Source organism: Ferrimonas marina (genome assembly GCF_900129905.1).
Lineage (GTDB): Bacteria > Pseudomonadota > Gammaproteobacteria > Enterobacterales > Shewanellaceae > Ferrimonas > Ferrimonas marina.
The window spans coordinates 1-55,714 of sequence record NZ_FQXG01000010.1 but is presented as its reverse complement, the minus strand read 5'-3'; the positions used below and the strand labels follow the sequence as shown (position 1 = coordinate 55,714).

Below are 55,714 nucleotides of genomic sequence, written 5' to 3'. Positions count from 1 at the left end.
CAAGGTCTTGAAAAAGGGCGGAGCCTGTGGCCGCCGGTTGGATTTCATGATGCAGGAGTTCAACCGCGAGTCGAACACCCTGGCCTCCAAATCCATCAGTGCCGACATCACCGCTGCCGCAGTGGAGTTGAAGGTACTGATCGAGCAGATGCGCGAGCAAATTCAGAACATCGAGTGATCCAATAGGGTTTCAAGCGAAGGGCGATGGCTCATTCATCGCCCTTTTTGATCCGTGGTTTAGCTACGACTTTTCTCGGTACTCAGCCAGTTTTTTCAGGATAAAGGGGCCGGATGGCCGCACCATCTGGGCCAACTCCATCAGCATGAGTGCCTTTTGGGGATCGGTATCTTCAAGGTCGATGGCCAAGTCCCGAAACAGGCTGGCGTAGCGGTCAGGCAGGCGCATGGCGCCATCATGGATGCTGGTGAGCAGGTTCACCAACTTGGCGATCTCTTCCTCCTGAAGCTCCGCCCGGTTCTCTGGGGCGGCACGGTGCGCTTGCGAGAAGCAGCTCTCGCTGTCGCTACCACCAAAGTATTCGGCGTTGAGCTTGCGGTTTGACGCCAGGAACGCGGTTCTAATAGCGTCACTTTGCTCTTGCGACAGGCACTCTCCCTTGCCCTTGAAGTCTTTGTAGATGGCGTTGATGGCCTTTTTTCGGGACGGGTTAACCAGCCCATTGTCGTAGTACTTCGGAATGGCGATGTTCACGGCTCGGCCTAGGTACTGTCCGGTGACCGTCAGCGATTCATTTTGCACCTCGACATCCCTGTTCAGCCGAGCCAGGAGCGACTCATCCAGCAGGGCGAAAAAATCATCCACCAGATCGCCGTTCCTGAAGCTATTGCGGTCGAAGCGTCGAGCAACAAGGTTGGCGGCTCCGAAGGCTGTTTGCCACTGGTCCAGCATCTCGTAATAGTTGTAGTAGATGTTGGTGGGAACACATTCGGCCAACATCTCTGGCATAGAGACATTTTTTCCCGCTTTGATCATCGTGGAATAGAGAGAGACACAGGTGTCGCCTTGTTCCCTCACGAAGCAGATGACGGTGATGTCGTCGAAGTAGTTGGACAGGAACCGGTGTACCCGACGAACCTCGTCGGGGCGACAGGTCCGGCTGTGGAAGTGCTCACTGGAGATGATGACCGAGTGGATGTGCTCCGGGAGGGATTCGAGCTCGGCTTCAAAGCGATGAATAAACTCCTTTCGGAACGTCTGCTTGGCCTCGACAGTGGTGGCGCGCTTATCCAACCAGAAATCATCGAACTTGTCGTCATCCATGCAGATCGAGGGGATCGCCCGATTGTTTCTCTTACCCGCACTTTGAATGAAGTGAAACCCTTGGTCAGAGAGCGTGCTTTGGTTTTGGTAGAGCACTTCCTGCAAGGTGGTTGTACCGGTTTTTTCCGTTCCAATATGGAGATACAGCTTCATTGCGTTCCAGCGTCGGCAGTTTTCAGTGGCGCTAGGTTAACACAGGGGCTGCGTAGGCTGATGTCATTGCGGCGGTCTGGGGAGATGAGCTGCGGGGATTGAGCAATTTGTTCGCTGCAGGTGATGCCTGAGTGCCTCGCTCATGCGCCTGGCGTGGGCTCCGTGCCAGTAAGCGCTGACAGTCGGCACAGTGGCGCAATCGGGCGATGGCGCAGTGACTGGCGTACTGCGGTGGTGGTCTACCTACGAGCCAATCGGTCAGCGGCCCATTGCACAACAGGCAACGGTCAAAGCGCAGTTGGGGCGGGGGCAGGGTGAGCGCTTCGAGCACCTGGGTTAACTGGGCTAAAGGGCGCTGGCTTTCGATGGCGATGACCCTGTCTGGTCGCAGCTCTCTAACTAGCGCGCGATCCCGGGTCAGCAGCCATCTTCCCTCCCGGTTGGCCAGTGCCACCAGGGCGCTGTCCGGCCAACTGGGATAGCAGGCGGTGTCGTAGCCCAGAGCCCGAAGCCAGCGGGCCAGCCGGATCAGCATGGCATCGGCGAGGAAGCGCGGAGGCGGGTTCATCGCCTGAGTATTGCAGCTCTGTTATTCCTGTTCGACTTTTTCAATCGTGACGATAGAGCCTTTGCGTTGGCCTCCGTCCTCACTGCTCCGTACTATGCACACATCGGTTAGCGACACGCTAAACAAAAGAATTTTCAGATTTATATCGATTAGGTAAGGAGCAATTCCATGGGTGTATTGGTAGGTCGTAAGGCACCGGATTTCACTGCAGCAGCGGTACTGGGCAACGGTGAGATCGTAGAGAACTTCAACCTGGCAGAAGCCACTCAAGGCAAGCCGGCGGTTGTGTTCTTCTACCCGCTGGACTTCACCTTCGTGTGTCCTTCCGAGCTGATTGCCTTCGACAAGCGCATTGAAGAGTTCCGTGAGCGCGGTGTTGAGGTGATTGGCGTGTCCATCGACTCTCAGTTCAGCCACAACGCCTGGCGTAACACTGCCATCGAGAACGGCGGCATCGGCCAGGTACGCTACCCGCTGATCGCCGACGTGAAGCACGAGATCTGCCGTGCCTACGACGTTGAGCACCCGGAAGCTGGTGTGGCCTTCCGCGCCTCCTTCCTGATTGACAAGGCCGGTGTGGTTCGCCACCAGGTAGTGAACGACCTGCCGCTGGGCCGCAACGTTGACGAGATGCTGCGCATGATCGACGCCCTGCAGTTCCACGAAGAGCACGGTGAGGTTTGCCCGGCTCAGTGGGAGAAGGGCAAGGAAGGGATGGACGCCTCTCCGGACGGTGTTGCTCGCTTCCTGGCTGAGAACGCCAACGAGCTGTAATCACTTAAGGTGATAAGAAAGCCCCCGCACTGCGGGGGCTTTTTGCGTTTGGGGCTAAAGCGAGATGACCCGATCGCAGCTGCGCTGCAGCGCCGTTAGATCATGGCTGATCAGCAGCAGGGCACAGCCGGAGTGGCGGGCAAAGTGGACCAGGGCTAGGGTAACCTCGGCGGCAGTGATCGGGTCGAGCCGGGAGGTGGGTTCGTCTGCCACCAGGAATCTGGGCTTGAGCAGCAGGGCTCGCAGCAGGGCAAAGCGCTGCAACTCGCCGCCGGAGATCCCCTCGGCAGGGCGCGCCAGCAGGCTCGTGTCCAGCTTCAGTTGACCCATCCATTGTTCTATCTCTGCATAATCGAGGTTGTGACGCTTTTGCAGGTCACTCATCAAGGTGCCCATGGGCACCCTTGGAACGAAGGCCGCCGGTGGGTCCTGGTAAAGCTTCAATGCCTGGCAAGGCCCGAGATCATGCTCAATCCAGCCGGCCTGAGGAGGATGCAGCCCCAGCAGGGTATCTGCCAGGGTGCTCTTGCCACAGCCGCTGTCGCCGGTTAATCCAAGGATCTCTCCCTGGCCCAGGGTCAGGGAGAGCTGGTTAAACAGGGTGCGCCCGCCACGGCGTGCGGTAAGCTCCTTTGCACGGAGCAGCGGTGGGCCTATCTGCGCTCGTTTCTGCTGCGGCCAATGCTCCGCCGTGGCGGCGACCAAGGCCCGACCATAGGCTGACTGAGGCGCGTTAAGCAGTGCCTCTGCGGGCCCCCGCTCCTGGATCTGCCCTTGGCGCATCACGATGATTTCGCCGCCCAGCTGACGGGCCAGGGTGACGTCATGGGTGATGGTCAGCAGCGCCCCATGTCGACCATGCTCGGCCAGGCGTTGTCCTATCTGATCCCGCCGCACGGCATCCAGCCCCTTGCTGGGCTCGTCGGCGATCAGCAGCTCGGCGCCGGCGTAGGTGGCCGCCGCGTAGGCCGCCCGCTGGGCCATGCCGCCGGAGAGCCAGGCGGGGACTTTGTTGCCGTGGCCAGCCAGCCCCAGCCGAGTGAGCAAAGAGCCGGTGTTTTTCTCAGCCTTAGCCTTGTCCTGCTCCAGCACACACTCGCCCACCTCCTGGATTTGATGGGTGATGGGCATCAAGGGGCTGAGCGCACGCCAGGGCTCCTGGGGCAAAACCGCCAGGCTGCGGCCCCACATCGCCTCCAACTGGCTGGCACTCATTGAATCCTGACGTTGACCAAACAGGGTGATGGTGCCCTGTTGATTGAGGGACTTGGGCAGGATCCCGGCGATGGCGTGGGCCAGCAGGCTTTTGCCGGAGCCGGTCTCCCCCAAGATGGTGACAGGATGGCCGCGGCGCAAGGTCAGCGAGAGCTGGTTCACCAGGCACTGGCTGCCGGCATAAATACTAAGGTTATCGACCTTAACGGCGTCCATCTTGGAGTCCCATGGCCAGCAGGTTGAAGCCCAGGATCAGGGCAAAGACGGTCAACAGCGGCTGCAACAGCACCCAGGGGGCATCGCTGTAATAGGGGAACAGCTCCACCATCATCAGTCCCAGCTCAGCTTCCGGTGGCTTCAGGCCAACATAGACAAAGCCGATGGAGGCCAGCGCCAGGATGGCATTGGCGGCACCAAAGGCGGCCAGGGTGAGCAGATCCGGCCATAGCCGTGGTAACAGGTGTCGGCGTAGCAGGTAGGCCTTGCCGAAACCATAGAGCTGAGAGGCCTGGATCGCGGGGTCATGACGGGCCGACAGGGTCACGCTGCGCACCAGGCGGAAATACTCCACCCAGATAACCGCAGAGATGGCCAGGTAAAGCATCCAGAAAGAGCCGGGCACCAAAGCGGCAAACAGCAGCACCAGCACCAGCCCGGGCAGGGCCATCAACACATTAACTGCAAACGAGAGGGTGCGATCTGCCCAGCCTCGATACCAACCAGCAATCAGGCCAGCGAGGGTGCCCAGGGTAGCGGCGGTGATCACGCACAGCAGGCTCATTAGCAGCGAATTTTCGATGGCGGCGGCCAGCCTGGCCAGGTTACAGCGGCCAAATTGATCGGTGCCCAGGGGGAAGCTGGCACTGGGGCCAAGAAACACCTGGTCGAGGCGCTGCAGAGCGGGATCCTGACCGAAGTCCAGGTGATTGATGCCCACCAGCATGAGCAGGGCGCTGATCAATGCCAGGCCAAGCCAGAGTTGAGGTTGCCTAGTCATAAGCGGCTTCCCTTTGGCGCGGGTCCAGCCAGTAGCCTGCCAGGTCGACCGCGGTATTAATGGCGACAAACAGCAGGCCCATCAGCAAAGCGGTGCCCTGGATCATCGGCACATCGCGACCAAAGATGGCGTGGGCTAGTGCGTGGCCGATGCCGGGCCAGGAGAACAGCGATTCGATCATTACGATCCCCTCAATCAGGGCGATGGCCTGAACCCCGACGAAGGCCAACACCGGCAGGGCGATGTTGGGCTGGGCATGGCGAGCAAAAGCCTGGGACCGGGATAAGCCCTTGAGGCGGGCAAACTGCAGGTAGGGGGAAGCCATCACCGTGGCGGTGTTATTGCGGATAATGCGGTTGGACAGCGCTGCCATGGCCAGGGCCAGGCTCAATGCCGGCAGGACCAGGTACTGGCTGCCGCCGAAGCCCGCCACCGGAAACCAGCCCAGTTGCAGGGCAAACAGCAGCACTAAAAGCAGTCCGATAACGAACACCGGCTGAGCTCGAAGCAGGGCGGAGAAAAACAGGGCGATGCGATCGGCCCGACCACCGGGCCGCTTGCCGCAATAGAGGCCGATGGGCAGTGCCAGCAGCAGCGAGAACAAGCAGGCGAACAGCGCCAGCTGCAGCGAGTGGCCAAGTTGATGCTGGATCTCCTGGATCACCGGTGCGCCGCTGACCAGCGAGTTGCCCAGGTCAAACCGTACCAAGTCCCAGAGCCAGTAGAGGTACTGCAACCAGGCTGGTTGATCCAGCCCCAGCTCAGCCTGCACCGCCTCAGCAGCTAATCGATTTACCTGGTCGTAGCCGTAGCGACCTGCGGCGATGCGGTAGGCAAAGTCACCGGGCAGCAGCCGCATCAGGATGAAGGTCAGGGTGCCCACCGACCAGGCCACCAGAATGGCCTGCCAAAGGCGTCGCTTAAGCAGGGTCAGCATGGCTCAGTCGCTCTTGAATCGCATCTCGGAGAGGCGATAGTTGAGTTCGAACGGGTCGAACTGGAACCCCTTTACCCGGTCATTTACCGAGATCTGCTGGGTGTAGAAGGCCACGGGGATCAGAGGCAACTCCTCCATCAGCAATTCAGAGACCTGCTCGGCCAGGGCCCAGTACTCGCTGGTATCTTCGCTTTGCGCCATCCGGCTTAATCCGTGCGCCATCGCTGGAGAGTGCCAGCCCATCGGCCCCCAATCACTTCCCATGGGTGAGGCGCTGTCCTCTTGCAGCACCACCAATGGATCCGGCACCAGGGCGTAGTTGCGGGCCACCAGGGCCATCTCCAGGCTGCCATCGTGGTGCCCCGAAGGGATGGCGCTGGCGTTATCGACACTGATCAGCACGGAGATGCCCAGCTCCCTTAGCTGCGCCTGGATGGCGGTAGCGAGAACGGTCAGCTCGGGCCGATCGGCGTAGGTGACCAGCCGCAGCTCAAATCGATCGGAACCGCGCTTTAGCAGCCCGGTTGGGCCCATCTGCCAGCCTTGCTTAGCCAGCAGGGTGCGAGCGGTGTCCAGATCCTGTTCCAGCGCCGGCCAATCCGGCTGGTGCCAGCCGGACAGTGACGGTGGGAACAGCTGGTTGGCTTCGCTGCCCGGTACCCGGATCACCTGCTCGGCGATGCCGGTTCGATCCAGTGCCAGGCTGATGGCGCGACGACTGTCCGGGTGATCAAGAAAGCGGTGGGCGCTGTTGAGCTTGAGCAGCAGGGTACGGGGCAGGGACTCGGAGTGCACTGATAGCCCCTTGCTGCGGCCTAGCTGCTCCAGGCTGGCGGGATCCAGGGTGTAGACCAGATCCGCATCGCCGGTTCGGGCTTGGAGCGCCCGGCTCTCGGCACGGTGGCCGGTGAGGTAGTGGACGAACTCAATGGCGGCGGCCTGGCCCCAGTATTCCTCGAAGCGGCGTGTTTCCAGCTTGTGGGGCGGCGCTAGCCGAGCGGTTTGGTAGGGGCCGGTGGCATAAAGCTGAATGACCTGCCCATCGGCATCGTAGGAATCGGCAGATAGGATCGCGGTGCTGTAGTGCGCCAATACCGCCGGTAGAGGCCGATAGGGGGCTGTCAGGGTAACGAGGAGATCCTGCTCATCCGTTTCGATTGCTTCGATGGGCACCTGCTGCAGAGGGCCAGGTTTGGTCAGTGCAATGTCGAGGCTGTGCTTGACCTGCTTGGCGGTGAGGGGCTGGCCGTTGTGAAAGCGGACCCCCTGGCGCAGGGTGAAGCGCCACTGGTTGTCATTGACCTGCCAGTCGGTGGCCAGCATGGGGACGGCTTGGCCTTGGGCATCGACCGCCACCAGGGTCTCGGCTACCTGCATCCGGGTATAGAGATAACCGTCTTTGGCCAGATCCTGGCTGGTGAACTCAAAAGGGCCGGAAACCAGCAGGGTGTTGGCTCGGTCGAGTGGACGGTAGTTGGTGAGCAGCCACCCCAGCAATAGGGCGAGCAGGGCAGCGAGTAGGAGTCGATTCATCGGTTCATCTACAGTGAGCAGCCCCGTCTGCTGTGAGCGCAATGACGGGGACCGGGCGGGGCAGCGACGGCCCAGCTTCAACCGCTGAGAAGATTTGGTCAAACCCGGTGGCTGATGGCGGGAGGCGGTTCATGAAGAGGATTTTTGTGTTGTTGCCGTGTGGCAATGCGCACTTTTACGATTGTCGTGGCGGCCAGCGCCACCAGGCCAATAGCACCAGCAGGCCGAACAGGCTATAGGCGAGGATAAAGACCCAGTCCGGTGCTCGGTAGTAGAGCAGGCTCTCCACCCAATGACCGACAAAGCTGCCACTGTAACTGGGGCCACCGCCCTGACGACGCAGCCATTGCTCCAGCAGGGTCAGTGGGCAGATCTGTCCCAACCAGCTTTGTGTTACCACCACGGCGATGGCCAGCAGGTGGGCGAATCGGAAGTGGCGATTGCGGGTCCAGGGCCAATGACACAGGCCTCCCAATAGGATCAGCACCAAGCCGAGGATCACGAACAGGACAAAGCCGAAGTGCAGCAGCAGGATCGCGTCGGCAGCCAGTAACCAGATCATGGGTTCACTCAATCGGGCGGTTTTCTTGTTGATGGCCCAGCCTGGAGGAAAGCGCAAGGCGCAGAAGGATCTAAACTGTAAGCCGACACGTAACTGAAGCATGAACCTGTACCCCTTACTCATCTGCCTTCAGCTTGCGTCGGTCAGTCCAGACACGGCCAAGGAGGGAACCATGTCCAGTATCCGTTTCAACGACAGCAGTGAGGCTGCCCGGTGGCTGCCGGTCAACGACGACGTGATGGGCGGCGTCTCCCAATCCCACTTCGAGGTGGGGGGCAACCTGGGGGTGTTTTCTGGTCGCGTTTCACTGGAGAACAACGGTGGCTTCGCCTCGGTGCGCCGGGCCACCGGCCTGCCCAGTGATACCGAGCTGCTGCGGATCCACGTCCGTGGCGACGGCAAGTCCTATCAGCTGCGACTTCGCACCCACGATGGCCTAGATGGCGTGGTCTACGCGGCGCCGTTTGATACCGAGATCGGCCAGTGGCAGCGGCTGGTGTTCCGCCCGGAGGACTTCACCGCCACCTTCCGCGGCCGCGCGGTGCTGGATGCCCCTGGCTTGTTCTTCGGTGAGGTTCATCAGCTGGGCTTTTTGATCAGCGAGAAGCAGGAAGGCTACTTCCAGCTGCAGATCGCCGAAATCGAGATGGAGTAACAGAGCAGCCCGGGGCGTTTAGGCTTTTGCCCGTGTGACATCGACGCTCCTAGACATCATCTCCATAAATCAGGCCTAGACTGGCTAAAACCGATGGCGATTGGGTGGGTAGAAGCGAGGCGCAGGGAGGCGCAATGCGGAAATCACTAGGCGTATTCACTGCGGATTTTCTCAAAGTGCTGGGCGTCTTGGCCCTGCTGCAATGGGCAGTGCGTATCGGTTTCGATCCTGAGTTTCATCTCCCCCATTTGCTCGACCTCGCTTTCGCCTCCGCCTTGGGATTGTGTGCCTTGAGGGCTCGATGGCGTTGAGCCACGCCAGTGCTGTGCTCTGAACTCAGTCAAGGGGCGGCGGTAACCGCCATAAAGGCCTTAATCAGCGGCTCCTCACGCCGCTGGGCCAAGCAGCCCACCCCCAGGTTGAAGGTAGGCACCTCCCCCTCCTCGCTCAGTGTCAGCAACCGCGACTTCACCGGGCTGTTGTCGATCACCACCTGGGGCGCGATCCCCACCCCACAGCCCAGCGCCACCATGCTCAGTAGTGCTTCATGGCCGCCCACGGTGGCGTAGATCTTGGGTTTGCCCACCTGCTTGTGTCGATACCAGGTCTCCAGCCGTCGGCGGGTCTGGCCGTGCTCCGGCAGGATCAGCGGGATGGCGCCCCAGTCCACCTCGGACTGGGCCAGCTGGCGCTGAACCTGGCAGGGCAGCTTGGGCCCAATGACCGCCACCGGCACCCAGTCGAGGATCTGGAAGGCAAAGGGCTTGGCAAACTGGCCATCGCTGGCGGCGATGGCGACATCCGCCTCCTGGGCCTGCAGCCGGGCCAGGGCGCTGGCGGCATCGCCGGTGGTGAGCTGGATCTCCACCTCCGGGTGACGCTGGCGGAACGGGTCGAGTAGCTGGGGCAGGTGGCTGTAGGCGGCGGTGACCGAGCAGTAGATCCGCACAGTGCCGCTGAGCTGCTGGGCCTGCTGGGTGAGACTGCGTTTGAGTTGATGCCATTGGGTCAGCTGGTCGTTGGCGTAGTGCAGCAGCTGCTCGCCGGCGGGGGTGAGGCTGACGTGGCGGTTATCCCGCAGCAGCAATGGCGTGCCCAGCTCCTGCTCCAGCCGCTGGATCGCCCGGCTCAGTCCAGAGGGACTGACGTGGTTGGCCTGGGCGGTCTGGCCAAAGTGCAGGCTGGTGGCCAGGTGCTGAAACAGGGTGAGGGTACGGATGTCCATGGCAAGCCTATGTTGACTGAAGTGCAATGCTTCGTTGTGAATATATCAATTTAAGCAATGTGACGCATGTCGTATTCTGGCTTTAACCCCCACCATGACGGTGGGCCCGGATCCCCACCCCAAGCCGTGAAGGAGTGCAATAATGGCCAACTATTTCAATACATTGAGCTTGCGAAAGCAGCTCGCGCAACTGGGCAAGTGCCGCTTTATGAAGCGCGAGGAGTTCAGCCAGGGCTGCGACTTCATCAAGGATTGGAAGGTGGTGATCGTGGGCTGCGGCGCCCAGGGCCTGAACCAGGGCCTCAACCTGCGCGACTCCGGTCTGGATGTCTCCTATGCCCTACGTGAGGCCGCTATCCAGGAGAAGCGGGCCTCGTTCCGCAACGCCAGCGACAACGGCTTTGTGGTCGACACCTACGAAAACCTGATCCCCCAGGCAGATCTGGTGCTGAACCTGACCCCGGATAAGCAACACACCGCGGTGGTAAACGCGGTGATGCCGCTGATGAAGCAGGGGGCAACCCTGTCCTACTCCCACGGTTTCAACATCGTGGAGGAAGGGATGCAGGTGCGTGAAGACATCACCGTGGTGATGGTGGCGCCCAAGTGCCCCGGTACCGAGGTGCGGGAGGAGTACAAGCGTGGCTTCGGTGTGCCCACCCTGATCGCGGTACACCCGGAGAACGATCCCAACGGCTATGGCTTGGATGTGGCCAAGGCCTATGCCTCCGCCACCGGTGGCGATCGTGCCGGGGTGCTGGAGTCCTCCTTCGTGGCGGAGGTGAAGTCCGATCTGATGGGTGAGCAGACCATCCTCTGCGGCATGCTGCAGACCGGTGCCATCCTGGCCCATGAGCGCATGGTGGCCGAGGGCTTGGACAGCGGCTACGCCGCTAAGCTGGTGCAGTACGGCTGGGAAACCGTGACCGAAGGGCTCAAGCATGGCGGCATCACCAACATGATGGATCGCCTCTCCAACCCGGCCAAGATCCGCGCCTTCGACATGGCCGAGGAGCTGAAGGTCATCCTCCGTCCGCTGTTCGAGAAGCACATGGATGACATCATCGACGGCACCTTCTCCCGGGTGATGATGGAGGATTGGGCCAACGACGACATCAATCTGCTGACCTGGCGTGAAGAGACCGCACAGACCTCGTTCGAGCAGGCGCCGGAAAGCAACGAGCCGATCACCGAGCAGGAGTTCTACGACCGCGGCATCTACCTGGTGGCCATGGTCAAGGCCGGGGTGGAACTGGCGTTTGAGACCATGGTGGACGCCGGCATCATCGAGGAGTCCGCCTACTACGAGTCCCTGCACGAGACCCCGCTGATCGCCAACTGCATCGCCCGTAAGAAGCTGTACGAGATGAACGTGGTGATCTCCGATACCGCCGAGTACGGCAACTACCTGTTTAGCCACGCTGCGGTGCCGCTGCTGCGTGAGCACGCCAACAACCTGAGCCTGGAGGAGATGGGCAAGGGGTTGAGCGACGCCTCCAACGGGGTGGATAACATCCGCCTTATTGAGGTGAACGAGGCGATCCGCAATCACCCGGTGGAGCAGGTGGGCAAAACCCTGCGTGGCTACATGACCGACATGAAGCGGATCGTCGAAGCGGACTGATCAGCGCATAGCAAAAAGGCGGCCCAGGAGGCCGCCTTTTTTGTTTCAAGGTAACGATTATTCCTGCGGCCAGCTGCCGTCGGCGTTGGCCTGGATCCAGGGCTGGGAGAACCAGTAGTAGCCGTTTTGAGTGCGGCTGGGGGCGGTGCAGTTGTAGCGGCTGCGTCCCGCCGGCAGCGGCAGATCTGCCTGGATGGTGAAGGTGCTATCGTCCAGCCAGGTAGGAGCCTTGGCACCCTGGCCCTGGATGTAGCACATTAGCTCGCCGGTGCGCACGTCCTCGGCCTCCAGGGTCACGGTCAGGCTGGGCCGGTTGCGGTTGATCAGCTCCGACTCCTCGCCGTCCATCGCTACCATCGGCATGTTGAGGCTGTGCATCTTCACCCGCAGGCTGTCCATGTCGGCATAGGGGCCGGCCACCGGGTAGCGGGGCAGGGTGGTGAGGCTGGAGTAGGGGCCGGCGGCACCGGAGTGCTGGCCGATGCCAACGTAGCCCATGCGCTCGAGCAGCGCCTGCAGCGCCTGGTTGTATTCGCCGTAGGGGTAGGCCAGTGCCTTGAGGTTATGCCCGATCTCACGAACGATGGCGGCCTCGGTGCGTTCGATGTCCGCCTCCACCCGTTGCTCCCAGGCGGCCTGGTCTTCGCCGGGCAGGCGGCGGATCAGGTGATCGTGGCTGTAGCTGTGGTTGGCGATGGTGGCCCCTTCCGCGGCGATCTGGCGCAGGGTATCCCAATCCATCATGTTGCGGCGGTTCTGCTCGATGGGCTCAAGGTTGACGAACACCGTGTAGGGAAAGCCGTGTTGCTTGAGGATCGGGTGACCGTTGCTGGCGATATTGGCAAAGCCATCGTCAAAGGTGATGACGATGGTCTTGGCAGGCAGGTGCTCACCGGCCCGGATCGCCGCCAGGGCATCCGCCAAAGGGATCACAGAAAAGTCGTTGTCGGCCAGGTAGGCCATCTGCTCGGCAAACTGGGCCGGCGTTACCGAGGTGATGCTCGGCGTTTTTTCGCTGACGTGGTGGTACTGTAGTATCACCACCGCCAACGACGGCATAGACGCCAGACCCAGCACAAGGCCCAGGGTCAGCGCTTTTAATCGATTCAACATAGTCAGAAACCTGTACGCATAATGATCATCCCCGCCGTATTGCGGCGCAAGGAGGCCCATCGGCACACCTTCGCGCTCGCCGTTCCCATGATACTGTCCAACGTCACCATCCCCCTGTTGGGGCTGGTGGATACGGCGGTGATAGGGCATCTCAGCGATGCCTATTACCTCGGCGGCGTGGCCGTCGGGGCGATGATTATAACCTTTTTATTCTGGATCCTCGGATTTTTACGCATGGCCACCACAGGCCTGGTGGCGCAGCACTTTGGCCGGGGGGACGGACTGGCCCAACTGCAGGTGCTTTACCAGGCCGCATTGATGGCCCTGATGCTGGCGTTGGGCCTGCTGTTGCTGCAACAGCCGATCCTGTCGCTGGCGCTGCACTGGATCGGCGGCAGCGCCGAGGTGCAGTATTACGCCGCCGAGTACTTCAACAACCGGATCTGGAGTGCCCCGGCGGCGCTGTTGAACCTGGCTGCTCTGGGTTACCTGCTGGGGCGTCAGCAGCCCCGCGCCGCCATGGTGCTGCTGATCCTCACCAACAGCGTCAACATCGTGCTGGATATCTGGTTTGTGATTGGCCTGGACTGGGGCGTAGCGGGGGCGGCCCGGGCCAGTGTGATTGCCGATTACGCTGCCCTGTTCACCGCCGCCTGGCTGATCTGGCGACAGTTGCCGGCGGAGCTCAAGCAGCGCGCCAGTTGGTCACTGCTGTCGCTGCGGGGGGCCGGTGCCCTGGTGGCACTGAACCGGGATATCTTCCTGCGCACCCTGTGCCTGCAGCTTTGCATGCTGTTTGTCACCGCCCAGGGGGCCAGGATGGGGGATGAGATCGTCGCCGCCAACTCGGTGCTGATGAACTTTACCCTGCTGATCGCCTATGCCCTGGATGGCTTCGCCTACTCAGCGGAGGCGGAGGTGGGCAAGGCGGTGGGGGCCAAGGCACCATCTCAACTGGCGGATGCGGTGATCCTAGGCTGGTTCTGGTCGGCGCTGACGGCGCTGCTGTTCAGCGGGGTGTTTGCCCTGGCCGGTGAGGGGATCATCGGCTTGCTGACCGACATCCCCGAGGTGCGGGACACCGCCGCAACCTATCTGCCCTGGGTGGTGCTCTATCCGCTGGTGGCCTTTACCTGCTTCCTGTTCGATGGGGTCTACATCGGGGCGGCCAAGGGAGCGGTGATGCGCAACGCCATGCTGCTCTCCGCGGTCGGATTCTTCCTGTTTTGGGCGCTGCTGAGCCCCTGGCAAAATCATGGCCTGTGGCTGGCCTTTAATGGCTTTTTGCTGCTGCGCAGCCTGACGCTGGCGCTGCACTTTGGCTGGCGCTGGCACCAGCGCCGCTGGTTGCCCGCCTAAAAACAAACAGGCCGCCCATGGGGCGGCCTGTTGCGTCATAGCGGGCGCTCAGAAGTAGGAGTGCTCACCGTGTTCGTGCTCGGTGACGTCCTTCACCGCGGTCAGTTCACCAGCGAACTGCTCCAGCAGCTGCTTCTCGATGCCGTCCTTAAGGGTGACGTCCACCATGGAGCAGCCGTTACAGCCGCCGCCGAACTGGATCACCGCGATGCCATCGTCGGTCAGCTCCATCAGGGTGATAAAGCCGCCGTGGCCGGCCAGCTGCGGGTTAACCTGGGACTGGATGATGTACTCCACCCGATCACGCAGCGGTGCGTCGTCGGCCACCTTGCGCATCTTGGCGTTGGGGGCCTTGAGGGTCAGCTGGCTGCCCAGCTGATCGGTGACGTAATCGATCATCGCCTCGTCCAGGAAGGGCGCGCTCTTGCTGTCCACCATGGCGTTAAAGCCATTGAACTCCAGCTCGGTGTCGTCCTCTTCCACCGCATCCGGCGGGCAGTAGGACACACCACACTCGGCCTGGGGGGTGCCGGGATTGATAACAAAAACCCGGATGTTGGTGCCTTCCGGCTGTTGGCCCAGCAGCTTGGCAAAGTGTTCCTGGGCGGCTTCGGTAATGGTGATCATATACGCTTCTCTTAAAGCCTGAGTCATTCACTCGGATAAGGCATCATAACCCTTAGCGGAGCCGGATTGTAGCCTAGACCAGTGACTCAGATCACGCTTTGCTGGCCTATTGAACAGCACGATTGATACACTGCGGGGGCATAACAAGAAGGAAGTCACGGATGATTCGCCCCCTGTTGCTGGCCCTGTTGGGCCTTTGCCTCGGTCTGCCTGCGGCCGCCAGCCTCCTGCCTGAGGAGCGCTATACCTCCCAGATCACCACCCCCGAGCAGCACTTTCGCGGCCCGGTGGGCAGCCGTCACCTGCGCTACGACGAGGTGCAGGGCTACTTCGAAACCTTGGCGGCCCAGAGCGACCGGGTGGCGCTGGAAACCATAGGTTACAGCCACCAGGGGCGGCCCCAGTTGGTGGCGGTGATCTCCAGCCCGGATAACCTGGCCCGTCAGGCCGAGTTGCTGGAGAGCCGCGCTGGGGTGCGCCAGGGGCAGGCGGACGAGGGGCCGCTGGTGATCTGGCTGGCCTACAGCATTCATGGCGATGAGGCCTCCGGTCTGCACGCCGCCAACCTGTTTGCCTACTACCTGGCGGCCAGCAACAGCGAGGAGGTAGCCCGCTGGCTGGAGCAGGCGGTGATCCTTATCACTCCAAGCCAGAACCCCGACGGCAACGATCGCTTCGCCAACTGGGTTAATGGCCACCGGGGTACGGTGCCCAGTGACAACAACTGGCACCGGGAGCACTTCCAGGCCTGGCCAACCGGCCGGGTGAACCACTTCTGGGCCGATCTTAACCGGGACTGGCTCTACCAGGCCCACCCGGAGAGCCGCGGGCGGGTGGCGCTGTTCCAGCGCTGGTTGCCCCAGGTGGTGAGCGATTACCACGAGATGGCCCACCAGAGCAGTTACTTTTTCCAGCCTGGAGTACCGGATCGTACCCATCCGCTGACACCCAAGGATAACCAGGCGATCACCGCCCGACTGGCCAACCACCACGCCAAGGCGCTGGACGGCCTGCATCAGCCCTACTTCAGCCGCGAGACCTTCGACGACTTCTTTTACGGTAAGGGCTCCACCTATCCGGACATCAACGGCTCGGTGGGGATCCTGTTTGAGCAGGCCACCGCCCGTGGCTTGCTGCGGGCGACTGAGCGGGGGCCGCTGACCCTGAGTCGGGGGATCCGTAATCACCTGGCCACCTCGTTCTCCACCGTGCGCGGGGCGATGGCGGAATCGGAGGCACTGCGCAGCTACCAGCTGGAGTTCTTCCGCGACAGCCTGAGCGAGGGCAAGCGGCGCAAGGGGGCCGGTTACCTGCTCTCCAGCGGCGGCGATCGCAGTCGCCTGGCGGCCCTGACCGCCATCCTCGATAGCCACCACATCGGCTACGGCTATCTCAGTGAGTCCGTCAGCGTGGACGAGGTGGTGTTCCAGCCGGGGGATCTGTTCCTGCCCTTTGCCCAGCCCCAGTACCGTCTGCTGGAGGCGATGCTGGATAAGCGCACCGAGTTTGCCGACAACACCTTCTACGACGTTTCCGCCTTTGCGGTGGATTTGGCCTTTGGCCTCAACCTGGCCACCGTTAAACGGGCACCGGAGCACCAGGCCGAAGCGCCAGCCCCAACCCGTGTGACGCAGCCGGAGTTGCCCTTGCATTGGCACCTGGCTTGGCACGACCGCTTCGCCCCGGCAGCGCTGCACCAGCTGCAACTGGCCGGGATCCGGGTACGCTTCGCCGAAAACGACAGTGTGTTGCGTGGGGTTGATGGCAGTGTCCAGGTGCGGCCGGGGGATCTGCTGATCCTGGCGGACCAGCCCGGACTGGCGCCGCTGCTGGCGCAGATTGAGCAGCAGTTGGGGCTGCGTGCCAGCGCGGTGATCTCCGGCCAGGCTGAGAGCGGCTACGATCCCGGCGGGCGGCGCTACCACTTCGCCAAGCCGGTCAAGCCGCTGGTGCTGATTGGCCGCGACGTCAGCCAGTACGAGGCTGGTGAGCTGTGGTATTTCCTGGACCAGGTGGTGCAGCTGGACGCGGTGCTGGTTCACGCCGAGTATGCCCTGCGGGTGCCCAAGGGGGAGTTTACCCACTTGTTCCTGGTGGACGGCGCCTACAACCTGATCAGCCCCGGCTTCGCCGACTGGATCGACGATTTCGTCCGTAACGGTGGCACCGTGGTGGGTTGGAAGCGCGGTGCGGCCCAGCTGGCCAGCTGGGATCTGATCAACGCCGATGTGCGCCAGCGCGCCCAGCTGGAGCGGGATTTTGCTCACGCCAGTGACCGCTGGCTGTTTGCCCAGCGCTTTGGTTTACGAGCCCAGCGCACCATTGGTGGCGCCATTGTCGACTGGCAGCTGGATACCAGCCACCCCCTTGGCTTTGCCCTGCCGGGGCAGCTGCCGATGATGAAGAACCGGGAGTTTTCCCTGCTGGCGATCCGTCAGGATGAGGTGGCGCGCTACCCGGAGCAGATGCTCAGATCTGGCTTTATGGCCGAGGCCTACCAGCAAGCGCTGGTGGGGCACAGCGCGGCGGTGGTGGAGCGGCGTGGTCAGGGTCAGTACATCCTGTTCGCCGACAATCCGCTGTTTCGCAACTTCTGGCTCGGCGGCGAGAAGCTGGTGGCCAACAGCCTGTTTATGGTGCCCTCGCTGCGGGACTAGCGCGCCATGGCGCTGGCCAGTACCGCGTATTGGCTGATCTGGTGACCCCCTCGGCGCAGCGCCGCAGCCACCGCCGCCAGGGTGGCACCGGTGGTAGCGATGTCATCCACCACGGCGATCCCCTCAACGGGATCAGCCTCGGTGGCGGCAAAGGCCTGGGCCAGGTTACGGCGCCGGGCCGCCCCGCTGAGATCGTGCTGGGGCACGGTGGCCCGCACCTTGACCAGCAGGTCATCCCGCACCGGCAGCTGCAGGCGTTGGCCCAGGGCGTCGGCCAGCAACACCGCGTGGTTAAAGCCCCGCAGTGGCAAGCGGCTCCGATGCATCGGCACCGGCACCAGCGCCTTGGGCTTATCGATAGCACCACTCTCCCACAGTGCCTGCCAACGCTCGGCTAGGGCGTCACACAACGGCGGGATCAGTCCCAGCTGTTGATGGATCTTGATGCTGCCGCACAGGTAGCCCATGGGACTGTGGTAGGGATAGGCGCACACCAGCGGGCGCCAGCGGTGTCTCGACTGGCAGCGGCCGCAGCGCCAGGGCGGTGCCTGGGGCAAGGGGGTGCTGCAGGACAGGCAGAGGGGGCCGGGTTCAGCGTCCGTCAGACACCAGCGGCACAGACCAATGCCCTGATCCACCGGTTGCTGACACAGGTAACAGCGATTGGGTAGACTGCGCTGCAACCACTGCCCAAGGGAACTCCATTTCATGTCCATCGCCTCTAAGCTAAGCCCCTCTTTTACCAAGCCGCAAATCCACTGGCAGGGCCAGGGTCCGGCACTGGTTCTGATCCACGGCTGGGGCATGAACGGGGCGGTGTGGCAGGACCTGGCCGAGGCGCTGGTCAACAAGGGCTGGCGGGTCGGCAGCCTGGATCTGCCCGGCTTTGGCCATTCTCAAGCGCTTCCGGCCGGCGCCACCCTGGTGGACTTTGCCGAAGCGGTGGCAGCGGCGCTGCCCCAGGGCCGCTGTCATCTGCTGGGCTGGTCGCTGGGCGGGCTGGTGGCGCAGCAGCTGGCGCTGACCTGGCCGGAGCGGGTCGCCTCCCTGGTGACCCTGGCCAGTTCGCCCTGTTTTACTGCGCAGCAGGATTGGGCCGGGATCCAGCCGGCGGTGCTGCAGCAGTTTGCCGAACAGCTGGAGCAGGACCTGGGCAAGACCCTCAATGGCTTCTTCGCTCTGCAGGCGATGGGCTCACCTTCGGCCCGGGAGGACGTGCGGCGATTGAAGCGGGCGGTGATGAGTCAGCCCCAGGCCCAGCCCCAGGCCCTGGCCGATGGCCTGGCGATGTTGGCACAGGTGGACTTGCGCTCGGAGCTGGATAAGATCCGCTGTCCCTGGTTGCGGCTCTATGGTCGTATGGATGGCCTGGTGCCCTATCGCAGCTTGGCCCCGATGGCCCGTCTGGCGTCGGCGTCCCAGGTGCAGGTGTTGGCCAAGGCCGCCCATGCGCCCTTTGTCTCCCACCCGGACGCGACCCTGCAAGCGCTGAGCGAATTTTACCTGGCCCAAGGCGCAATCCACTGATTGGTGGTAAAATAACCAGGAACCCACCGAGGAGGTGCCATGTTCCTGGTGTCCCACTTTCCCAATGTGCCCATCACCACCGCCAATCCGGCAACGGAGCAGGTGGCGGCACAGGTGCGTCCGCCGATCCCCAAGGCGGAGGCGCTGAGCAAGGGAGCGAAGGAGCGGGCACTGGATCCCAAGCAGGATCCCAATCGGCAGGTGCAGGAGGGAGGTCAGCGCCAGTCAGGCCAGCAGCAGGATTCTGAGCAGGCTGATAAGGAGCAACAAGAGTCACGCCGGGAGCTTGCTCCGTTGCGAGAGTGTCGCGGCGCTCTGTTGCGACGGCGTGCCCTGCAAGCCAATGCGGAGCTCGACTTCCCCTACCATCCGGCGACAGAGCTGACGCCGGACCAATACCGACGCTTTGCCGCGCTGGTGGAGCGTCACTATCGCGGCGTGACTCGCCCGCAAACCCCACCCCAGTTATTGGTTTCCACCTGAGTCGAGGCATGCGATGAAGCGCCTTGTCCTGATCCCCTTGTTGCTTGCCGCCCTGACGGGAGTGCTGTGGCTGGGCTGGCAAACCGGCCAGGCGGAGCACCGCATGCTGTACCTGGTGCGTCATGCCGAGAAGGCCAGTGGAGAGGATCCGGATCTGCTGCCCTGCGGCCGAGAGCGGGCCCAACAGTTGGGGCGCTGGTTAACGGGCCGAGGGATCCAGGCGGTCTATAGCAGCGATACCCGTCGGACCCGGCAGACGGCATTGCTGGTGGCGGACACGCTGGAGGTGCCGGTGCACTACTACGACCCCCGCAACTTGGAGGCCCTGGCTGAGACCCTGCTGTCGGCCCAGGGCAGCCTGATGGTGGTGGGTCACAGCAATACCACCCCGGCCCTGGCCAGCTTGCTGTTAGCCCAGGAAGCACCGGCGATGGGGGAGGGCGACTATGATCGGGTCTATGGGGTGCATCTGGGCCAACGTGGGGCCGATAAGCTGATCCTGGAGCGTCAACCCTTCCATTGCCCCTGAACAGGTTGGCCGGCAGCGCCGTATCCATGACTACACTTAACTTGGTGTGAGTGGATGGAGCCCTTATGACCCTGTTTCAAAGCCTCTATGCCATGATGCTGGCGGTGATCCTCGGTGGCATGCTGACCTTCCAGCTGCTGTTTGCCCCGCTGCTGTTCAGCAAGCTGGAGCTGCCCACCGCCCGAGCCTTTATCCGCGCCTTCTTTCCCTGGTACTACCTCTACTTTGCCGCCCTCACGGCGGTGGCCTTGCTGCTGCGCTACAGTGCCCAGTTCTATGGCGATGCCTGGGTGCTATTGGGTTGCCTGCTCGGCTTTCTGCTCTCCGGTGCTATCCTGATGCCCGCCGCCAACGCCGCCTCCGATGCCGGCGACCGACGCCGCTTCTCCTGGGTTCATCGCCTATCGGTGGCGATCAACACCGTCCAACTGGGGGCCTTTGTCCTGCTGGGCTTCTGGTTCATCCACTGACCCTGGCCAAGCCCCAGTCTTACAAGCCCCAGCCGTACAAGCTAAAGCCTTAGAAGGTGTAGCGCAGCCCGGCACTGGTGGTGATTAGGCTCTGGGTATAGGTGCGATGGCGGCTTTCCACCAGAAAGCTGTGATGGTCCAGATCCAGGGTCAGCGCCAGCTTGGGATGAAACTGCCAGCTCATGCCAAGGCCAGCTTGAAGGTCCAGACCCAGACTGGCCAGGTCCAAGGTGTTGCCCCCCTGCCACAGCACGGTTTTCTGCTCGAGCAAAACGAGGCCTAAGCCCGCCCGTCCGTACAGTGACACGGTGTCGCTGATGCCGTGATGCAATCGCAGCGAGGAGACGACGGTCTGGTAGCTATTGCGCCAGTACTCGAGGGATGACTCCCTTACCTCGTAGCGGCCGTGGTAGGTATAGCGCCCTTCGATATCGAGCCAGTCATTGATCGGTGCGGCGGTGAAGAGGCCAAAGCTGGTGGCGCGACGATCGTAGTCGTAATCGTCGTAGAGGTTGCTGGCATCGTAGTGGGTATCACCGACGTAGAAACCGATGTGGTGGCCGGACAGGTCGAAACCGGCCCAGGCCGGGCTTGCCAGCAGGCAGAGCATTAGGGTGAATCGTGCCACGGGCACCTCCGCATCGATAGATTGGAGGCGCAGGGTACCCTTCCACCAGTGGAAGGACTAATGAAGGGTGTTGCTCGGATTGATTAGCCCGGCTTATTGCCGAACTCGAGTCATCTGTTGACGCAGCTGCTCCGCCATCATCTGGCACAGCCACAGGGTGGCGGCACTGCGCGCCTGGCCCTGGCGGTAGTAGGCGATCAGTGGGTACTCCAGGTGATGCTCCTCCACATCCACCTGGATAACCCGAAGTTCCTGCAGGGCACTGGGCAGGAAGTAGGTGCTGAACGGCAGCATCAGATCGCTATGACGGACGATGTCCAGTGCCCCCAGGGCGCTGTCGGTACGAAAGCGGACCTTGACCTCCTGGCCATAAGCGGCCATCACCCGCTCCGCGTCGCTAAGGTGATCATTGCGGTCCGGATTGAGCAGGCTGACCAGCTCGTAGCGGGTCATCTGCTCCGGGGTGATGATGTCACCGTCAAAGGGGTGGTCGCGCCGTGCCAGCAGGCCACCCCTGTCCATCGCCAGCGGCAGCTGGATCAGCTCCTTGGAGACACCCTGAATGGGGTAGTTAACGCCCAGCAGGGTCTCGCCATTGAGCAGTTCGGACTGGGTGCTGCGGGACCAGCTGATCAGATCGACACTGGCGTTGGGGGCCTGCTGCTGGAATAGCTTGAACAGCCGGGTAGCAAAGAACTGGGCGATGTGGGGCGCCAGGGCGATGCGCAGCTTGCCGGTCAGTTCAGCGGGATCAAAGCCCTCCACCTGGTTGACCGCTACCACAAGATCGTCCATTGCCGGCCGCAGCCGCTCGTTCAACTGCTGGCCGAACTCGGTCAGCGCCAGCCCCTGGCGGGTCTTGGTAAACAAAGGGTCATCAAAGTGATGGCGTAGCCGCTGCAGGGCGTGGCTAACGGCGGGCTGGGTGACATGCAGGCGTGAGGCGGCGCGGCGCATGTTGCCCTCCTGGGCCAGGATCTGGAAGGTGCGCAGCAGGTTCAGATCCAGGTTGCTGAAGCGGTCTTTGGCCATGGTGTGTTTCCCGTTTGGTGATAAGCGCAGTTTATCACTATGCGATAACGCTGTTTATCTCCGCTCTGTGGCGAATTAATAACCCGTAGAAACAGTGGTTTACCCTCAGGTGATGACTGAATCACTGTGCCGGAGTCCGTTTATTGTTCACAGACTCACCTGCTTGTTTTGCGGTCAATTATTATTCGCTGCACCCTGTGGCCACGAATGAACGGTGGCTTAGGACGGGCTACCCTTGCGCCCGGTGGTGCCAAAGCAGGAGTGTCGGCAACCCGGAGTTATGAGGACCTGTCGATGAAACCCTCCCTGTTGATGACCGCCCTGTTGGCACTCTCCCCCCTGGCCCAGGCCGATGTCCCCCACGTGTTTGAGGCCGGACAGGCCGCCAAGGCCGCCGAGGTAAACACCAACTTTTCCCACCTGGCTAGCCAGCATGGCGTGTTGAGCACCCAAGTCGTCGGCGTGGATGAGCAGGTGCAAAGTCTCGATGCCTTTGTCGCTGAACTGCAGCAGCAGGTGACCTTGCTGGCGGACACCCTGTTCCCCCAGGGAGACCTGTTGTGCCACCCGTCCCACGAGATCGGCAATATCGATGCCTTTGGTGGGGTGCCGTTCCAACTCAGTGCCTTTACCCTCTCCGGCGCGGCAGGTGAGCAGGCCACTCTGCAGCTGTGGATTCCGCTGGAGCCGGTGGCCAGCCGGGGCCAGCGTCACGACCTGATGGTGAGCGATGTGGCGGGCTACTCCAAGGACATCGATTTTTGCGGCTATCCCACCCGACTGGATAACACCTTCCGTATCGATTACGACTGGAGTGACAGTGAGCAGGTGGTAGCCACCTTTTACACCGAGACGGAACTGACCGTCCGTCGCGATGGCGACTACCGCCCGATAGTGAGCAACGCCGTGCGCTTTGAGCTGGGTGAGGTCAGCCTGCCTCGTGATGGCGGTGGCGATTACCGACTGAAGCCCAGCCAGATGCCGAGCCAGGATGAGATCGAGGCGGCCCTGCTGGCGGGCTACCAGGTGTACTACCACTCGGCCATCACTGAGTAAGGGGCTGGCCTATGAAACGGGTAAACCTGTTGCTTCTGCTGGCGGCCCTGGGCCTGACGGCGTGTAATGACAGCCAAGAGGGCAGCGAGGGTGCGGCTCCGACGCCGCCCATCGAGTTGCCCCCCAGCACCGGGCGGGATCTGAACTGGGATAATGAGTCCTGGGACGAGGCCGATTGGCAATAAGCCGTATACACGATTGTGCCAACAAAAAAGGCCGCCCTGATGGGCGGCCTTTGCTGTTTCTGGAGGTGATTTAGCTGTGCGGCTTAGCGACGTTGCTTAACGCCGCTTTTTGGCGTTGGCAAAGGCGTCGGCGAAGGCACCGCCCATGCCGCCACCCTGGCTGTTGCCGCGGCCGCCATTGCGCTGACCCTGGCGCTCGCCAGTAAACTCGCGACGCTGGCTGGCGCGGTCACCGCGGCGTTCACCCCGCGGGGCGGCTTTCTGTTCTGCCACCTCGCTGGCCTTGTCGGTCAGGCGCATGGACAGGCCGATGCGGTTACGGGGGACGTCCACCTCCATCACCTTCACCTTGACCACATCCCCGGCCTTCACCACCGAGCGGGGATCCTCCACAAACTTGTTGGACAGGGCACTGATGTGCACCAGGCCGTCCTGCTTAACGCCGATATCGACGAAGGCACCGAAGTGGGTCACGTTGGTGATCACCCCTTCCAGAACCATGTCCGGCTCGAGATCGGTGATCTTCTCCACCCCGTCGGCAAACTGGGCGGTCTCGAACTGGCCGCGGGGATCTCGGCCAGGCTTGTCCAGCTCCTTGAGAATGTCGTTGACGGTGGGCAGGCCGAATCGTTCATCGGTGAACTGTTTGGCGTCGACGGACTTGAGCACGCCGCTGTTACCAATGAGATCTTCGATGGCCACACCGGTATGGGCGCTGATCTTCTCCACCACCGGGTAGGCCTCTGGGTGCACCCCGGAGCCGTCCAGCGGGTTGTCGCCTTCACGGATGCGCAGGAAGCCGGCGCACTGCTCATAGGCCTTGGGCCCCAGGCGGGCCACCTTGAGCAGTTGCTTGCGGCTGGTGAAGCGTCCTTCGGCATCGCGGAAATTGACGATGTTCTGGGCCAGGGTGCGGGTCAGGCCGGCGACCCGGGTCAGCAGCGGCGCCGAAGCCAGGTTGAGATCCACACCGACACCGTTGACGCAGTCCTCTACCACCGCATCCAGCGAGCGGGCCAGTTGGGTCTGGCTGACGTCGTGCTGGTACTGGCCTACCCCGATGGATTTGGGGTCGATCTTGACCAGCTCCGCCATCGGGTCCTGCAGGCGGCGGCCGATGGAAACGGCACCGCGGATCGACACGTCCAGATCCGGAAACTCCTGGGCTGCCAGCTCGGAGGCGGAATACACCGACGCGCCGGCTTCGGACACCATCACCTTGGTCAGGCCGGGTTTGGCCTTGCCGGCGGCGTTCAGTGCCTTGATCAGCTCACCGGCCAGCTTGTCGGTCTCCCGGGAGGCGGTGCCGTTACCCACGGCAATCAGCTCCACGTCGTGGGCCTGGACGAGCTTAGCCAGGGTGGCCAGGGTGCGATCCCACTGGTTTTGCGGGGCGTGGGGGTAGACGGTGTCGGTGGCCACCAGCTTGCCGGTGGCGTCGATCACCGCCACCTTGGTGCCGGTGCGCAGGCCGGGATCCAGCGCCAGGGTGGGGCGCATGCCGGCCGGGGCGGCCATCAGCAGATCCGACAGGTTCTCGGCGAACACCTTAATGGCGTCGGCCTCGGCGCGTTCGCGCAGATCACCGATCAGCTCGGTCTCCATCGCCAGCGAGAGCTTGACCCGCCAGGTCCACTGGCACACCTGCTGCAGCCAGCGGTCACCGGGGCGGCCCTGGTTTTCGATACCGACCTGCTGGGCGATCAGGGTTTCGCAGACGGAGGAGCGATCCCCCTCTTCCCGATCCGGATCCGCATCCAGGCTGAGGCTCAACACGCCCTCGTTACGGCCGCGCAGCATCGCCAGCACCCGGTGGGAGGGGGCCTTGGACCAGGGCTCGTTGTGATCGAAGTAGTCGGAGAACTTGGCCCCGGTGCTCTCGGCACCGGCCACCACGCTGGCCTTGAGCTGGGCATGCTGCTTCATGTGGGTACGGACGGTGGTCAGTACCGCGGCGTCCTCGGCAAAGCGCTCCATCAGGATGGCGCGGGCACCGTCCAGGGTGGCCTTACTGTCGGCAAAGCCCGCCTCGGCGTTGAAGAAGCCCTCCGCCTCGCTTTCCGGGGTCAGACCGGGGTTGGCCAGCAGCTTGTCCGCCAGTGGCTCCAGACCGGCCTCGATGGCGATCTGGCCCTTGGTGCGCCGCTTGGGCTTGTAGGGCAGGTAGAGGTCTTCCAGTTCGGTCTTGGTGGAGACGGCCAGCAGCTTGGCCTTGAGCTCGTCGCTGAGCTTGCCCTGCTCCTCGATGCTGCCAAGGATGCTGGCGCGACGGTCCTCCAGCTCGCGCAGGTAGCCCAGGCGGCTTTCCAGGGTACGCAGCTGGGTATCATCCAGCATGCCGGTAACCTCTTTACGGTAACGGGCGATGAAGGGGACGGTGGAGCCTTCGTCCAGCAGGGTGACGGCGGCCTGGACCTGTTGGGCACGAACGCCCAATTCTCGAGCGATGGTATTAGCGATCTGTTCCATATACTTGCTTTGAGCACCATATAGATTGAGTATCGAGCGCCAGAGCTTGCTAAAAAGCGTTCAATCCAGGCGTGACTGTGAAGGAAGAGTGGCCCTCTTTCGAACAGTCACAGCAACGAGTTGGCGTTTTTTAGCCGCCCCCGCTGGCGCTTAAATCTCAATCTATATGGTGCTCTGGGCCTCCAAGGGCTACAAACGGGAAATTGCACGACACCTTAGCACAGGTGTCGCGGTGGAATGACAGGGTCATCGGTGAATGAAAAAAGCGAATCTGATAACAAAAGACGGCTGGAATGCCCTGGAAGCGGAATTGAAGTTTCTCTGGAAGGAGGAGCGTCCCCGGGTAACCCAGGCGGTGTCGGACGCCGCAGCCTTGGGGGATCGCAGCGAGAACGCCGAGTACATCTACGGTAAGAAGCGGTTGCGGGAGATCGACCGGCGGGTGCGTTTCCTGTCCAAGCGGATGGAGGTGCTGCGGGTGGTGGAGCCGGACCCGCGCCAGGAGGGCAAGGCGTTCTTTGGCGCCTGGCTGGAACTGGAGTCGGAGCAGGGTGAAACCCAGCGCTACCAGTTGGTGGGTCCGGACGAGTTCAACGTGGCCGAGGGCAAGATTAGCATCGACTCGCCGCTGGCCCGGGCGATGCTGGGTAAGGCGGTGGACGACGAGGTGGTGGTACGGACCCCGGCGGGAGAGCAGCTCTGGTACGTCAACCAGATCCAGTATCAGCCCTTCGAAGACTGAAACAATTCACAACATAATCATGGACTTTTAGCCCTGCATTGGGCTTTTTTCGTGGCCACTCTGACATAGAATGAGTGACAGGACGACGGCAGAGGACGGGATTGATGGAACAGGAGACTACCAAGGTATTGGTCGTGGACGACGACGTGCGCCTGCGTGGCTTGCTGGAGCGCTACCTGGTTGAGCAGGGCTTCCAGGTGCGATCGGCGGCCAATGCCGAACAGATGGATCGCCACCTGGAGCGGGAGAACTTCCACCTGCTGGTGCTGGATCTGATGCTGCCGGGGGAGGATGGCCTCTCCATTTGCCGACGGCTACGGGAGAAGGAAAACCCCATCCCCATCGTAATGCTGACCGCCAAGGGCGACGAGGTGGATCGCATCATCGGCCTGGAGTTGGGGGCCGACGACTACCTGCCCAAGCCGTTTAATCCCCGCGAGCTGCTGGCCCGCATTCGGGCGGTGCTGCGTCGTCGTCCGGCGGAGGTGCCCGGCGCCCCGTCCCAGAGCGAGGAGCAGGTGGTGTTCGGCGAGCACCGGCTCAACCTGGCCACCCGGGAGATGTTCAAGGGTGAAGATCTGATCCCGCTCACCTCCGGCGAATTTGCCGTGCTCAAGGTGCTGGTCTCCAACCCCCGTGAGCCGATGAGCCGCGACAAGCTGATGAACCAGGCCCGGGGCCGGGATTACAGTGCGCTGGAGCGCTCCATCGACGTTCAGGTCTCCCGTCTGCGTCGGTTGATCGAGGACGATCCCTCCAGCCCGCGCTATATCCAGACGGTGTGGGGCCTGGGCTACGTGTTTGTACCGGACGGAGCACCGCGCTAGTGCGCTGGGGGTTGCTGCCTCGCAGTAACTTCGGTCAGACCGTGCTGCTGATCGGCTGTCTGCTGCTGATCAACCAGCTGGTCTCCTACCTCTCGGTGGCGGTCTACGTGGTCAAGCCCTCCACCCAGCAGATCGTCCAGTTGCTGGCACGCCAGGTAGATCTGGTATTTCGCGATCTGCAGCTGGACATCGAACGGCTGACTCCGCTGGATGCGCTGCAGTCCAAGCTCAGCACCGATCCCCATATGGAAGCCTTCACCGAGAAGGAGGCACTGCAGGCGGGCCTGGCGGAGGCCACCTACTACCGTTTGCTGTCCGATCAGATGAGCGACTACCTCGGTGGCCCGGCCGAGGTGCGCCTCACCACCGGCACCCACTACCGGGTCTGGATCCGACCGCCCCAGGCACCCCAGGTCTGGATCCGGGTGCCGCTGTCTAGCTTCGATGATTCCTTTGTCTCCCCACTGACCGTCTACCTGCTGGTGATCGGCGCGCTCTCCATTACTGGCGGCTGGTGGTTCGCCCGGATGCAGTCGCGGCCATTGCGGCGGTTGCAGCGGGCCGCGTTGGCGGTGTCGCGGGGACGCTTCCCCAAACCGCTGCAGCTGTCCGGCTCCGCCGAGGTGATGGAGGTGACCAAGGCGTTTAACCAGATGTCCGCCTCGATGGCAGAGCTGGAGTCGGATCGCAACCTGCTGCTGGCGGGGGTGTCCCACGACTTGCGCACCCCCTTGACCCGGATCCGCCTGGCGGCGGAGATGATGAGCGAGCAGGATGCCTTCCTCAAAGAAGGCATCGAGCACGACATCGACGACATGAACGCCATCATCGACCAGTTCATCGCCTTTATCCGCGGCCACGAGGATGAGGAAACCAGCCCGGTGGCGTTGAACCAGCTGCTGGAGGAGGTGGCGCAGCAGGAGGAGGTACGCCGGGCCGAGATCCTCACCGAGCTGGGCCAGAGCGAGCCGGTGCGGCTGCAGCCGGTGGCGATCAAGCGGGTGATCAACAACCTGGTGGAGAATGCGCTGCGCTACGGCAAGGGCTGGGTCCGGATCAGCTCCGGGGTGGAGGAAGGCTGGGTCTGGTTCAAGGTGGAAGACAACGGCGAGGGGATCCCGCTCAAGCAGCTACGGCAGATGTTTGAGCCCTTCCGCCAGGGTGACAAGGCCCGCGGTGGCGCCGGTTCCGGTTTGGGGCTGGCCATCGTTAAGCGCATCATCGACCGCCACAGCGGCGAGATCCATGTGGCCAATCGTCGCCAGGGTGGGCTGGAGGTGAAGGTGCGGTTGCCCCGGGAGGAAGCGGAGTAACCCGATCATTGTCGGCTTCACTAACCTCATCCTGATAGAACAAAAAAGCCGCTCACTGAGCGGCTTTTTGCTGGCCTGGAGGCAACAGGCTAGCCCTTGGGGCCGGCCTGGATGATCGCCTCAGACACGCTGTACTTGGCGAAGTTCTGCTGGAACTCGCTGGCCAGCTGGCGGGCGTACTGATCGTACTGGGCGGGATCGGTCCAGGTCTGCTTGGGATTGAGCAGCGCCGGGTCGACCCCGGGGATCGCCTTGGGCACCGCCAGGTTGAGCATCGGCAGATGCTCGGTCTCCACCTCGGCCAGCTCGCCGGAGACGATGGCATCGATGATCGCCCGGGTGGTGGGGATATCAAAGCGGTGTCCTTCACCAAAGGGGCCACCGGTCCAGCCGGTGTTGACCAGGTAAACCTGGCTGCCAAACGCCTCGATCCGCTCCATCAGCAGCTCGGCATAGACGCTGGCAGGGCGGGGGAAGAACGGGGCGCCGAAGCAGGTGCTGAAGGTGGACTCGATGGCGGCGGTGGAGCCGATCTCGGTGCTGCCCACCTTGGCGGTGTAGCCGGACAGGAAGTGGTAGGCCGCAGCTTCCTTGGACAACTTGGCCACCGGCGGCAGCACGCCGGAGACGTCGCAGGTAAGGAACACCACGGCATTGGGCTCGGCGCCGCGGTTGACCTCGACCCGCCGCTCGATGTGCTCCAGCGGGTAAGCCGCCCGGCTGTTCTGGGTCAGGCTGCTGTCGGTGTAATCCGGTTGGGCCTGGTCATCCAGCACCACGTTTTCCAGCACCGCACCGAAGCGGATGGCGTCCCAGATCACCGGCTCGTTCTTGCGCGACAGGTCGATGCACTTGGCGTAGCAGCCGCCCTCGATATTGAACACCCCGCCCGGGGCCCAGCCATGCTCATCATCGCCAATCAACGCCCGCTTGGGATCGGCGGAGAGGGTGGTCTTACCGGTACCGGACAGGCCGAAGAACAGGGTGGTGTCGCCATCGCTGCCAACGTTGGCGGAGCAGTGCATCGGCAATACCCCCTTGGCCGGCAGCAGGTAGTTCTGCACCGAGAACATCGCCTTCTTCATCTCACCGGCGTAGCGCATCCCCGCCAGCAGCACCTTGCGCTCGGCAAAGTTGATGATCACCGCGCCGTCTGAGTGGGTGCCATCGCGGTCGGGATCGCAGACAAAGCCCGGGGCATTGAGGATACGCCACACCGGCTTGTCCGCCCGGTTGTACTGCTCGGGCACAATAAACAGGTTGCGGGCAAACAGGTGGTGCCAGGCGGTCTCGGTGCGCACCTCCAGTGGCAGGTAGTGCTCAGGATCGGCGCCCACCTCCAGGTGGGAGAGGAAGGGCTGCTTGCTGGCCAGGTAGTCCTCTACCCGTTGCCACAGCGCATCGAAATGGCCTGGTTCGAAGGGGCGGTTGATCTTGCCCCACTCGATGCTGTGTTCGGTGCTGGCTTCCTTGACGATAAAGCGGTCTTGCGGCGAGCGGCCGGTGCGGTGGCCGGTTTCCACCACCAGGGCGCCGTTGGCGGCTAAGCGCCCCTCGGCACCGCGGATGGCGGCCTCGATCAGTTGATTGCTGGTCAGATCCTGGCGGTTCTCTGCCATGTTTTTCTCCTCGGTCCTTGTCGGAAATTGCTGGCCTCTGGCGGGCTCTGTATTTCCCAGCTTCTCCAGCGCCTTGAGCGGCCTTTGGGGGTATCGCGCTATCAGGGAACGGGGCGATACCTAAGGCTCTGCAATTCAAGGCGAATGGGGCTAGGTCTCTGAAGTGTATATCAGTCTGATGCGGGACGGGATGGTTGTGACCGTTATCACAAAAAATTAAGGCTGCCCAAGGGCAGCCTTAACGTATCGGCAAGCTGACAGTGTCGCTTAGTGGGTGGCAGCGCTGCTGTCGGTGCTGCCTTTCTTGGCGGCGGCAATGTCCAACGCGTCGAAGCGGTAGCGGCTGTTGCAGTAGTCGCAGTGCATCTCGATGTGGCCCTGCTCTTCCAGGATGCTGTCCAGCTCTTCCTGGGCGATGGAGGCCAGGGCGTTGAGGCTGCGCTCACGGGAGCAGCTGCAGCGGAACACCACGGCGCTGGGCTCAAACAGCTGCACCGATTCCTCGTGGTAGAGGCGGTAGAGCACATCCTGGGCGTCCAGGTCAAACAGCTCTTCGCACTTGATGGTGTCGGTCAGGGCCTCGAGGTGCTCGAAGGAGACACTGGCGTCCACGTTGCTGGCAGGCAGCTGCTGCAGCAACATGCCGGCGGCCTGTTGACCATCGGCATGCAGCCACAGACGGGTCTGCAGCTGTTCTGACTGGGCAAAGTACTGCTCCAGGCAGGCGGACAGGGTGGGCTTGTCCAGGGCGACGATGCCCTGGTAGCGCTCGCCTTCGCTGGGGGTGATGGTGATCACCAGGTGGCCCTTGCCGATCTGCTGCTGCAGTTCGCCCTCGGGTACCTCGCCATCGAAGCGGGCAACGCCGCGCAGGGCGTTGTCGTGGCTGCCGTTGATCGCCAGCAGGCGCAGCGGGCCGTCGCCCTGGATCTGGGCGGCGATGTCGCCCTCGAACTTCAAGGTGGCGGTCAGCATGGCGGTGGCCGCCAGCATCTCACCCAGCAGGCGGCGCACCGGCGCCGGGTAGTCGTGATCGGCCAGCATCTGCTGGTAGCTCTGTTGTAACTGCACCAGTTGGCCACGAACGTCCGCTTGATCGAACAGGTACCGGTGTAACAGGTCAGATTGGGTCATGGTATTCAGTCATCCTGGTGTTTGATCTTCAGCAGCTGGCGTCGCTGCTTCTTGTCCGGTCGGCGGGCGCCGCCATCGTCGGCCAGCAGCCGACGCTGTTCGGCGCGCTCTTCACGCTTGGCCTGGCTGCGCTCGGTTTCCCGATACAGCGCCTGGGCCAGCGGTGCGCTCAACCGCTTTTCGGAGAGGCCCTCGACCACGATCTCCTTTTCATCAAACCCCTGCCACAGCACCAGGGTTGCGCCGCATTCCACCTTGCGGCTGGGTTTGGTGCGCTGGCCGTTCACATGAACCTTGCCGCCAGCGATCATCTCCTGGGCCAAGGCCCGGGTCTTATAGAAGCGGGCCGCCCACAGCCACTTGTCTAATCGAACCTGCTGGGGTCCGTTGACGTTTTGTTCGTTTGAACGTTGTTTTGACACAAAAAATACCTAGTTTGGTAAAAGGGGGGCGAGCCTCACATCATATTGGGGCGCGCAACGTTAGCATAGCTGCGCATTTTTCGCTATGAACCGGCGAATCTGTGGCCAGCTAGCTTGTTGATTCGCATTAGCGTAAGTTAGGATTTCAGTACTATAACTACCACTGTGCCCGTCAATTCCGCCGGTCTCAGGGCTTAATAAGTTCCTTATATTACAGATGGATTTATCTCAGACTGCCCAGCAAGCGCTGGCAAGGATCCCTCAGCCGCTGGTGGCGCGGGTGTTAACCGTGCTGCTGGTGCTGTGCGCCCTGTATTTGGCGGCCCTCATCACCTGGCAGTTGCTGCCCAACCCCTCCAGTGACGCCACGCCCTGGCAGCCGCAAGCGCGTCAGGGCGGCCAGAGCCAATCGGTCTCCATCGATCCTGTGGTTCAGCTCTCCCTATTCGGCACCGCCGCCCCCCAGGACGAACGTGAGCAGCAGGTGGCCCAGCCCCAGCGTGACCTCATTACCGACGCCCCCAAGACCACGCTGCGTATCCTGCTGACCGGCCTGGTAGCCAGTTCGGTGGAGGAGCGGGGCATCGCTATCATTGAAAGCAGTGGCGCTCAGGAAACGTACGGCATCGGCGACAAGATCACCGGCACCAATGCCAGCCTGCACGAGGTCTATGCTGACCGTGCCATCATCCTCAACCAGGGCAATTACGAGACCCTGATGCTCGATGGGGTGGAGTACACCCGCGAGATGTCTAACGAGACCCAGCGTCTGCGCCAGCCGCCGACCCAGGCCCGCAGCGAAGAGGCCAGTGCCGCGGTGGCCGAGGCCCGCCAGGCCCTGCTGGAAGATCCGGGCAGCATCGTCGATTACATCAGTATCTCTCCAGTGCGCAAGGATGGCGGGCTGGCGGGTTATCGCCTTAACCCCGGTCGCAAGGGGCGCGAACTCTTTGTCGGATCCGGCTTGAAGCCGAACGATCTGGCGGTGGCCATCAATGGCTACGACCTAACAAATCTGGCGGAGGCGGCTCAAGTGATGACCGAATTACAAGAGCTGACAGAAGCCTCCGTAACGGTGGAGCGGGACGGGCAGTTGACCCAGGTCCAGTTCTCCCTGCCGAACCAATAATTACTTCGAGACGAAGGACGCACAATGATTACTAAGCAGCGCCGACTGCCCTGGTTGCGCAACCAGGTTTTAGCAGGGATGTTAGCGGGTGTGGCCGCTTTCGCTGTGGCGGAGGAACCGACCCAGTACGCCGCCAACTTCAAAGGAACGGACATCCAGGAGTTCATCAACATCGTTGGCAAGAACCTGGAAAAGACCATCATTGTTGACCCCACAGTGCGGGGCAAGATCAACGTTCGTAGCTACGATCTGCTCAATGAAGACCAGTATTACCAGTTCTTCCTCAGCGTCCTTCAGGTGTATGGCTACGCCATTGTTGAGATGCCGGACACCAACATCATCAAGGTGGTGAAGGACAAGGACGCCAAGGATTCCAATATCCGTGTAGCGGACGACGATGAGCCGGGCGCCGGCGATGAGATGGTGACCCGCATCGTGCCGCTGTACAACGTGGAGGCCAAACAGCTGGCCCCGCTGCTGCGTCAGCTCAACGACAACGCCCGTGGCGGTAACGTAGTGAACTACGACCCCTCCAACGTATTGATGATCACCGGCCGCGCCGCGGTGGTGAACAAGTTGGTGGAGATCGTTAAGCGGGTTGACCTGCAGGGCGACACCAAGGTGGAGGTGGTGCAGCTGCAATACGCCTCCGCCGGTGAGATGGTGCGGATTATTGACGCGTTGTACCGCGGTGGCGGCCAGCAGCCGGCCACCGGTGCCGGTTCCGTGCCCAAGGTGGTGGCGGACGAGCGGACCAACTCCGTGGTGATCAGCGGTGACGAACGGGCTCGCACCCGGGCCGCCGAGCTGGTGCGCCAGCTCGACCAGGAGATGAAGACCTCCGGCAACACCAAGGTGATCTACCTCAAGTACGCCAAGGCGGAGGATCTGCAGCAGGTGCTGACCGGCTTCTCCGAGAGCCTGCAGCAGGATGGTGAGGGCGGTGCTGCTCAGACCCAGCGCCGCCGCAGCAACGAGATCACCATCATGGCCCACGTGGAGTCCAACGCGCTGGTGATCAACGCCCAGCCGGACCAGCTGGCCACATTGGAGAGCGTGATCCGTCAGCTCGACATCCGCCGTGCCCAGGTGCTGGTGGAGGCGATCATCGTTGAGATCGCCGAAGGTGACGAGGTTGGCTTCAGCGTTCAGTACGGCTCCCTCGATGGCGGCCTGATCCAGTACAACACCGGCTTCGGCACCACCATCGGCGAGATCGGTGCCGGTGTGTGGGACGCGCGTCCCACCGAAGGTACCGAGGTGTGTGAGGGCATCGGCCAGGATCAGCGCTGTACCAAGAACCCGGATATCGATGGTGACATCTCCACCCTGGCCGCCGCGCTGGCCAAGGTGAACGGCATGGCCTGGGGCGTCGCCTCCGGCGACTTCGGTGCCCTGATCCAGGCGGTGGCGTCGGACTCCAACTCCAACGTACTGGCGACTCCCTCCATCACCACCCTGGACAACCAGGAAGCCAGCTTCGTGGTGGGTGATGAGGTGCCGGTGATCACCGGTTCCACCTCCGGCTCCAACAACGACAACCCCTTCACTACCGTTGAGCGTCGTGAGGTGGGTATCAAGCTGACCGTGACTCCGCAGATCAACGAGGGCAACGCGGTACAGCTGCAGATCGAGCAGGAAACCTCCAACGTTAACGGCCGTACCGCCGTGGACGTGACCTTTGGTAAGCGTACCCTGAAGACCACCGTGCTGGCCGATTCCGGCGAGACCGTGGTGCTCGGCGGTCTGCTCAACGAGGACGTGCAGGAGAGTGTGTCCAAGGTGCCGCTGCTGGGTGACATCCCGGTGATTGGCCACCTGTTCAGCTCCACCAGCTCCCGTAAGAGCAAGCGCAACCTGATGATCTTCATCAAGCCCACCATTATCCGTGATGGGTCTACCATGACCGGCATCGCCGGCCGCAAGTACAACTACTTCCGCGGTGAGCAGCTCAAACAGCAGCAGCGCGGGATTAACCTGATGCCCAATGCCGACGTACCGGTGCTGGACGAGTGGGTGGTACCGGATGGCATGAGCCCGGAGATCTTCGATCTGCTGCAGCGCCACCAGTCCGGCGACGACCTGCCGACCCCGCTGCGGGAAGAGCGGCCCTGGATGAATAAGGCGCTGGGCAACGAAGAGATGCCGGAGCCGGTGAATGAGTAACGACAGCCCGGAAACCCTGGCGGAGGAGCTCGAGGAGCTCACCCAGCCGGAGGAGGTGGAGGAGACCAGTACCCGTTACCGGTTGCCCTTCGCCTTTGCCCGCCGCCTGGGGGTGATGATCGACGACAGCGTCGAGCCCCCGGTACTGTGCTACATCGCCGAGGCGGGGATCGCCGCGCTGAACGAGGCCCGCCGTTACGCGGGTCACCCTCTGCCACTGATGCAGATGGATCGCAGCGCCTTTGACCTGCGCCTGACCGAGCTGTACCAGCAGGACTCCTCAGAGGCTCAGCAGCTGATGGAGGACATCGGCAAGGACGATGACCTGGCCTCTTTGGCGGACGAACTGCCGGAGACCGAAGACCTGCTCGATGCCGACGACGACGCGCCGATCATTCGCTTGATCAACGCCCTTCTGTCGGAGTCCATCAAGGTGGGCGCCTCGGATATTCACGTGGAAACCTACGAGAAAGACCTGGTGGTGCGCTTCCGGGTGGATGGCGTATTGCGCGAGGTGCTCAAGCAGAAGCGCAAGATCGCCTCACTGCTGGTGTCCCGTATCAAGGTAATGGCCAAGCTGGACATCGCCGAGAAGCGGGTGCCCCAGGATGGTCGTATCTCGCTGCGGATTGGCGGTCGTGCCGTCGACGTGCGGGTGTCCACCATGCCCAGCTCCCGCGGTGAGCGGGTGGTGATGCGTCTGCTGGATAAGAACCAGTCGGTGCTCAACCTCAAGCAGCTGGGCATGTCCCAGCGGATCCGTGAGCGCTTCCAACACCTTATTCGCCGTCCCCACGGCATCTTGCTGGTTACCGGTCCCACCGGTTCCGGTAAGTCCACCACCCTGTACGCGGGCCTGACTGAGATCAACAGTCGGGATCGCAATATCCTCACGGTGGAAGACCCGATCGAATACGAGTTGGAAGGCATTGGCCAGACCCAGGTCAACACCAAGGTCGACATGACCTTTGCCCGCGGCCTGCGCGCCATCCTGCGTCAGGATCCGGACGTGGTGATGGTGGGTGAGATCCGGGACCTGGAAACCGGCCAGATCGCCGTCCAGGCCTCACTCACCGGTCACCTGGTGATGTCGACCCTGCACACCAACACCGCTTCTGGTGCCATTACCCGTCTGCAGGATATGGGGGTTGAACCCTTCCTGGTTTCCTCCTCCCTGTTGGGGGTGGTTGCCCAGCGCCTGGTGCGGACCCTCTGCCCCGACTGCAAGCAGCCCCACAGCCCCAACGAGCGCGAACAGGCGTTGCTGGAGCTGGAAGAGGGCCAGGAGGTCACCATCTACCAGGCCAGCGGCTGTGAACACTGTAACTTCTCCGGCTACAAGGGCCGGACCGGCATCCACGAGCTGCTCGAGGTGGATGACACCATCCGCGAGTTGATCCACGGCGGCAAAGGCGAGCTGGCGATCGAACGCTACCTGCGCGAGCACACCCCCTCCATCCGCCAGGATGGCATCGGCAAGGTGCTGTCCGGCATGACCACCTTGGAAGAGGTGATGCGGGTGACCCGGGAGGAGTAAATGGCGGCGTTTGAATACCAGGCCCTGGATGGGCGCGGTCGCCAGGTTAAGGGGATCATCGAGGCGGACACCGCCCGTCAGGCGCGCTCCCAGCTGAGAGAGAAGCAGTTGATGCCGCTGGATCTTAAACCGGCGGCGCAGCAGGAGAAGAAAAGCGGCGGTCCGTCGCTGTTTCAGAACCTGTTTAAACCCAAGATCAACGCCACCCAGCTGGCGCTGATCACCCGTCAGCTGGCCACCCTGGTGGCCGGTGGCCTGCCGCTGGAGGAGTGCCTCAAGGCGGTGGCGGAACAGAACGAGCAGCCCCGCCTGAAGAGCATGATCATGGCGGTGCGGGCCAAGGTGGTGGAGGGTTACTCCCTGGCCGAATCCATGGCCGACTACCCCCAGGTGTTCGATGAGCTGTTCGTGGCCATGGTTGCCTCCGGCGAGAAATCCGGCCACCTGGAGGTGGTGCTGGAACGCTTGGCGGATTACACCGAACGGCGCCAGGAGCTCAACTCCAAGCTGATCCAGGCGCTGGTCTATCCGGCGATCCTGACCCTGGTCTCCGTCGGCGTGGTGATCTACCTGCTGACCTCTGTGGTACCCACCGTGGTGGCACAATTTGAGCACATGGGCGAATCCCTGCCGGCCACCACTCAGTTCTTGATCGACACCTCGGAATTTCTCCAAGATTACGGGCTCTATATCCTAGTGGCCATTGCGTTGGCGTTTCTGGCGTTCAGTCAGGCGCTGCGCAACAAGGCCTTCAAGCTGTCCTGGCACAGCGCCCTGTTGAACATGCCGATCATCGGCAAGGTCTCCCGAGGCCTCAACACCGCGCGCTTTGCCCGGACCTTGAGCACCCTGACCTCCTCCGGTGTGCCCATGCTGGAAGCGATGAAGATCGCCTCCGACGTGTTGCTTAACCTGAAGGTGAAAGGGGCGGTGAGCGAAGCCACCACCAAGGTACGGGAAGGGGCCTCACTACGGGCGTCACTGCAGCAGACCAAGCTGTTTCCGCCGATGATGCTGCACATGATCGCCTCCGGTGAGAAGTCCGGCGAGCTGGACAACATGCTGGGCCGCGCTGCGGACAACCAGGATCGCGAGTTTGAATCTCAGCTCACCGTCGCACTGGCGGTGATGCAGCCGCTGATCATTACCGTGATGGCGGGGCTGGTGATGTTCATCGTGATCTCGATCCTGCAGCCGATGCTCGCCCTGAACCAGATGATTTAATGATTTACCTGTTAGAGGAATACGCTCGATGAAACGACAACTGCGTCAACGCCGCAACGCACGCGGTTTTACCCTGCTGGAAGTGATGATGGTGCTGGTAATCATCGGCGTACTGGCGTCCCTGGTGGCCCCCAACATCCTGGGTAACCGGGACCGGGCCAACATCCAGAAGGCAGTGGCGGATATCTCCGGTCTGGAGAACGCCCTGCAGATGTACTACGCCCACAACAGCATGGTGCCCACCACTGAGCAGGGCCTACAGGCGCTGATCACCCGTCCAAACAGCCGTCCGGAGCCGCGCAACTACCAGGAAGGTGGCTACGTTCAGCGTCTGCCGAAAGACCCCTGGGGTAACGACTATGTACTGCTGAGCCCCGGCGAGATGAGCCGCTTCGACCTGTGCACCGCCGGTCCGGACATGCAGCTGGGCACCGACGACGACATCTGTAACTTCAACCTGGGCGACTACCAGTAATGCTCAGCGGCGCGCACAAAGCCTCGCGTCAGCGGGGCTTTACTCTGTTAGAGCTCCTGCTGGTGGTGGTACTCATCGGGGTGATGGCCTCCGCCGTCACCTTGATGTTCAGCGGAGATGTGCGCCGGGATGCCATGCTCAAAGCGGGCAACGAATTTCGGTCTGTTTTGACCATGGCATTGGAGGAGTCCACCTTCACCGGCGAACAGTTCGGTGTGGTGGTGGAGCCGGATCACTACTTTTTTGCTCGCTGGAACCGGGACGAGCAGCACTGGGAAACCGTCAATGGTGACCCCTTCTACCGCCAGCGCAAGATGCCCGAGGGCATCGAGATGGCGTTGGAGCTCGAGGGCCTGCCGCTGAGCCAGGGCGACGAGGATCGCGCCTCAGACTTTGGCCTGGACGAGTCGCTGTTTGAGCTGTCCGAAGAGGAGAAGCAGAAGCACCCTGAGCCGCAGCTGTTCCTGCTGCCCTCCGGCGAGATGAGTGGCTTTACCCTGCTGTTTGAAAGCGTGGTAACCGGTGAACGCACCGAGCCGGTGGAGCTGGTGGCCGACCAACTGGGTCGCATCAACTGGCTGCACGAGATGGAGGAGCAATGAGGCGGGCCAAGGGCTTTACCCTGATTGAGGTGATGGCGGCACTGATGATCTTTGCCACCGCCGCCATCGCGGTGATCAACACCACCAGCGTGCAGCTCTCCTCGGTGCCTTTGCTCGAAGAGCGCACCCTGGCCAACTACGTGGCCCACAACCGCATGGTGGATATCCAGCTGGCCAACGCTTTCCCCGAGGTGGGCAGCAGCAACGGCGAAGCTGAGTTGGCAGAGCGCACCTGGTACTGGCGTCAGCGTGTGGTGAAGGCCAGTGACGACAAGCTGCGGATGATCGAGGTGAGCGTCAGCCTAGAGCGGACCTTTGACAATATCCTGGTGCAGGTGCAGACCTATGTCGCCGATCCAAACTAAGCGCCAGGGGGGCTTCACCCTGATGGAGATGCTGATGGCGATGGCGATCTTCGCCACCCTGGCCATCGGCACCGCCACCATCCTGCGCCAGGTGATCCAATCCGACGAAGTGGGTCAGAGTGCCCAGGGCGATCTCAAGGCCCTGCAACTGGCCATGAACATGCTGGAGCGGGACTTTACCCAGATGATCCCCCGGGCTGGCCGCGACAGCTTCGGTGAAGAGGGCACCCAGCTGTTCGAGCACGGCGATAACCTGATCAACTCCGATTTCCAGGGGGTGCGCTTCTACCGCCTGGGCTGGCTTAACCCCCAGGGACGGCTGCCACGGGGTTCGGTACAGCAGGTGATGTACCGGGTGCAGGAGGAGACCCTGCAGCGGCTCTACAGCCTCTACCCGGACCCGGTGGAAGGGGAGGAGCCGATCCAGCTCGATCTGCTCGATGGTGTGATCGATCTGAAGTTCGCTTTCTACATCGAGGACAGCTGGCAGACCCAGCCCGATGGCACCGCCTTCCCCAAAGCGGTGGCGGTGGAGCTGGAACTGGAGCGACTCGGGGTGATCCGACGCCACTTTATGCTGGCTGAGGGCTATGGCGTGGCCAACCCGGCGGATGGCAATGACGGCTCTGGCAGTGGCTCTGGCAACGAGGATGAGAACGGTAATGGCTCCGGCAACGGCAATTCCGGCAGTGGCTCTGGCACCGGGGTCAGTGGCGCCAGCAGCGGCGAGGGCGAGGGCTCCGGCAGCGGTGACGGGGGCAGCGAGCAATGAGACAACAACGAGGCGTCGCCTTGCTCACCGTACTGCTAGTGCTGGCCACCATCACCACCCTGGCGGCGGCGATGACCGAGCGCAGCTACCTGAGTCTGCGCCGCACCATCAATCTGAACAACATGGATCAGGCCTACTGGTACTCGCTCTCCTCCGAGGCGCTGGCCAAGCGGGTGCTGAAACAGGATTTTGAGGATGCGGACGGCACCGTGCACCTGCAGCAGTACTGGGCCACAGCCGACGTGGTCTATCCGGTGGATAACGGCACCATCGCCGGTCGTATCGAGGATCTGCGCGCCTGCTTTAACCTCAATGGCCTCAGCCAGGAGCTGACCGATACCGAAAAACAGCAGGATCCTTACCAGAAACCCTTGGCGCAACGGCAATTTATCGCCATGCTGGAAGCATTAGAGGTGGATCGCTACACCGCGGAGATGCTGGCAGATCGGATCAAGGATTTCGTCGACGAGGACAACGATCCCAGCGGCAGCTATGGCGCCGAGAGCCCGGAATACGAGGCCCGTCAGTACCCCTATCGGGCGCCCAATCAGCTGATGGCTCACCACAGCGAATTGCGCGCGGTGCTGGGTACCTCGCCGGAGCTGTATCAATTTTTGCAGGACTACATCTGCGTGATCCCCGGCGAGTCACGCCAGATCCTGAACGTCAACACCGTCACCGAAGAGCGCGCCGCGCTGTTGGTGGGGATGTTGGAGGGGCGCCTCTCCCTGGGGGATGCCCAGAGCCTGATCAACAACCGCCCGGGCGACGGCTGGGAGGACAGCGAGAAATTCTGGGAGGAATCCTCGGTGTCACGACTGACCGACCTGTCAGCCCAGACCAAGGGAACCCTGGCGGTGGACAGCGAATATTTTCGACTCAACGGCGCCGCACAGGTAGACAACGCGGTGTTTCGTTTGGAAAGCGTTTTACGACGTGGTGGAGGCAATAACCTGACGGTATTGACCCGCCAATATGGAGGCCAACAGTGAGTGAACGATTGGTAGTACGCCTGGGTAGCCATGCCCAGCAACCCATCCCCTGGGTAACCTGGTCGGATGAACAGCAAGGGGTGATCAGCTCCGGCGTACTGCAAGAGGCGGAGGCGCTGGCCAGCCTGGCAGAGCGCGCCGGTGGGCGCCCCGTCGATGTTCTTGTGGACAGCTCGGCAATCCACTTCAGTGAGGTGACCCTGCCGGCCAAGGCTCAGCGCCAGGCGATGAAGGCACTGCCTTTCATGCTGGAGGAGAGCCTGGCCCAGGACGTGGAGATGCTGCACTTCGTGCCTGGCCCCCGTAACGGCGATCAGCTGTCGGTAGCGGTGGTCAGCCACAGCCAGATGGGCCTGTGGCAATCCTGGCTGGCAGAGGCGGGTCTGCCCTGCACCCGGATGGTGCCGGATCTGCTGGCCTTGCCGCTGATCCCGGATACCGCCTTGTCGCTGCTGCAGCTGGAAGACCAATTGCTGCTGCGCAGTGGGCCGGCCAAGGGGATGATCCTGGAGCCGGAGTGGCTGGCGCCGTTGCTGCCCCAACTGGGGGTGGATCCCCAGCTGCCTTGGGCCACCTTCACCCCCACCGAGCTGCCGGAGGAGGTGGTGCCGCTGCAACAGACCCTGGAGCTGCCGATGCAGTGGCTGGCCCAGGGCTTCGGCCGCGCTCCCATCAACTTGATGACCGGCAACTACGCCCCGGCCCGGGAGTTTGGCAAGGCGATCCAGACCTGGGCCAAGGTGGGCATTGCCGCCTCTGTGCTGCTGGTGCTGGGCCTGGTGCACAACGCCCTGACCCTGCGGGATCTGAACCAGGAGCGGGATGCGCTGCGGGCCGAGCAGGTGCAGATCTACCGCACCCTGTTCCCCAACGAGACCCGGGTGTTGAACCCGCGCAGTCAGCTCAACGCCAAACTGCGGGCCGCCGGTGGTGGCGGTGGCGACGGCGGTGAGCTGCTGGCGATGCTGGACAAACTGGCCCCGGCCTTTGCCGCCCAACCCGAGGTTCGTCCGGAGGCGCTGCGCTTCGACGCCGCCCGAGGCGAGGTGCGGTTGCAGCTGGCTGGTCGCAGCTTTGCCCAGTTTGAGCAGTTCCGTGAGGAAGCGGGTCGCCACTTTAACGTTGAGACCGGCGCTTTGAACAATGACGAAGAGGGGGTCACCGGCTCGGTGACCGTGAGGGTGAAGTGATGAACGCCTATCTCGAACAGGCCCAGGCCTGGTGGCGCGAACGCACCGAACAGGAGCGCCGCTATATGACCATCGCCGGCCCCCTGCTGGTGGTGGCGATCTTCTACTGGGGGATCTGGACTCCGCTATCCACCGCGGTGGAGAACGCCGAGCGGGCGGTGCAGGCCGAGCGCAATAACCTCAACCAGATGAAGCTGGATGCCGGCCGGGTGCTGGCACTGCAGGGGGGCCAGGGTGGCCCGAGCAGCAGCGGCAGCCTGAGCCAGTTGGCCAGTCGCAGCGCCGCCACCGCTGGGCTTCGTATCGCTCGGATGCAGCCCCAGGGTGATAAGCTGCAGTTATGGGTGGAAGATGCCCAGTTTGAAACCTTGCTGGGCTGGCTGGCTGAGCTGACCCAGCAGCAGGGGATCCTGGTGGAGACCCTGGATGTAACCGCGGCACAAGAGAACGGCCTGGTGCAGGTGCGCCGGCTGCAGATCTCAAGACCGTAAAGGAGAGTTGGGTGCGTTTTCTGAAGTACGGCCTGGTAGGCCTGGCGGTCTATCTGCTGTTTTTACTCGTGACTCTGCCGATGGCCTGGGTGTGGAAACTCGCCCCAGTGCCGAGCGGGGTGGAGCTCAATGGCCTGCAGGGTTCGGTCTGGAAGGGCCAGGCGGCCCAGCTTAAGGTGGCTGATCGGACCCTGGAGCAACTGAGCTGGGAGCTGTATCCCAGCCGTTTGCTGATGGGCCAGGCGGCGCTGAGCTTCCGGGTCGACGGCACCGACGTGCAGGGCCAGGGTGATGTGCGCTACGGCCTGGGTGGTCTGGATGCCGAGGGGCTGCGCTTCAGTGCCCCCATCGGCTGGCTGGTGGGCGATGCCCGGCTGCCACTGCGAACCCAACTGGCGGGCAACGTCACCCTCAACCTGAGCCGGCTCGAACAGGGCGAGCCCTGGTGTGAGCAGCTCAACGGCCGTCTGCTGGTGGATGCGCTGGATGTGCGCAACCAGTTTGGCCACTATCCTCTGGGAAACATGGCGGGCTCACTGGGCTGCCAGCAGGGCAATGTGCAGCTGCTGCTGGATGGCGCAGAGAACCAGATTGGTGTCGAGGGGCAGGCGCTGCTGTTGGCCAACAACCAGGTTGAGGTGGATGCGCTGATCCGGGAGACCGACAACCAGCCGCAGGACTTGCGCCAGGCGCTGCAGTTCCTGGGCAAACCCAATGCCGACGGTGCCTACCCCATCACCTACAATGGCGCCCTGCCCGGGCTGTGAGAGAGGGCCGATGAGCGGCGATAAGAAACCGGAGATACTCAGTTCAGAACTGGTGGCCAAGAGTCGCCTGTTTCAGGTGGAGCAGTTACACCTGCGGTTCAGTAACGGTGAAGAGCGCCACTACGAGCGGATGCGCGGCACCATGTCCGGCGCCGTGATGGTGGTGCCGATGCTGGACGAGGAGACCATGCTGCTGGTGCGCGAGTACGCGGCGGGCACCCACAGCTACGAGCTGGGCTTTCCCAAGGGGCTTATCGATCCCGGTGAAACCGCCATGGAGGCGGCCAACCGGGAGCTGCAGGAGGAGGTGGGCTACGCCGCCCGTTCGCTGGAGCCGCTGCACCAGGTGGCCCTGGCCCCCAGTTATTTCTCTGCTCGCATGGAGATCCTGCTGGCCAAGGATCTCTATCCCAGCCGGCTTGAGGGGGACGAACCGGAGCCGCTGGAGGTGGTGCCCTGGTCCATCCATGACCTAGATGGGCTGCTAGCCCGCTCAGATTTTTCTGAGTCTCGTTCTATCAGTGCCTTGTTTTTAGCGCAAAAGAGGCTGAAACTTAACAAGGTGTAGTACTTTTTCGGGGTGGAGAAGAAGTGAGTCGCCTGCAAGCTTTGATTGATCCGGTGATGGAAATCGCCACATCCGCGGGACAGCGTATCCGCGACATCTACGAACAGGGACAGTTCGAGGAACTGACCAAGGCCGACAATACGCCGGTCACCACGGCCGACCTCACTGCCCACCAGTATATTGTTACCGCCCTGGCCAAGCTGACCCCCGAGATCCCCATCCTGTCCGAAGAGGACGCCGACATCCCCCTGAGTGAGCGCCAGCACTGGCATACCTACTGGCTGATCGATCCCCTCGATGGCACCCAGGAGTTTATTGCCGGCAGTGGCGAGTTCGCGGTCAACATCGCTCTGATTGAGCAGGGAGTGCCGGTGATGGGGGTGATCTACGCCCCCATCAGCGAGGTCTGCTACTACGCCACCCGGGGCAACGGTGCATTCAAGTACCAAGCCGGTGAGCTGACCCCGATCCACAGCCGTACCGTGGCACCGCAGCAGGCACTGAAGATAGCCGTCAGCCGGCGCCAGCGCCGGGAAGCGGTATTGTCCCGGTTGGATAACCAGCGGGACTACGAGCTGGTGCCCTTTGGCAGCGCTTCACTGAAAAGTTGTATGGTGGCGGAAGGGGCGGCGGATTGTTACCTGCGCCTGGGCCCAACTGGCGAGTGGGACACCGGCGCCTCCCAATGCATTGTTGCCGAGGCGGGCGGGGTGATCGTCGATACCCAGTACCAGCCGTTAAGCTACAACGAGCGGGAAAGCCTGGAGAACCCCAACTACATGGTGCTGGGCTCGCAGGCTCTGCCCTGGCGCGAGATCCTGCCGCCGCGCTCCAGCTAACCGCGTTGGCCTAGCTAACTGCGCTGGTCCAGGTACTCCGCCACTGCCGTCGGTGTGCCCCGAAATAACACCTCGCTCTCCTGCTTAGCCATCTGGTAGTGGTACATCGGGTCGTAGTATTCACTCAGCAGGATGGCGATCCATTCCCGGTGAGCGCACAGATCGCCATCGCGCTGCTGCTGTTCCAACCCGGTGCTCAGCAGCTGGTCCAGTTTCTGATACAGTTGCCCCCCCAAACGCTTGCGGACCCGTGCCAGGCTGCTGGACAGCTGTTCGGCAAAGCCAATGTGTCCCACCTCCTCCCCATCCCGGGCCAGGTACTCTGCCCGCAGGTTAATGACGTAGTCCTTGAGGATCTGCTCAACGCGCGCTGTCTGGTCCACCTCCAGCACGATACGGGGGGCCTGACTCATACGGTTGAACAGCGTCAGCGGCAGTGATGCCCGGCCGATCAGACGACTCTCATCCTCCAGCAGCAGGGCACCGCGCTGATCGCGCTGATGGCGCATCAAAGCCAGGGCCAGCCGGTTCTCGAAATCGATCTGGGCCGGCTGCGGCGTCAGCCGGCGGCCAAAGCTGGATCCGCGGTGATTGGCCAGCCCTTCCAGGTCCACCGCTTCCGGTCGCTTGAGCAGGAAATCGGTCTTGCCACTGCCGGTCATACCCGCCAAAACAAGCACCTCGGCCTGCTCGGCGCGCTGTTCGGTGCGGGCGATCAGGTGGCCGCGCAGCGCCTTGTAGCCGCCGATCACATAGGGCCGATGCACCCCTGCCTGGGCCAGCCAGGACTGGGTGATCTCGGAGCGCATACCGCCGCGAAAGCAGTACAGCACGGTATCGGGACGTTGCTGGATCTGCTCAAGCCAGGCGTCGATGCGCGCTTGTTTGACCGCACCGCTGACAAGTTGATGGCCCAGGGCGATGGCCGCCTGCTGGCCTTGCTGCTTGTAGCAGGTGCCCACTGCCGCGCGTTCCTGGTCGGTCATTAGCGGCAGGCTGACGGAGCCGGGAAAGGCGCCCTTGGCAAACTCCACCGGCGCTCGCAGATCGATCATCGGCGTGTCGGACAGCAGCAGGGCATCGTATTCGGTGGCGGGGATCCGATCAGTCAAAGCGCACCCTCACACCACCTTGATGGTGGCTCAGGCTGCCGATGCAGTGGTGCGGCAGACCAGCCTGTTGCAGCAACTCGGCGACGGTGTCTGCCTGGCTGGGGGCCACGGCCACCAGCAGGCCTCCGGAGGTTTGGGGGTCGCACACCAGCGCCTGGTCCTGTGCTGACAGTGGCGCCAGGTACTGGCCGTAGCTGTCAAAGTTGCGGTGGCTACCGCCTGGGATGCAGCCAAGGGCACGGTAGTGCTCAACCTGATCCAGCATCGGCAGGGCCTGCAGTGATACCTGGGCCATCAGATCGGCACCTTCGCACATCTCCAGCAGGTGGCCACCCAGGCCAAAGCCGGTGACATCGGTGAGGGCGTTGACCCCGGGTAGGGCGGCCAACTCAGTGCCGATGGTGTTGAGCTGGCACATCGCCTCCACCGCGATATGGCCATGCTCGTCAGCCAGCTTCTTCTGCTTCTGCGCGGTGGTGAGGATCCCCACGCCCAAGGGTTTGGTCAGGAACAGTTTATCCCCGGCCTGGGCGGTATCGTTGCGCTTGAGGCGATCCAGCGACACCTTGCCGGTGACCGCCAGGCCGAAGATCGGCTCCGGGGCATCGATGCTGTGGCCACCGGCCAGCAGGATCCCGGCATCGCGACAGGCGGCTCGGCCGCCCTCCACCACCTGCTGGGCCACTTCCGCTGGCAGGGTGTTGATCGGCCAGCCAAGGATGGCGATGGCCATAATGGGGCTACCGCCCATGGCATAGACATCGCTGATGGCGTTGGTGGCGGCGATCCGGCCAAAGGTGAAGGGATCATCGACGATGGGCATAAAGAAGTCGGTGGTGCTGATGATGCCGGTCTCGTTGTCCAGCGCGTACACCGCCGCGTCGTCGCGACTGGCGTTGCCCACCAGCAGGGCGGGATCGGGTTTAAGTTGCAACTGGCTTTCCAGGATGGTGCTGAGCACCTTGGGGCTGATCTTGCAGCCGCATCCGGCGCCATGGCTGTATTCGGTAAGTTTGATCGCTTGGCTCATTGGGGCAGTCCATTAACTTCGGCAAGCTACGATATTACTGCACTGATACCGAAGTGCGACATAACTAACAGGATTTGATTAAAAACCACACAGAACCAGAAATTTGCCATCAGCAGGCAGGGGAAATGGGGCATAATCCTCGCCACAGATCTTCGGTGATGCGGTACGGAGTAACCCATGCAGTTTCGAAACCTGGGGCTGGCCTTGTTGGCCCTGGCCCTGACCGCCTGTAGCGACTCGGGCAAAAACAGTAAGTTTGCGGAGACGGTCCGCTTTGCCACCTACCACGTGGACATGGCCTACGATGAGCCCATGGGCTATAACCGCCTGGTGCAGGAGACCTCCAACCGCACCAATCCCCGCCTGCAAAATCTGGCAGCGATGCTGCAACAGGAGATCAGCGGCGGTCGTCCGGATGTGCTGTTGCTGACCGGCTTTGCCACCCAGGTGCGTGAAAGCGGCATCGCCGACGAGGTGGCGATCCGCCAGTTCCAGGAAAACTACCTGGAGGTGTCCCAGGGTGCCGGTCTGTCACCGCTGAACTACAACTACCGCTACGTGGCGGCCACCAACTCCGGCCAGCTGATGGCCCTGGACGTGGATGGTGACGGCATCCGTTCCCAGTACCCGGAAGACACCAATGGCTATGGCTATTTTCACGGTCAGGACAGCTTTGTGCTGTTGTCCCGCTATGAGCTGGACACCGCCCAGGTCCGCACCTTCCGCGATTTTAAGTGGGCCGACGTCGATGATGCCCGCGCCCCGGGGATGGGCGACAACAACACCATGCCGGATGAGGTGTTTCGCGAGCTGAGTATCATGAGCTCTAACATGGTGGATATCCCGCTGAAGCTGCCCGATGGTCGTCGGGTCAGCCTGGTCGCGACCCAACTGGAGTCACCGGCACCGCGCGACGATACCCAGCGCCCCTACCAGCGCAGCCGGGATCAGCTGCGCTTCCTGGCGGACTACATCGATGATCGTGGCAAGGGCGACTACATCCAGGATGACAACCAGCGCCCCGGCGGTGTGGCATTGAATCGTCCCTTCGTGCTGCTGGGTCACCTGGCCTCCGACGAAGACCAGCGTGCCCACACCCTGGCAGTAGAAGGGCAGGAGTCCTACGATGGCGACTCCGGCTCAGTCAACCTGCTGCTGACCAGCTACCTGCTGCGCTTTGGTCCGGCCCTGAACCAGAACGCACCCGGCAGTGCCGGTGCCACCGATTACTTCCGCGACAGCAACAGCCCGCACCTTAACGGCCAGACCTGGACCAACATCAATGGCTGGCGCACCGACTATGTGCTGCCCCATAACGATCTGTTCGTTGCTGATATGGGTGTGTTCTGGCCGGCACTGGGGGCGTCAGGCTCCGAATGGTTGTATGACGTGGATGGCAACCAACCCAGCAGCCTGAGCTCCGGCAAGCGACTGGTGTGGATGGACATCGACTTTGGCCAATAAGCCATGGCAGTAGAACAAAGCGGCGCCCTAGGGCGCCGTTTTTCATGCACAAAAGGTACGGGGGTAAGACTAAGTCGCTATTGAATTGAGATGAAACGACTGTTTGAATGGGTGCACTCACTGGGGAGAAGTGAGCGACACAACAAGGAAAACCCATGAAAACATTACCCCTCGTCCTGTCCATGACCATCGCCTCCAGCATGCTGCTGACCGGCTGTGGCGACGATGATGACGTTACCGAGATCACCCCACCACCACCGGCGACGACGGATCCCGATCCTACCCCTGAGCCGGAACCGGAACTGGTGCTGATGGCGCCAGAGGGACAGCTCTCCGCCCAGATCCGCCGCACCACCTATGGGGTGCCCCACATCCAGGCCGATAACCTAGAGAGCCTGGCCTTTGGCTCCGGTTATGCTCAGGCTGAGGACCACCTCTGCCTGCTGGCCGATGGCTTTATCAAGGCCAACAGCGAGCGCTCCAAGTACTTTGGCCCCCATAAGCGCATCGATTTCGCCACCGGTATGCCGCTGGTGGAGGACAACCAGAACCTGATCAGTGACTTCGGTTACAAGGCGCTGCGTGTACGGGAATCCGCGGAAGCGGCCATGGCCAACCTGCCCGGTCGCACCGATGCGATGCTCAGCGGCTTTGTCGCCGGCTACAACCTCTATCTGGGCGACCTGGCTTCCGGGGCCGTCACCACCCCTAACCTGCCTTGCGCCGGTCAGCCCTGGGTGCAGCCAGTGGAGCCGGTGGATCTGCTGACCTACCTGTTCTCTATCGCCCATCTGCCGGGCTCGGCCAACTTCCTTGACCTCATCTTCTTTGCCAATCCCGGTGACGGTGAAGAGTACCTGCCGGTGCCCGCCGCCACCGCCCAGCTCAATGAGCAGAGTCAGGTGCAGCTGGCCCAGATCCAGACCCTGGCCCGGGATCGCGCCGATGCCATGGCCTTGCCCCAGGTGAACGAGCGTGGCCTGGGTTCCAACGGCTGGGGCCTGGGGGCGGAAATCACCGAGAACGGCAAGGGCATCGTGCTGGGTAACCCGCACTTCCCCCATACCGGACAGCTGCGTTTCTGGCAGTCGCACCTCACCATCCCCGGGGTGATGAACGTGATGGGGGGCTCCCTGGTAGGCATGCCTGGCGCCATCAATATCGGTTTCAACCAGAACCTGGCCTGGACCCATACCTTCTCCACCGCTGAGCACTTTGTGATGTACCAGCTGGCGCTGAAAGAGGGGGACCGCCTTACCTACCTGCTGGATGGCGAGGAGATGCCCATCGAAGCGCGGGTGGAAACCATCGAGGTGAACGTGGGCGGGGGTCAGGTGATCCCACTGCAAAAGACCCTCTACCTCACCGAGAAGGGCCCCATGGTGGAAGCACCGCCGGCACTGGCTCCCTTTGGCTGGACCGACAGCCTGGCCTTCTTTGTCCAGGATGCCAACGAGGCCAACCTGGATGTGCTGGAGCACTGGATCGCCATGAACCTGGCCACCGATCTGGCCAGCTTTCAGCAGGCCTTCATCGATTACGATGGGGTGATCTTCAACAACACCATGTACGCCGATGACCAGGGCAACGCCTTCTACATCGACGATTCCACCGTGCCCAACTTGACCCAGACCGCCATGGTGGACCTGACCTCGGATCCGGTGTTGATGGCGCTGCGCGAGCAGGCAGGTTTTACCATCCTGCCCGGCTACGACAGCACCTACGCCTTTGATGATGCAGTGCCCTATGAGGAGGCGCCCAAGCTGCTGCGCCAGGACTTCGTACAGAACTCCAACAACTCGTTCTGGTCCACCAACCCCGCCGAGCCGATCGAAGGGGTATCTCCCCTGTATGGCCCGCAGCGGGGTGAGCAAAGCCTGCGTACCCGCATGGGCCTGACCCTGATGGCCGACGCCCGCGGTGACGATGGCCTGTTCAATCCTGCAGAGGTGGAAGCGGCACTGATGTCCAACCGCACCTACCTGGCTGAACTGGTGCTGCCGGAGCTGTTGGCCCAGTGCCAGGCCCAGGGCGACACGCAGGTGGTAGTGTCTACTGAGCTGAGTGTGGACCTGCAGCCGGCCTGTGCCGCGTTGGCGAAATGGGGTGGGGCACAGAACAAGGATGCCATCGCCGGTGCACTGCTGCGAGAGTTTGGTTACCGCTTTGACAGCCAGCTGCTGTCGGTGCCTTTCGACTACCGCGATCCGGTCAATACCCCCAACACCCTGGTCAGCGACGGCTCCGCCCTGGTAGCACTGGCAGCCGCGGCGGCCAGCCTGGAGCAGAACGGCTTTGCCCTGGATGCGCCCCTGGGTAGCCTGCAGTTTGTCGAGAAGTCACTGCCGGACGGCACCCCCTCGGGCGTGCGCCTGCCCTGGGCCGGAGCCAATAACTTCGAAGGGGGCTTTAACGTCTTTGCGTATAGCAACAGCGAAGGGGATGACACCCTGCTGCCCAAGCACGCCTACCCGGCGGCCATCGATGCGGTCACCGGCGCACCGATGCGCTCCAGCCTGTCCGAGGCGGGATACCACGTGCGTTACGGCTCCAGCTGGATGATGGTGGTGGGCTTTGGCGAAGAGGGCCCCAGTGCCCGCGGGTTGCTGACCTACTCTGAGTCCAATAACGTGCAGTCACCGCATTGGAACGATCAGACCCAGTACTACTCCGACAACACCGCCTTGCGCCCGTTGCTGTTTACTGAGGATGCCATCCTCGAAGGGCTGATCTCGGATCAAACCATCCAAGCCCAGCGCTAAACTGGGATGAAACAAAAAAGCGGGCCCGATGGCCCGCTTTTCTTAGTTCGCTGGTTAGTTCAGCACTGCGTGGGCCTGTGCCCGCAGGGCGTGCCATTGACGCTGTTGCAGTTCAAAGGCATCGCGCAGCTCGGCCAGGCGCTCACGGGCACTACGGTCCAGTTCCGCCCGCTTTAACTGCAACTGGCGCTGTTTCTCGTCGTAATAGCCCTGCATCTTATGCAGCAGCTGCTCGTACTCCAGCTCCAACTTGTGCAGCCATTCGGCGGCCAGCTGATGTTCGGCCAACAGGCGTTGGCTGGACTTGAGCTGCATCGACAACCGCGCCGCCTCGATCCGACCCGCTGGCACCCGGCGCAGACTGGAGGCCAGGCCACACTTCTCCAGGGCACGGATCAGCCATTTGGTGGGGTCAAAGTGCCACCAGCGGATGCCATTGCGGTAGTCGTACTCAAAGGTGTGGTGGAAGTTGTGGTAGCCCTCACCGTAGGTAAGCAGGGCGATCACCCCGTTATCCCGGCTGCTGTGTTGATCGCTGTAGGGCTGGCTGCCCCAGATGTGGGCCAGGGAGTTGATAAAGAAGGTGCTGTGATGCACCACCACCAGGCGCAGGAATCCGGCCAGCAGCAGGGTACCCAGGGCATCGCCGAACAGCGCACCGAGCAACAGCGGGGCGCCAATGTTGGTACCCAGAACCCACCAACCATAGTGGTTGTGCTGGTTCATCACGATGGCGTTCTTCTGCAGATCCCGCACGTTCTTGTAGTCCGGGGTCGGCTGGTAGTTGCGCAGCATCCAGCCGATGTGACTGAACCAGAAGCCGCGGCCGGCGGAGTAGGGGTCTTTGTCGTTGTCGTCCACATGCTTGTGGTGCACCCGGTGATCGGCGCACCAGTGCAGGATGCTGTTCTGCATCGCCATGGCACCGCCGATGGCCAGCAGCCATTGCACCGAGGGGTGGGCCTGCCAGGCCTTGTGCGACCACAAACGGTGGTAGCCAGCGGTGATCGACATGCCACTCCACAACCAGAAAACAGCGGCAATCACCATGCTGGCGGTGGAAAAGCCGTGTTGCAGGCCATACCAGGGCACGCCAATCACAGCGACAGCAAAGGTGGAGATAAAGATGGCGAGATTCAGCCAGAGGATAGGGGGTTTCTTGGTCATCCTTGATAACTTCTTCGGCGTACACTTGTTAGCTATTTTCGATTTTCCCGCGCCGATTGCAACCCCTACGCGTGCGCAAAGGGTGCGGAGGCGTCCATCAAGTTGTACTATCTTGCTGATCTGAAAAGCGTGAGTGAGAGAAGATGGGGATCCGAGCCCAGCAAAAAGAGAAGACCCGTCGTGCCCTGGTGGACGCGGCGTTCAACCAGTTGAGCGCCGAGCGCAGCTTCTCCAGTTTGAGTCTGCGTGAGGTCGCCCGGGAAGCGGGCATTGCCCCTACCTCCTTCTATCGCCACTTCAAGGACATGGAAGAGTTGGGTCTGACCATGGTGGACGAGGGCGGTCTGACCCTGCGCCAGCTGATGCGCAAAGGGCGCCAGCGGGCAGAGCAGGGGGGGAGCGTGATCCGTGCTTCCATCGAGACCTTTATGGAGTTTGTCGACTCCAACCCCAACGTGTTTCGTCTGCTGTTGCGCGAACGTACCGGTACCTCAGCGGCTTTCCGTTTTGCCGTGAACCGGGAGATCCGCCACTTCACTGACGAGCTGAACGATTACCTCCAGGCCCGCGCCGGTCGGCTCAAGGCACTATCTTATGCCCAGGCGGAAGCGATGGTGGTACTGGTGTTCTCCTCCGGCTCCGAGGCGTTGGATCTGACCCGTACCGAGCGCAAGGCCCTGACCGAGCGCCTGATCCTCCAGGTGGCCATGCTGGCTATGGGGGGCGAAGCCCTGCAGAACTCTCAGCGCTATAAGAACCTGACCGACCAATAAGCGGCAGCCCATTTCCCATGCGCTAGAAACAACAAACCCGCCGAACGGCGGGTTTGTGCGTTTAGGGATGGCTTAGCGGCGTTCGAGTAGCACACCCGCTTCCATGTGGTGGGTGTAGGGGAACTGGTCGAACAGGGCAAACCGGGTGATCTTGTGGGTTTGTCCCAAGGTCTCCAGGTTGGCCATCAGGGTCTCAGGGTTGCAGGAGATGTAGAGTATCCGCTGGTAGCCCTGCACCATCTTCTCGGTGGCCGGGTCCAGGCCGGAGCGCGGCGGATCGACAAAGATGGTGTTGCAGTCGTAGTCGGCCAGGTTGATCCCCTTGAGACGGCGGAACTCACGCACGCCGTTGATGGCGTCGGTAAAGTCCTCCGCCGACATCCGCAGGATGGTGACGTTGTCGATGCCATTCTTCTGGATGTTGTGCTGTGCGGCCTCCACTGATGGCTTGGCCAGCTCGGTGGCCAGCACCTTGCGGAAGTTCTGGGCCAGGGCCAGGGAGAAGTTGCCGTTACCACAATACAGCTCCAGCAGATCCCCTTCGCTGTTGCGGGTCACGTCCACCGCCCACTCGAGCATCTTTTCCGCCACCTTGCCATTGGGCTGGGTGAAGCTGTTCTCAATCTGACGGTAGTGGAACGGCTTGCCATGCACCTGCAGCACTTCGTCAACGTAGTCCTGCTCCAGGCAGACCTTCTGCTTACGGGCTCGGCCGATAAAATGCACCTTGGGCTCACCCCATTGGGCCTGCAGTTCGCGGACCCCGTCCTGCCAGGCCTCGTCCAGCTGGCGATGGTAGAGCAAGCTGATCACCAGCTCACCGCTGAGGGTGGAGAGGAAGTCGACCTGGAACAGCTTACGGCGCAGCACCGGGTTAGGCTGCAGGGCGGCGTGCAGCTTCACCATGTATTGGTTGATCAGCTCGCTGGCGGGCAGGTACTGGGTCACCGCCACCCGCTCCTGGCGGGCCTGGTCAAACATGATGTAGTCCAGGTTGTCGCCATCGTGCCAGACCCGGAACTCAGCCCGCATGCGGTAGTGCGCCGGCGGGGAGGGGAACACCTCCAGCTCCGGCGTGTCGTGTTGCGCAAACAGGGCACGCATGCGCTCGCACTTCTCTGCGAGTTGCTCGTCATAGCGACGGGGATCAAGGGCAGCGAGATCCATAAATTCTCCGGCGAAGATTCAAAGGGGGCAAATTCTAACCACCTGCCCGGTCAAGTCCACCCCTCCTTGGTACAAAGGCGTGCTTGTGTGAGAATGACGACCTTCCTCTCATTACTGCATTGGTTTAGCAGACAGGCGATATGGGCTCCATTGTTATCTTCGATTCGGGCGTCGGTGGCCTCTCCATCTATCAGGAGATCCGGGCCGCGATGCCAAAGGCAGACATCCACTACCTGGCCGACAGTGCCCGCTTTCCCTATGGCGAGCTGGACGAGCACGATCTGGTAGAGGGGTGTGTCCGGCTGATCGAGTCCCACCTGCAGCGTCATGCTGTCGCCATGGTGGTGATCGCCTGTAACAGTGCCTCGACCCTGGTGCTCGAGCCATTGCGTCAGCGCATCGGGCCCCCGGTGGTGGGGGTGGTCCCGGCGGTCAAGCCGGCGGCGGAGCAGACCCGCAACGGTGTGGTGGGCCTGCTGGCCACGCCAGGTACGGTGCAGCGCCGCTACACCGATGAGTTGATCCAGACCTTCGCCGCCGAGGTGACCACCCTTCGCATCGGCAGTTCAGAACTGGTAAAGATGGCGGAGCAGAAGCTGGCAGGCACTCCGGTGAACATGACCGCACTGGCCCAAGTGCTCACCCCATGGCTGGAGCATCACCCCAACCCGGACACCATCGTGCTGGGCTGTACCCACTTCCCGCTATTAAGGGAGGAGCTCACTGCCTTGCTCGGTGGCCAGGTCAATCTGGTGGATTCCGGCGAGGCGGTTGCACGTCGGGTAGGCAACCAGGTCGAAGCGTTAGCATTGGAGCTCAGCGACAGTGGCGCGGCCTACTTCTATACCACCGGCGCTTTGCCAAACGCGGCGCTGCAATCCGGGCTAAAAAGCCTGGGATTCAGCCAAATCACTGTCATCTGAGCCAGGCTTCTGATCTTTTGGCCATCAACTGAGCGCCAAGGGTGAATAAATCGCCAGTTAAAAAGAATTTTGTCACTCCCCCTTGCGCCATGAAAAAGCCGCCCTATAATGCGCTCCTCGTTGGCAGGGACAACGGCGCAGCGCGCTGAAGCGACCGGTCAACATGGCGTCAGCCACTCAGGTAACTCGGTAAAAAAGTCCTTGACTCACTAAGTTAACTGAATAAAATGGCGCTCCACTTCGGGATGGCGAGCCAACGGCTCAAAACACGAAGTTTGAGGTCAAAAAGAAAACGCGATTTTCTGCTTGACTTCAGCAACGGGAAGCGTAAGATACGCATCCTGCTTCGGCAACGAAGCAACGCTCTTTAACAATTTGTCAGACAATCTGTGTGGGCACTCACGCAGGATTGAGAAATCATCATTTTCTCGATGCTACTGAGTGACTGCACAACATGCAGAGTAATTTGGTCTTCGGACTAA

General features: G+C 62.2%; 55 protein-coding genes (1 of these 55 cut by a window edge). 34 read left to right on the top strand and 21 right to left on the bottom strand.

The window, feature by feature from the left end:
* A protein-coding gene (locus tag BUC04_RS20735; RefSeq protein WP_067661460.1) for a YicC/YloC family endoribonuclease crosses the window boundary here: on the top strand, window positions 1–178 show its end. 683 nt of this gene lie to the left of the window's left edge; only the last 178 of its 861 coding nucleotides appear in the window; the start codon falls outside the window, past its left edge; it ends in the stop codon at window positions 176–178.
* A gap of 63 nt (window positions 179–241) precedes the next feature.
* On the opposite strand, the gene BUC04_RS20730 is transcribed toward BUC04_RS20735, so the two are convergent.
* Complete coding sequence (locus BUC04_RS20730; protein WP_143165826.1) at window positions 242–1,435, bottom strand: sulfotransferase; 1,194 nt, start codon at window positions 1,433–1,435, stop codon at window positions 242–244.
* A gap of 31 nt (window positions 1,436–1,466) precedes the next feature.
* Entirely contained in the window at window positions 1,467–2,003 is a 537-nt protein-coding gene (locus BUC04_RS20725; RefSeq protein WP_067661464.1) for a Mut7-C RNAse domain-containing protein, read from the bottom strand.
* Window positions 2,004–2,171: 168 nt separating this feature from the next.
* On the opposite strand from BUC04_RS20725, the gene BUC04_RS20720 reads away from it, so the two are divergent.
* Window positions 2,172–2,777: a peroxiredoxin gene (locus tag BUC04_RS20720; RefSeq protein WP_067661465.1), complete on the top strand. Its 606-nt coding sequence runs from the start codon at window positions 2,172–2,174 to the stop codon at window positions 2,775–2,777.
* Window positions 2,778–2,831: 54 nt separating this feature from the next.
* On the opposite strand, the gene BUC04_RS20715 is transcribed toward BUC04_RS20720, so the two are convergent.
* The 5 genes from BUC04_RS20715 to BUC04_RS20695 all read right to left on the bottom strand — a co-directional run bounded on the left by BUC04_RS20715 (window position 2,832) and on the right by BUC04_RS20695 (window position 8,021).
* Entirely contained in the window at window positions 2,832–4,208 is a 1,377-nt protein-coding gene (locus BUC04_RS20715) for an ABC transporter ATP-binding protein (RefSeq protein ID WP_067661467.1), read from the bottom strand.
* A complete protein-coding gene (locus BUC04_RS20710; protein ID WP_067661469.1) occupies window positions 4,195–4,989 on the bottom strand; it encodes an ABC transporter permease in 795 nt (264 codons plus the stop codon). Before BUC04_RS20710 ends, BUC04_RS20715 begins: the two co-directional genes overlap by 14 nt.
* Entirely contained in the window at window positions 4,982–5,926 is a 945-nt protein-coding gene (locus BUC04_RS20705; protein ID WP_067661471.1) for an ABC transporter permease, read from the bottom strand. Before BUC04_RS20705 ends, BUC04_RS20710 begins: the two co-directional genes overlap by 8 nt.
* Window positions 5,927–5,929: 3 nt before the next feature.
* Window positions 5,930–7,459, bottom strand: coding sequence for an ABC transporter substrate-binding protein (locus BUC04_RS20700; protein ID WP_067661473.1), 1,530 nt, complete (start codon window positions 7,457–7,459; stop codon window positions 5,930–5,932).
* Window positions 7,460–7,634: 175 nt separating this feature from the next.
* Entirely contained in the window at window positions 7,635–8,021 is a 387-nt protein-coding gene (locus tag BUC04_RS20695; protein WP_067661475.1) for a DUF2784 domain-containing protein, read from the bottom strand.
* Between the two features lie 172 nt (window positions 8,022–8,193).
* On the opposite strand from BUC04_RS20695, the gene BUC04_RS20690 reads away from it, so the two are divergent.
* The gene (locus BUC04_RS20690; protein WP_067661477.1) at window positions 8,194–8,676 is read left to right on the top strand and encodes a CIA30 family protein; all 483 of its coding nucleotides are present in this window, start codon (window positions 8,194–8,196) and stop codon (window positions 8,674–8,676) included.
* Window positions 8,677–8,810: 134 nt separating this feature from the next.
* Window positions 8,811–8,987 carry a hypothetical protein gene (locus BUC04_RS24045; protein ID WP_156480014.1) on the top strand — a complete coding sequence of 59 codons (177 nt, stop codon included), beginning with the start codon at window positions 8,811–8,813 and terminating at the stop codon, window positions 8,985–8,987.
* A 29-nt stretch (window positions 8,988–9,016) separates the two neighbouring features.
* On the opposite strand, the gene ilvY is transcribed toward BUC04_RS24045, so the two are convergent.
* On the bottom strand, window positions 9,017–9,901 hold the full coding sequence (ilvY, locus tag BUC04_RS20685) for an HTH-type transcriptional activator IlvY (RefSeq protein ID WP_067661479.1): 885 nt from the start codon (window positions 9,899–9,901) through the stop codon (window positions 9,017–9,019).
* A 142-nt stretch (window positions 9,902–10,043) separates the two neighbouring features.
* Here ilvY and ilvC point away from each other — a divergent pair, with 142 nt between their 5' ends.
* Entirely contained in the window at window positions 10,044–11,525 is a 1,482-nt protein-coding gene (gene ilvC, locus BUC04_RS20680; RefSeq protein ID WP_067661481.1) for a ketol-acid reductoisomerase, read from the top strand.
* A 57-nt stretch (window positions 11,526–11,582) separates the two neighbouring features.
* Here the strand turns inward: ilvC and BUC04_RS20675 are convergent, their stop codons facing one another.
* The gene (locus BUC04_RS20675) at window positions 11,583–12,638 is read right to left on the bottom strand and encodes a polysaccharide deacetylase family protein (protein WP_067661483.1); all 1,056 of its coding nucleotides are present in this window, start codon (window positions 12,636–12,638) and stop codon (window positions 11,583–11,585) included.
* Between the two features lie 21 nt (window positions 12,639–12,659).
* Between BUC04_RS20675 and dinF the strand changes: the two genes are divergently transcribed.
* Window positions 12,660–13,997: an MATE family efflux transporter DinF gene (gene dinF / locus BUC04_RS20670; protein ID WP_067661485.1), complete on the top strand. Its 1,338-nt coding sequence runs from the start codon at window positions 12,660–12,662 to the stop codon at window positions 13,995–13,997.
* A 48-nt stretch (window positions 13,998–14,045) separates the two neighbouring features.
* On the opposite strand, the gene nfuA is transcribed toward dinF, so the two are convergent.
* The gene (gene nfuA / locus BUC04_RS20665; protein WP_067661487.1) at window positions 14,046–14,624 is read right to left on the bottom strand and encodes a Fe-S biogenesis protein NfuA; all 579 of its coding nucleotides are present in this window, start codon (window positions 14,622–14,624) and stop codon (window positions 14,046–14,048) included.
* Window positions 14,625–14,785: 161 nt separating this feature from the next.
* Here nfuA and BUC04_RS20660 point away from each other — a divergent pair, with 161 nt between their 5' ends.
* Window positions 14,786–17,281, top strand: a complete 2,496-nt coding sequence (locus tag BUC04_RS20660) for a M14 family zinc carboxypeptidase (RefSeq protein WP_067661489.1) — start codon at window positions 14,786–14,788, stop codon at window positions 17,279–17,281.
* Here BUC04_RS20660 and BUC04_RS20655 read toward each other — a convergent pair.
* Window positions 17,278–17,991 carry a ComF family protein gene (locus tag BUC04_RS20655; RefSeq protein ID WP_143165824.1) on the bottom strand — a complete coding sequence of 238 codons (714 nt, stop codon included), beginning with the start codon at window positions 17,989–17,991 and terminating at the stop codon, window positions 17,278–17,280. The genes BUC04_RS20660 and BUC04_RS20655 overlap by 4 nt on opposite strands.
* Between BUC04_RS20655 and bioH the strand changes: the two genes are divergently transcribed.
* The 4 genes from bioH to BUC04_RS20635 all read left to right on the top strand — a co-directional run bounded on the left by bioH (window position 17,990) and on the right by BUC04_RS20635 (window position 20,290).
* Window positions 17,990–18,808 (top strand): pimeloyl-ACP methyl ester esterase BioH, encoded by an 819-nt coding sequence (bioH, locus tag BUC04_RS20650; RefSeq protein WP_067661492.1) that lies wholly within the window; start codon window positions 17,990–17,992, stop codon window positions 18,806–18,808. The genes BUC04_RS20655 and bioH overlap by 2 nt on opposite strands.
* 39 nt (window positions 18,809–18,847) lie before the next feature.
* Window positions 18,848–19,291, top strand: a complete 444-nt coding sequence (locus tag BUC04_RS20645; protein WP_067661494.1) for a hypothetical protein — start codon at window positions 18,848–18,850, stop codon at window positions 19,289–19,291.
* A gap of 13 nt (window positions 19,292–19,304) precedes the next feature.
* The gene (locus tag BUC04_RS20640) at window positions 19,305–19,820 is read left to right on the top strand and encodes a SixA phosphatase family protein (RefSeq protein WP_067661496.1); all 516 of its coding nucleotides are present in this window, start codon (window positions 19,305–19,307) and stop codon (window positions 19,818–19,820) included.
* A gap of 65 nt (window positions 19,821–19,885) precedes the next feature.
* Complete coding sequence (locus BUC04_RS20635) at window positions 19,886–20,290, top strand: DUF4149 domain-containing protein (RefSeq protein ID WP_067661498.1); 405 nt, start codon at window positions 19,886–19,888, stop codon at window positions 20,288–20,290.
* Between the two features lie 49 nt (window positions 20,291–20,339).
* On the opposite strand, the gene BUC04_RS20630 is transcribed toward BUC04_RS20635, so the two are convergent.
* Entirely contained in the window at window positions 20,340–20,918 is a 579-nt protein-coding gene (locus BUC04_RS20630) for an outer membrane beta-barrel protein (RefSeq protein ID WP_143165823.1), read from the bottom strand.
* 93 nt (window positions 20,919–21,011) lie between these two features.
* Window positions 21,012–21,950 (bottom strand): LysR family transcriptional regulator, encoded by a 939-nt coding sequence (locus BUC04_RS20625; RefSeq protein WP_067661502.1) that lies wholly within the window; start codon window positions 21,948–21,950, stop codon window positions 21,012–21,014.
* A gap of 294 nt (window positions 21,951–22,244) precedes the next feature.
* Between BUC04_RS20625 and BUC04_RS20620 the strand changes: the two genes are divergently transcribed.
* Together BUC04_RS20620 and BUC04_RS24040 are read left to right on the top strand one after the other, a co-directional pair.
* The gene (locus BUC04_RS20620) at window positions 22,245–23,006 is read left to right on the top strand and encodes a hypothetical protein (protein ID WP_067661504.1); all 762 of its coding nucleotides are present in this window, start codon (window positions 22,245–22,247) and stop codon (window positions 23,004–23,006) included.
* Window positions 23,007–23,017: 11 nt separating this feature from the next.
* Window positions 23,018–23,191, top strand: coding sequence for a lipoprotein (locus tag BUC04_RS24040; RefSeq protein ID WP_156480017.1), 174 nt, complete (start codon window positions 23,018–23,020; stop codon window positions 23,189–23,191).
* A gap of 96 nt (window positions 23,192–23,287) precedes the next feature.
* On the opposite strand, the gene BUC04_RS20615 is transcribed toward BUC04_RS24040, so the two are convergent.
* Entirely contained in the window at window positions 23,288–25,660 is a 2,373-nt protein-coding gene (locus BUC04_RS20615; protein ID WP_067661506.1) for a Tex family protein, read from the bottom strand.
* 256 nt (window positions 25,661–25,916) lie between these two features.
* Between BUC04_RS20615 and greB the strand changes: the two genes are divergently transcribed.
* The 3 genes from greB (at window position 25,917) to envZ (ending at window position 28,542) form a co-directional block, all read left to right on the top strand.
* Window positions 25,917–26,402, top strand: coding sequence for a transcription elongation factor GreB (gene greB / locus BUC04_RS20610; RefSeq protein ID WP_067661508.1), 486 nt, complete (start codon window positions 25,917–25,919; stop codon window positions 26,400–26,402).
* Between the two features lie 104 nt (window positions 26,403–26,506).
* The gene (gene ompR / locus BUC04_RS20605; RefSeq protein ID WP_067661510.1) at window positions 26,507–27,229 is read left to right on the top strand and encodes an osmolarity response regulator transcription factor OmpR; all 723 of its coding nucleotides are present in this window, start codon (window positions 26,507–26,509) and stop codon (window positions 27,227–27,229) included.
* Window positions 27,229–28,542 (top strand): two-component system sensor histidine kinase EnvZ, encoded by a 1,314-nt coding sequence (envZ, locus tag BUC04_RS20600; protein ID WP_067661512.1) that lies wholly within the window; start codon window positions 27,229–27,231, stop codon window positions 28,540–28,542. The genes ompR and envZ overlap by 1 nt, the downstream gene beginning before the upstream one ends.
* 89 nt (window positions 28,543–28,631) lie before the next feature.
* On the opposite strand, the gene BUC04_RS20595 is transcribed toward envZ, so the two are convergent.
* The 3 genes from BUC04_RS20595 to hslR all read right to left on the bottom strand — a co-directional run bounded on the left by BUC04_RS20595 (window position 28,632) and on the right by hslR (window position 31,717).
* Complete coding sequence (locus BUC04_RS20595; protein WP_067661514.1) at window positions 28,632–30,161, bottom strand: phosphoenolpyruvate carboxykinase; 1,530 nt, start codon at window positions 30,159–30,161, stop codon at window positions 28,632–28,634.
* A 267-nt stretch (window positions 30,162–30,428) separates the two neighbouring features.
* Window positions 30,429–31,295 (bottom strand): Hsp33 family molecular chaperone HslO, encoded by an 867-nt coding sequence (gene hslO / locus BUC04_RS20590; protein ID WP_067661516.1) that lies wholly within the window; start codon window positions 31,293–31,295, stop codon window positions 30,429–30,431.
* 5 nt (window positions 31,296–31,300) lie between these two features.
* Window positions 31,301–31,717 carry a ribosome-associated heat shock protein Hsp15 gene (hslR, locus tag BUC04_RS20585; RefSeq protein WP_067661518.1) on the bottom strand — a complete coding sequence of 139 codons (417 nt, stop codon included), beginning with the start codon at window positions 31,715–31,717 and terminating at the stop codon, window positions 31,301–31,303.
* 217 nt (window positions 31,718–31,934) lie between these two features.
* Between hslR and gspC the strand changes: the two genes are divergently transcribed.
* The 14 genes from gspC to cysQ are packed head-to-tail and all read left to right on the top strand — an operon-like array spanning window position 31,935 to window position 44,834.
* A complete protein-coding gene (gene gspC, locus BUC04_RS20580) occupies window positions 31,935–32,846 on the top strand; it encodes a type II secretion system protein GspC (RefSeq protein WP_067661520.1) in 912 nt (303 codons plus the stop codon).
* Window positions 32,847–32,870: 24 nt separating this feature from the next.
* Window positions 32,871–35,012 (top strand): type II secretion system secretin GspD, encoded by a 2,142-nt coding sequence (gene gspD / locus BUC04_RS20575; protein WP_067661523.1) that lies wholly within the window; start codon window positions 32,871–32,873, stop codon window positions 35,010–35,012.
* Window positions 35,005–36,549: a type II secretion system ATPase GspE gene (gene gspE / locus BUC04_RS20570; RefSeq protein WP_067661525.1), complete on the top strand. Its 1,545-nt coding sequence runs from the start codon at window positions 35,005–35,007 to the stop codon at window positions 36,547–36,549. The genes gspD and gspE overlap by 8 nt, the downstream gene beginning before the upstream one ends.
* A complete protein-coding gene (gspF, locus tag BUC04_RS20565) occupies window positions 36,550–37,773 on the top strand; it encodes a type II secretion system inner membrane protein GspF (protein WP_067661527.1) in 1,224 nt (407 codons plus the stop codon).
* A gap of 28 nt (window positions 37,774–37,801) precedes the next feature.
* Window positions 37,802–38,248 (top strand): type II secretion system major pseudopilin GspG, encoded by a 447-nt coding sequence (gspG, locus tag BUC04_RS20560; protein ID WP_143165822.1) that lies wholly within the window; start codon window positions 37,802–37,804, stop codon window positions 38,246–38,248.
* The gene (gene gspH, locus BUC04_RS20555) at window positions 38,248–38,850 is read left to right on the top strand and encodes a type II secretion system minor pseudopilin GspH (protein WP_067661529.1); all 603 of its coding nucleotides are present in this window, start codon (window positions 38,248–38,250) and stop codon (window positions 38,848–38,850) included. The genes gspG and gspH overlap by 1 nt, the downstream gene beginning before the upstream one ends.
* A complete protein-coding gene (gene gspI / locus BUC04_RS20550) occupies window positions 38,847–39,215 on the top strand; it encodes a type II secretion system minor pseudopilin GspI (protein ID WP_067661531.1) in 369 nt (122 codons plus the stop codon). The genes gspH and gspI overlap by 4 nt, the downstream gene beginning before the upstream one ends.
* On the top strand, window positions 39,196–39,987 hold the full coding sequence (gene gspJ / locus BUC04_RS20545) for a type II secretion system minor pseudopilin GspJ (protein ID WP_067661533.1): 792 nt from the start codon (window positions 39,196–39,198) through the stop codon (window positions 39,985–39,987). Before gspI ends, gspJ begins: the two co-directional genes overlap by 20 nt.
* Window positions 39,984–40,979, top strand: coding sequence for a type II secretion system minor pseudopilin GspK (gspK, locus tag BUC04_RS20540; RefSeq protein ID WP_067661535.1), 996 nt, complete (start codon window positions 39,984–39,986; stop codon window positions 40,977–40,979). The genes gspJ and gspK overlap by 4 nt, the downstream gene beginning before the upstream one ends.
* Entirely contained in the window at window positions 40,976–42,169 is a 1,194-nt protein-coding gene (gene gspL / locus BUC04_RS20535) for a type II secretion system protein GspL (RefSeq protein ID WP_067661537.1), read from the top strand. Before gspK ends, gspL begins: the two co-directional genes overlap by 4 nt.
* Window positions 42,169–42,660: a type II secretion system protein M gene (locus BUC04_RS20530; RefSeq protein WP_067661539.1), complete on the top strand. Its 492-nt coding sequence runs from the start codon at window positions 42,169–42,171 to the stop codon at window positions 42,658–42,660. The genes gspL and BUC04_RS20530 overlap by 1 nt, the downstream gene beginning before the upstream one ends.
* Before the next feature lie 11 nt (window positions 42,661–42,671).
* A complete protein-coding gene (locus BUC04_RS20525; protein ID WP_067661541.1) occupies window positions 42,672–43,427 on the top strand; it encodes a type II secretion system protein N in 756 nt (251 codons plus the stop codon).
* A gap of 10 nt (window positions 43,428–43,437) precedes the next feature.
* Complete coding sequence (nudE, locus tag BUC04_RS20520) at window positions 43,438–43,995, top strand: ADP compounds hydrolase NudE (protein ID WP_082766715.1); 558 nt, start codon at window positions 43,438–43,440, stop codon at window positions 43,993–43,995.
* Window positions 43,996–44,018: 23 nt separating this feature from the next.
* Window positions 44,019–44,834 (top strand): 3'(2'),5'-bisphosphate nucleotidase CysQ, encoded by an 816-nt coding sequence (gene cysQ, locus BUC04_RS20515; protein WP_326937935.1) that lies wholly within the window; start codon window positions 44,019–44,021, stop codon window positions 44,832–44,834.
* Between the two features lie 14 nt (window positions 44,835–44,848).
* On the opposite strand, the gene mnmH is transcribed toward cysQ, so the two are convergent.
* Together mnmH and selD are read right to left on the bottom strand one after the other, a co-directional pair.
* Entirely contained in the window at window positions 44,849–45,946 is a 1,098-nt protein-coding gene (gene mnmH / locus BUC04_RS20510) for a tRNA 2-selenouridine(34) synthase MnmH (protein WP_073326129.1), read from the bottom strand.
* The gene (gene selD, locus BUC04_RS20505; protein ID WP_067661545.1) at window positions 45,939–46,976 is read right to left on the bottom strand and encodes a selenide, water dikinase SelD; all 1,038 of its coding nucleotides are present in this window, start codon (window positions 46,974–46,976) and stop codon (window positions 45,939–45,941) included. Before selD ends, mnmH begins: the two co-directional genes overlap by 8 nt.
* Before the next feature lie 177 nt (window positions 46,977–47,153).
* Here selD and BUC04_RS20500 point away from each other — a divergent pair, with 177 nt between their 5' ends.
* Entirely contained in the window at window positions 47,154–48,440 is a 1,287-nt protein-coding gene (locus BUC04_RS20500) for an endonuclease/exonuclease/phosphatase family protein (protein ID WP_067661547.1), read from the top strand.
* Between the two features lie 155 nt (window positions 48,441–48,595).
* The gene (locus tag BUC04_RS20495; protein ID WP_067661549.1) at window positions 48,596–51,202 is read left to right on the top strand and encodes an acylase; all 2,607 of its coding nucleotides are present in this window, start codon (window positions 48,596–48,598) and stop codon (window positions 51,200–51,202) included.
* 54 nt (window positions 51,203–51,256) lie between these two features.
* On the opposite strand, the gene BUC04_RS20490 is transcribed toward BUC04_RS20495, so the two are convergent.
* On the bottom strand, window positions 51,257–52,369 hold the full coding sequence (locus tag BUC04_RS20490) for an acyl-CoA desaturase (protein WP_067661552.1): 1,113 nt from the start codon (window positions 52,367–52,369) through the stop codon (window positions 51,257–51,259).
* A 143-nt stretch (window positions 52,370–52,512) separates the two neighbouring features.
* Here BUC04_RS20490 and fabR point away from each other — a divergent pair, with 143 nt between their 5' ends.
* Window positions 52,513–53,142, top strand: coding sequence for an HTH-type transcriptional repressor FabR (gene fabR, locus BUC04_RS20485; RefSeq protein ID WP_067661554.1), 630 nt, complete (start codon window positions 52,513–52,515; stop codon window positions 53,140–53,142).
* A gap of 72 nt (window positions 53,143–53,214) precedes the next feature.
* Here fabR and trmA read toward each other — a convergent pair whose 3' ends face one another.
* On the bottom strand, window positions 53,215–54,309 hold the full coding sequence (trmA, locus tag BUC04_RS20480; RefSeq protein ID WP_067661556.1) for a tRNA (uridine(54)-C5)-methyltransferase TrmA: 1,095 nt from the start codon (window positions 54,307–54,309) through the stop codon (window positions 53,215–53,217).
* Window positions 54,310–54,449: 140 nt separating this feature from the next.
* Here trmA and murI point away from each other — a divergent pair, with 140 nt between their 5' ends.
* Window positions 54,450–55,232 carry a glutamate racemase gene (murI, locus tag BUC04_RS20475; protein ID WP_067661558.1) on the top strand — a complete coding sequence of 261 codons (783 nt, stop codon included), beginning with the start codon at window positions 54,450–54,452 and terminating at the stop codon, window positions 55,230–55,232.
* Window positions 55,233–55,714: the final 482 nt, after the last annotated feature.

What these genes read in the sequence shown, in the direction of transcription:
- selD (WP_067661545.1), bottom strand. Translation starts at nt 46,976, where the DNA reads ATGAGCCAAGCGATCAAACTTACCGAATACAGCCATGGCGCCGGATGC.
- gspK (WP_067661535.1), top strand. Translation starts at nt 39,984, where the DNA reads ATGAGACAACAACGAGGCGTCGCCTTGCTCACCGTACTGCTAGTGCTG.
- hslO (WP_067661516.1), bottom strand. Translation starts at nt 31,295, where the DNA reads ATGACCCAATCTGACCTGTTACACCGGTACCTGTTCGATCAAGCGGAC.
- BUC04_RS20495 (WP_067661549.1), top strand. Translation starts at nt 48,596, where the DNA reads ATGAAAACATTACCCCTCGTCCTGTCCATGACCATCGCCTCCAGCATG.
- BUC04_RS20695 (WP_067661475.1), bottom strand. Translation starts at nt 8,021, where the DNA reads ATGATCTGGTTACTGGCTGCCGACGCGATCCTGCTGCTGCACTTCGGC.
- ilvY (WP_067661479.1), bottom strand. Translation starts at nt 9,901, where the DNA reads ATGGACATCCGTACCCTCACCCTGTTTCAGCACCTGGCCACCAGCCTG.
- BUC04_RS20530 (WP_067661539.1), top strand. Translation starts at nt 42,169, where the DNA reads ATGAACGCCTATCTCGAACAGGCCCAGGCCTGGTGGCGCGAACGCACC.
- BUC04_RS20620 (WP_067661504.1), top strand. Translation starts at nt 22,245, where the DNA reads ATGAAACCCTCCCTGTTGATGACCGCCCTGTTGGCACTCTCCCCCCTG.
- BUC04_RS20700 (WP_067661473.1), bottom strand. Translation starts at nt 7,459, where the DNA reads ATGAATCGACTCCTACTCGCTGCCCTGCTCGCCCTATTGCTGGGGTGG.
- BUC04_RS24045 (WP_156480014.1), top strand. Translation starts at nt 8,811, where the DNA reads ATGCGGAAATCACTAGGCGTATTCACTGCGGATTTTCTCAAAGTGCTG.
- BUC04_RS20500 (WP_067661547.1), top strand. Translation starts at nt 47,154, where the DNA reads ATGCAGTTTCGAAACCTGGGGCTGGCCTTGTTGGCCCTGGCCCTGACC.
- BUC04_RS20490 (WP_067661552.1), bottom strand. Translation starts at nt 52,369, where the DNA reads ATGACCAAGAAACCCCCTATCCTCTGGCTGAATCTCGCCATCTTTATC.
- BUC04_RS20645 (WP_067661494.1), top strand. Translation starts at nt 18,848, where the DNA reads ATGTTCCTGGTGTCCCACTTTCCCAATGTGCCCATCACCACCGCCAAT.
- BUC04_RS20635 (WP_067661498.1), top strand. Translation starts at nt 19,886, where the DNA reads ATGACCCTGTTTCAAAGCCTCTATGCCATGATGCTGGCGGTGATCCTC.
- BUC04_RS20720 (WP_067661465.1), top strand. Translation starts at nt 2,172, where the DNA reads ATGGGTGTATTGGTAGGTCGTAAGGCACCGGATTTCACTGCAGCAGCG.
- bioH (WP_067661492.1), top strand. Translation starts at nt 17,990, where the DNA reads ATGTCCATCGCCTCTAAGCTAAGCCCCTCTTTTACCAAGCCGCAAATC.
- murI (WP_067661558.1), top strand. Translation starts at nt 54,450, where the DNA reads ATGGGCTCCATTGTTATCTTCGATTCGGGCGTCGGTGGCCTCTCCATC.
- nfuA (WP_067661487.1), bottom strand. Translation starts at nt 14,624, where the DNA reads ATGATCACCATTACCGAAGCCGCCCAGGAACACTTTGCCAAGCTGCTG.
- gspJ (WP_067661533.1), top strand. Translation starts at nt 39,196, where the DNA reads ATGTCGCCGATCCAAACTAAGCGCCAGGGGGGCTTCACCCTGATGGAG.
- BUC04_RS20710 (WP_067661469.1), bottom strand. Translation starts at nt 4,989, where the DNA reads ATGACTAGGCAACCTCAACTCTGGCTTGGCCTGGCATTGATCAGCGCC.
- BUC04_RS24040 (WP_156480017.1), top strand. Translation starts at nt 23,018, where the DNA reads ATGAAACGGGTAAACCTGTTGCTTCTGCTGGCGGCCCTGGGCCTGACG.
- BUC04_RS20615 (WP_067661506.1), bottom strand. Translation starts at nt 25,660, where the DNA reads ATGGAACAGATCGCTAATACCATCGCTCGAGAATTGGGCGTTCGTGCC.
- nudE (WP_082766715.1), top strand. Translation starts at nt 43,438, where the DNA reads ATGAGCGGCGATAAGAAACCGGAGATACTCAGTTCAGAACTGGTGGCC.
- dinF (WP_067661485.1), top strand. Translation starts at nt 12,660, where the DNA reads ATGATCATCCCCGCCGTATTGCGGCGCAAGGAGGCCCATCGGCACACC.
- gspD (WP_067661523.1), top strand. Translation starts at nt 32,871, where the DNA reads ATGATTACTAAGCAGCGCCGACTGCCCTGGTTGCGCAACCAGGTTTTA.
- BUC04_RS20640 (WP_067661496.1), top strand. Translation starts at nt 19,305, where the DNA reads ATGAAGCGCCTTGTCCTGATCCCCTTGTTGCTTGCCGCCCTGACGGGA.
- BUC04_RS20690 (WP_067661477.1), top strand. Translation starts at nt 8,194, where the DNA reads ATGTCCAGTATCCGTTTCAACGACAGCAGTGAGGCTGCCCGGTGGCTG.
- ompR (WP_067661510.1), top strand. Translation starts at nt 26,507, where the DNA reads ATGGAACAGGAGACTACCAAGGTATTGGTCGTGGACGACGACGTGCGC.
- gspF (WP_067661527.1), top strand. Translation starts at nt 36,550, where the DNA reads ATGGCGGCGTTTGAATACCAGGCCCTGGATGGGCGCGGTCGCCAGGTT.
- BUC04_RS20715 (WP_067661467.1), bottom strand. Translation starts at nt 4,208, where the DNA reads ATGGACGCCGTTAAGGTCGATAACCTTAGTATTTATGCCGGCAGCCAG.
- gspE (WP_067661525.1), top strand. Translation starts at nt 35,005, where the DNA reads ATGAGTAACGACAGCCCGGAAACCCTGGCGGAGGAGCTCGAGGAGCTC.
- BUC04_RS20705 (WP_067661471.1), bottom strand. Translation starts at nt 5,926, where the DNA reads ATGCTGACCCTGCTTAAGCGACGCCTTTGGCAGGCCATTCTGGTGGCC.
- BUC04_RS20725 (WP_067661464.1), bottom strand. Translation starts at nt 2,003, where the DNA reads ATGAACCCGCCTCCGCGCTTCCTCGCCGATGCCATGCTGATCCGGCTG.
- gspI (WP_067661531.1), top strand. Translation starts at nt 38,847, where the DNA reads ATGAGGCGGGCCAAGGGCTTTACCCTGATTGAGGTGATGGCGGCACTG.
- greB (WP_067661508.1), top strand. Translation starts at nt 25,917, where the DNA reads ATGAAAAAAGCGAATCTGATAACAAAAGACGGCTGGAATGCCCTGGAA.
- BUC04_RS20730 (WP_143165826.1), bottom strand. Translation starts at nt 1,435, where the DNA reads ATGAAGCTGTATCTCCATATTGGAACGGAAAAAACCGGTACAACCACC.
- BUC04_RS20675 (WP_067661483.1), bottom strand. Translation starts at nt 12,638, where the DNA reads ATGTTGAATCGATTAAAAGCGCTGACCCTGGGCCTTGTGCTGGGTCTG.
- ilvC (WP_067661481.1), top strand. Translation starts at nt 10,044, where the DNA reads ATGGCCAACTATTTCAATACATTGAGCTTGCGAAAGCAGCTCGCGCAA.
- gspH (WP_067661529.1), top strand. Translation starts at nt 38,248, where the DNA reads ATGCTCAGCGGCGCGCACAAAGCCTCGCGTCAGCGGGGCTTTACTCTG.
- gspC (WP_067661520.1), top strand. Translation starts at nt 31,935, where the DNA reads ATGGATTTATCTCAGACTGCCCAGCAAGCGCTGGCAAGGATCCCTCAG.
- BUC04_RS20595 (WP_067661514.1), bottom strand. Translation starts at nt 30,161, where the DNA reads ATGGCAGAGAACCGCCAGGATCTGACCAGCAATCAACTGATCGAGGCC.
- fabR (WP_067661554.1), top strand. Translation starts at nt 52,513, where the DNA reads ATGGGGATCCGAGCCCAGCAAAAAGAGAAGACCCGTCGTGCCCTGGTG.
- trmA (WP_067661556.1), bottom strand. Translation starts at nt 54,309, where the DNA reads ATGGATCTCGCTGCCCTTGATCCCCGTCGCTATGACGAGCAACTCGCA.
- BUC04_RS20660 (WP_067661489.1), top strand. Translation starts at nt 14,786, where the DNA reads ATGATTCGCCCCCTGTTGCTGGCCCTGTTGGGCCTTTGCCTCGGTCTG.
- BUC04_RS20625 (WP_067661502.1), bottom strand. Translation starts at nt 21,950, where the DNA reads ATGGCCAAAGACCGCTTCAGCAACCTGGATCTGAACCTGCTGCGCACC.
- gspG (WP_143165822.1), top strand. Translation starts at nt 37,802, where the DNA reads ATGAAACGACAACTGCGTCAACGCCGCAACGCACGCGGTTTTACCCTG.
- BUC04_RS20655 (WP_143165824.1), bottom strand. Translation starts at nt 17,991, where the DNA reads ATGAAATGGAGTTCCCTTGGGCAGTGGTTGCAGCGCAGTCTACCCAAT.